The sequence below is a fragment of the Ancylobacter sp. GW821-FHT10E12 genome (assembly GCF_058809335.1).
Genome location: NZ_JBXASN010000014.1, coordinates 1 through 54,155 on the forward strand (window position 1 = coordinate 1; position 54,155 = coordinate 54,155).

At 69.2% G+C, this 54,155-nt stretch carries 55 protein-coding genes and 1 pseudogene (1 of these 56 running past the window's edge); 28 read left to right on the forward strand and 28 right to left on the reverse strand.

Translation table 11 applies throughout. The features are described from left to right. The first annotated feature begins 115 nt into the window (after window positions 1-115). On the forward strand, window positions 116-232 hold the full coding sequence (locus tag AC1RU4_RS18375; RefSeq protein WP_492892568.1) for a hypothetical protein: 117 nt from the start codon (window positions 116-118) through the stop codon (window positions 230-232). An 18-nt stretch (window positions 233-250) separates the two neighbouring features. On the opposite strand, the gene AC1RU4_RS18380 is transcribed toward AC1RU4_RS18375, so the two are convergent. Further along, the gene (locus AC1RU4_RS18380; RefSeq protein WP_492892569.1) at window positions 251-682 is read right to left on the reverse strand and encodes an NUDIX hydrolase; all 432 of its coding nucleotides are present in this window, start codon (window positions 680-682) and stop codon (window positions 251-253) included. Window positions 683-936: 254 nt separating this feature from the next. On the opposite strand from AC1RU4_RS18380, the gene AC1RU4_RS18385 reads away from it, so the two are divergent. After that, entirely contained in the window at window positions 937-1,248 is a 312-nt protein-coding gene (locus AC1RU4_RS18385; protein WP_492892570.1) for a hypothetical protein, read from the forward strand. Window positions 1,249-1,288: 40 nt separating this feature from the next. On the opposite strand, the gene dapE is transcribed toward AC1RU4_RS18385, so the two are convergent. The 4 genes from dapE to argB form a co-directional block, all read right to left on the reverse strand. Further along, on the reverse strand, window positions 1,289-2,479 hold the full coding sequence (gene dapE, locus AC1RU4_RS18390; RefSeq protein ID WP_492892571.1) for a succinyl-diaminopimelate desuccinylase: 1,191 nt from the start codon (window positions 2,477-2,479) through the stop codon (window positions 1,289-1,291). A 20-nt stretch (window positions 2,480-2,499) separates the two neighbouring features. Next, entirely contained in the window at window positions 2,500-3,342 is an 843-nt protein-coding gene (gene dapD, locus AC1RU4_RS18395; RefSeq protein WP_492892572.1) for a 2,3,4,5-tetrahydropyridine-2,6-dicarboxylate N-succinyltransferase, read from the reverse strand. 67 nt (window positions 3,343-3,409) lie between these two features. Beyond that, window positions 3,410-4,189, reverse strand: a complete 780-nt coding sequence (locus AC1RU4_RS18400) for a pyrimidine 5'-nucleotidase (protein WP_492892573.1) — start codon at window positions 4,187-4,189, stop codon at window positions 3,410-3,412. A 70-nt stretch (window positions 4,190-4,259) separates the two neighbouring features. Beyond that, window positions 4,260-5,180 (reverse strand): acetylglutamate kinase, encoded by a 921-nt coding sequence (gene argB / locus AC1RU4_RS18405; RefSeq protein ID WP_492892574.1) that lies wholly within the window; start codon window positions 5,178-5,180, stop codon window positions 4,260-4,262. Window positions 5,181-5,345: 165 nt separating this feature from the next. Here argB and AC1RU4_RS18410 point away from each other — a divergent pair, with 165 nt between their 5' ends. Continuing rightward, window positions 5,346-6,785 carry an MATE family efflux transporter gene (locus tag AC1RU4_RS18410; protein WP_492892575.1) on the forward strand — a complete coding sequence of 480 codons (1,440 nt, stop codon included), beginning with the start codon at window positions 5,346-5,348 and terminating at the stop codon, window positions 6,783-6,785. A 5-nt stretch (window positions 6,786-6,790) separates the two neighbouring features. Here AC1RU4_RS18410 and AC1RU4_RS18415 read toward each other — a convergent pair whose 3' ends face one another. Continuing rightward, complete coding sequence (locus AC1RU4_RS18415; protein WP_492892576.1) at window positions 6,791-7,321, reverse strand: chromate transporter; 531 nt, start codon at window positions 7,319-7,321, stop codon at window positions 6,791-6,793. Beyond that, window positions 7,318-7,896 (reverse strand): chromate transporter, encoded by a 579-nt coding sequence (locus tag AC1RU4_RS18420; RefSeq protein ID WP_492892577.1) that lies wholly within the window; start codon window positions 7,894-7,896, stop codon window positions 7,318-7,320. The genes AC1RU4_RS18415 and AC1RU4_RS18420 overlap by 4 nt, the downstream gene beginning before the upstream one ends. Before the next feature lie 101 nt (window positions 7,897-7,997). On the opposite strand from AC1RU4_RS18420, the gene AC1RU4_RS18425 reads away from it, so the two are divergent. From AC1RU4_RS18425 to AC1RU4_RS18440, 4 genes are all read left to right on the forward strand, one after another. Beyond that, window positions 7,998-8,483, forward strand: a complete 486-nt coding sequence (locus AC1RU4_RS18425; RefSeq protein ID WP_492892578.1) for an MmcB family DNA repair protein — start codon at window positions 7,998-8,000, stop codon at window positions 8,481-8,483. A 60-nt stretch (window positions 8,484-8,543) separates the two neighbouring features. Further along, the gene (gene mutS / locus AC1RU4_RS18430) at window positions 8,544-11,291 is read left to right on the forward strand and encodes a DNA mismatch repair protein MutS (protein WP_492892579.1); all 2,748 of its coding nucleotides are present in this window, start codon (window positions 8,544-8,546) and stop codon (window positions 11,289-11,291) included. 575 nt (window positions 11,292-11,866) lie between these two features. Continuing rightward, the gene (locus AC1RU4_RS18435; RefSeq protein ID WP_492892580.1) at window positions 11,867-12,082 is read left to right on the forward strand and encodes an antitoxin MazE family protein; all 216 of its coding nucleotides are present in this window, start codon (window positions 11,867-11,869) and stop codon (window positions 12,080-12,082) included. After that, window positions 12,079-12,402, forward strand: coding sequence for a type II toxin-antitoxin system PemK/MazF family toxin (locus AC1RU4_RS18440; RefSeq protein WP_492892581.1), 324 nt, complete (start codon window positions 12,079-12,081; stop codon window positions 12,400-12,402). Before AC1RU4_RS18435 ends, AC1RU4_RS18440 begins: the two co-directional genes overlap by 4 nt. An 18-nt stretch (window positions 12,403-12,420) precedes the next feature. Here AC1RU4_RS18440 and AC1RU4_RS18445 read toward each other — a convergent pair whose 3' ends face one another. Together AC1RU4_RS18445 and ppdK are read right to left on the reverse strand one after the other, a co-directional pair. Next, window positions 12,421-12,975 carry a cysteine hydrolase family protein gene (locus AC1RU4_RS18445; protein WP_492892582.1) on the reverse strand — a complete coding sequence of 185 codons (555 nt, stop codon included), beginning with the start codon at window positions 12,973-12,975 and terminating at the stop codon, window positions 12,421-12,423. 84 nt (window positions 12,976-13,059) lie between these two features. Continuing rightward, window positions 13,060-15,738 (reverse strand): pyruvate, phosphate dikinase, encoded by a 2,679-nt coding sequence (ppdK, locus tag AC1RU4_RS18450; protein ID WP_492892583.1) that lies wholly within the window; start codon window positions 15,736-15,738, stop codon window positions 13,060-13,062. A 298-nt stretch (window positions 15,739-16,036) separates the two neighbouring features. On the opposite strand from ppdK, the gene AC1RU4_RS18455 reads away from it, so the two are divergent. After that, window positions 16,037-16,432, forward strand: a complete 396-nt coding sequence (locus AC1RU4_RS18455; RefSeq protein ID WP_492892584.1) for a DoxX family protein — start codon at window positions 16,037-16,039, stop codon at window positions 16,430-16,432. A 159-nt stretch (window positions 16,433-16,591) separates the two neighbouring features. On the opposite strand, the gene AC1RU4_RS18460 is transcribed toward AC1RU4_RS18455, so the two are convergent. The 5 genes from AC1RU4_RS18460 to AC1RU4_RS18480 form a co-directional block, all read right to left on the reverse strand. Continuing rightward, window positions 16,592-16,747 carry a DUF3096 domain-containing protein gene (locus AC1RU4_RS18460; protein WP_492892585.1) on the reverse strand — a complete coding sequence of 52 codons (156 nt, stop codon included), beginning with the start codon at window positions 16,745-16,747 and terminating at the stop codon, window positions 16,592-16,594. A gap of 197 nt (window positions 16,748-16,944) precedes the next feature. Then, the gene (locus AC1RU4_RS18465) at window positions 16,945-17,172 is read right to left on the reverse strand and encodes a hypothetical protein (RefSeq protein WP_492892586.1); all 228 of its coding nucleotides are present in this window, start codon (window positions 17,170-17,172) and stop codon (window positions 16,945-16,947) included. Between the two features lie 33 nt (window positions 17,173-17,205). Next, the gene (glyS, locus tag AC1RU4_RS18470) at window positions 17,206-19,404 is read right to left on the reverse strand and encodes a glycine--tRNA ligase subunit beta (protein WP_492892587.1); all 2,199 of its coding nucleotides are present in this window, start codon (window positions 19,402-19,404) and stop codon (window positions 17,206-17,208) included. 87 nt (window positions 19,405-19,491) lie between these two features. Beyond that, complete coding sequence (locus AC1RU4_RS18475; protein WP_492892588.1) at window positions 19,492-20,802, reverse strand: MFS transporter; 1,311 nt, start codon at window positions 20,800-20,802, stop codon at window positions 19,492-19,494. Between the two features lie 20 nt (window positions 20,803-20,822). Beyond that, complete coding sequence (locus AC1RU4_RS18480; protein ID WP_492892589.1) at window positions 20,823-21,767, reverse strand: glycine--tRNA ligase subunit alpha; 945 nt, start codon at window positions 21,765-21,767, stop codon at window positions 20,823-20,825. Window positions 21,768-22,054: 287 nt separating this feature from the next. On the opposite strand from AC1RU4_RS18480, the gene xseA reads away from it, so the two are divergent. Continuing rightward, a complete protein-coding gene (gene xseA, locus AC1RU4_RS18485) occupies window positions 22,055-23,632 on the forward strand; it encodes an exodeoxyribonuclease VII large subunit (RefSeq protein WP_492892590.1) in 1,578 nt (525 codons plus the stop codon). 127 nt (window positions 23,633-23,759) lie between these two features. Then, window positions 23,760-23,981: a DUF2093 domain-containing protein gene (locus tag AC1RU4_RS18490; protein WP_492892591.1), complete on the forward strand. Its 222-nt coding sequence runs from the start codon at window positions 23,760-23,762 to the stop codon at window positions 23,979-23,981. Window positions 23,982-24,087: 106 nt separating this feature from the next. Here AC1RU4_RS18490 and lpxK read toward each other — a convergent pair whose 3' ends face one another. From lpxK to AC1RU4_RS18515, 5 genes and pseudogenes are all read right to left on the reverse strand, one after another. After that, the gene (gene lpxK, locus AC1RU4_RS18495; protein ID WP_492892592.1) at window positions 24,088-25,098 is read right to left on the reverse strand and encodes a tetraacyldisaccharide 4'-kinase; all 1,011 of its coding nucleotides are present in this window, start codon (window positions 25,096-25,098) and stop codon (window positions 24,088-24,090) included. A gap of 36 nt (window positions 25,099-25,134) precedes the next feature. Continuing rightward, a complete protein-coding gene (locus tag AC1RU4_RS18500; protein WP_492892593.1) occupies window positions 25,135-26,436 on the reverse strand; it encodes a 3-deoxy-D-manno-octulosonic acid transferase in 1,302 nt (433 codons plus the stop codon). Window positions 26,437-26,593: 157 nt separating this feature from the next. Next, window positions 26,594-27,283, reverse strand: a pseudogene (locus AC1RU4_RS18505) (lysophospholipid acyltransferase family protein); the annotation flags it as partial. A 40-nt stretch (window positions 27,284-27,323) separates the two neighbouring features. Further along, window positions 27,324-27,572, reverse strand: a complete 249-nt coding sequence (locus AC1RU4_RS18510; protein ID WP_492892594.1) for a DUF4170 domain-containing protein — start codon at window positions 27,570-27,572, stop codon at window positions 27,324-27,326. A 16-nt stretch (window positions 27,573-27,588) separates the two neighbouring features. Next, the gene (locus AC1RU4_RS18515) at window positions 27,589-28,416 is read right to left on the reverse strand and encodes a 3'(2'),5'-bisphosphate nucleotidase CysQ (RefSeq protein ID WP_492892595.1); all 828 of its coding nucleotides are present in this window, start codon (window positions 28,414-28,416) and stop codon (window positions 27,589-27,591) included. 219 nt (window positions 28,417-28,635) lie between these two features. Between AC1RU4_RS18515 and AC1RU4_RS18520 the strand changes: the two genes are divergently transcribed. Both AC1RU4_RS18520 and AC1RU4_RS18525 read left to right on the forward strand, forming a co-directional pair. Beyond that, window positions 28,636-29,232, forward strand: coding sequence for a DUF6101 family protein (locus tag AC1RU4_RS18520; protein ID WP_492892596.1), 597 nt, complete (start codon window positions 28,636-28,638; stop codon window positions 29,230-29,232). A gap of 119 nt (window positions 29,233-29,351) precedes the next feature. Continuing rightward, window positions 29,352-29,705 carry a hypothetical protein gene (locus AC1RU4_RS18525; protein ID WP_492892597.1) on the forward strand — a complete coding sequence of 118 codons (354 nt, stop codon included), beginning with the start codon at window positions 29,352-29,354 and terminating at the stop codon, window positions 29,703-29,705. Window positions 29,706-29,746: 41 nt separating this feature from the next. Here AC1RU4_RS18525 and AC1RU4_RS18530 read toward each other — a convergent pair whose 3' ends face one another. The 5 genes from AC1RU4_RS18530 to AC1RU4_RS18550 form a co-directional block, all read right to left on the reverse strand. Continuing rightward, window positions 29,747-30,439: a YoaK family protein gene (locus AC1RU4_RS18530; protein ID WP_492892598.1), complete on the reverse strand. Its 693-nt coding sequence runs from the start codon at window positions 30,437-30,439 to the stop codon at window positions 29,747-29,749. 150 nt (window positions 30,440-30,589) lie between these two features. Further along, window positions 30,590-30,925 (reverse strand): hypothetical protein, encoded by a 336-nt coding sequence (locus AC1RU4_RS18535; RefSeq protein ID WP_492892599.1) that lies wholly within the window; start codon window positions 30,923-30,925, stop codon window positions 30,590-30,592. Window positions 30,926-31,284: 359 nt separating this feature from the next. Continuing rightward, a complete protein-coding gene (locus AC1RU4_RS18540; protein WP_492892600.1) occupies window positions 31,285-31,809 on the reverse strand; it encodes a chromate transporter in 525 nt (174 codons plus the stop codon). Beyond that, window positions 31,806-32,456: a chromate transporter gene (locus tag AC1RU4_RS18545; RefSeq protein WP_492892601.1), complete on the reverse strand. Its 651-nt coding sequence runs from the start codon at window positions 32,454-32,456 to the stop codon at window positions 31,806-31,808. Before AC1RU4_RS18545 ends, AC1RU4_RS18540 begins: the two co-directional genes overlap by 4 nt. Then, the gene (locus AC1RU4_RS18550; RefSeq protein WP_492892602.1) at window positions 32,453-33,292 is read right to left on the reverse strand and encodes a hypothetical protein; all 840 of its coding nucleotides are present in this window, start codon (window positions 33,290-33,292) and stop codon (window positions 32,453-32,455) included. Before AC1RU4_RS18550 ends, AC1RU4_RS18545 begins: the two co-directional genes overlap by 4 nt. Before the next feature lie 292 nt (window positions 33,293-33,584). Here AC1RU4_RS18550 and tal point away from each other — a divergent pair, with 292 nt between their 5' ends. Together tal and AC1RU4_RS18560 are read left to right on the forward strand one after the other, a co-directional pair. Next, window positions 33,585-34,556: a transaldolase gene (gene tal, locus AC1RU4_RS18555; RefSeq protein ID WP_492892603.1), complete on the forward strand. Its 972-nt coding sequence runs from the start codon at window positions 33,585-33,587 to the stop codon at window positions 34,554-34,556. A gap of 37 nt (window positions 34,557-34,593) precedes the next feature. Continuing rightward, on the forward strand, window positions 34,594-35,358 hold the full coding sequence (locus tag AC1RU4_RS18560) for a sulfite exporter TauE/SafE family protein (protein WP_492892604.1): 765 nt from the start codon (window positions 34,594-34,596) through the stop codon (window positions 35,356-35,358). 99 nt (window positions 35,359-35,457) lie between these two features. On the opposite strand, the gene AC1RU4_RS18565 is transcribed toward AC1RU4_RS18560, so the two are convergent. Further along, complete coding sequence (locus tag AC1RU4_RS18565; RefSeq protein ID WP_492892605.1) at window positions 35,458-36,699, reverse strand: MFS transporter; 1,242 nt, start codon at window positions 36,697-36,699, stop codon at window positions 35,458-35,460. Between the two features lie 332 nt (window positions 36,700-37,031). Here AC1RU4_RS18565 and AC1RU4_RS18570 point away from each other — a divergent pair, with 332 nt between their 5' ends. Next, the gene (locus AC1RU4_RS18570) at window positions 37,032-38,213 is read left to right on the forward strand and encodes a DUF2778 domain-containing protein (protein WP_492892606.1); all 1,182 of its coding nucleotides are present in this window, start codon (window positions 37,032-37,034) and stop codon (window positions 38,211-38,213) included. Between the two features lie 80 nt (window positions 38,214-38,293). On the opposite strand, the gene fabG is transcribed toward AC1RU4_RS18570, so the two are convergent. Continuing rightward, on the reverse strand, window positions 38,294-39,073 hold the full coding sequence (gene fabG / locus AC1RU4_RS18575) for a 3-oxoacyl-ACP reductase FabG (protein WP_492892607.1): 780 nt from the start codon (window positions 39,071-39,073) through the stop codon (window positions 38,294-38,296). Window positions 39,074-39,334: 261 nt separating this feature from the next. On the opposite strand from fabG, the gene AC1RU4_RS18580 reads away from it, so the two are divergent. From AC1RU4_RS18580 to AC1RU4_RS18620, 9 genes are all read left to right on the forward strand, one after another. Beyond that, window positions 39,335-40,486, forward strand: coding sequence for an ABC transporter substrate-binding protein (locus tag AC1RU4_RS18580; protein ID WP_492892608.1), 1,152 nt, complete (start codon window positions 39,335-39,337; stop codon window positions 40,484-40,486). A 268-nt stretch (window positions 40,487-40,754) separates the two neighbouring features. Continuing rightward, the gene (locus AC1RU4_RS18585) at window positions 40,755-41,873 is read left to right on the forward strand and encodes an ABC transporter ATP-binding protein (protein ID WP_492892609.1); all 1,119 of its coding nucleotides are present in this window, start codon (window positions 40,755-40,757) and stop codon (window positions 41,871-41,873) included. Window positions 41,874-41,877: 4 nt separating this feature from the next. Continuing rightward, complete coding sequence (locus AC1RU4_RS18590) at window positions 41,878-42,798, forward strand: ABC transporter permease (RefSeq protein WP_492892610.1); 921 nt, start codon at window positions 41,878-41,880, stop codon at window positions 42,796-42,798. A 3-nt stretch (window positions 42,799-42,801) separates the two neighbouring features. Continuing rightward, window positions 42,802-43,602 carry an ABC transporter permease gene (locus tag AC1RU4_RS18595; RefSeq protein WP_492892611.1) on the forward strand — a complete coding sequence of 267 codons (801 nt, stop codon included), beginning with the start codon at window positions 42,802-42,804 and terminating at the stop codon, window positions 43,600-43,602. Next, window positions 43,599-44,429, forward strand: coding sequence for a DeoR/GlpR family DNA-binding transcription regulator (locus tag AC1RU4_RS18600; protein ID WP_492892612.1), 831 nt, complete (start codon window positions 43,599-43,601; stop codon window positions 44,427-44,429). Before AC1RU4_RS18595 ends, AC1RU4_RS18600 begins: the two co-directional genes overlap by 4 nt. Before the next feature lie 8 nt (window positions 44,430-44,437). Further along, a complete protein-coding gene (locus AC1RU4_RS18605) occupies window positions 44,438-45,334 on the forward strand; it encodes a proline iminopeptidase-family hydrolase (protein WP_492892613.1) in 897 nt (298 codons plus the stop codon). Beyond that, on the forward strand, window positions 45,331-46,032 hold the full coding sequence (locus AC1RU4_RS18610; RefSeq protein ID WP_492892614.1) for a cysteine hydrolase family protein: 702 nt from the start codon (window positions 45,331-45,333) through the stop codon (window positions 46,030-46,032). Before AC1RU4_RS18605 ends, AC1RU4_RS18610 begins: the two co-directional genes overlap by 4 nt. Window positions 46,033-46,045: 13 nt before the next feature. Beyond that, the gene (locus tag AC1RU4_RS18615) at window positions 46,046-47,059 is read left to right on the forward strand and encodes a phosphotransferase enzyme family protein (RefSeq protein ID WP_492892615.1); all 1,014 of its coding nucleotides are present in this window, start codon (window positions 46,046-46,048) and stop codon (window positions 47,057-47,059) included. Further along, window positions 47,056-48,375 (forward strand): aspartate aminotransferase family protein, encoded by a 1,320-nt coding sequence (locus AC1RU4_RS18620; RefSeq protein ID WP_492892616.1) that lies wholly within the window; start codon window positions 47,056-47,058, stop codon window positions 48,373-48,375. Before AC1RU4_RS18615 ends, AC1RU4_RS18620 begins: the two co-directional genes overlap by 4 nt. Here AC1RU4_RS18620 and AC1RU4_RS18625 read toward each other — a convergent pair whose 3' ends face one another. Further along, window positions 48,376-49,050 (reverse strand): adenosylcobinamide amidohydrolase, encoded by a 675-nt coding sequence (locus AC1RU4_RS18625; protein WP_492892617.1) that lies wholly within the window; start codon window positions 49,048-49,050, stop codon window positions 48,376-48,378. A 148-nt stretch (window positions 49,051-49,198) separates the two neighbouring features. On the opposite strand from AC1RU4_RS18625, the gene AC1RU4_RS18630 reads away from it, so the two are divergent. Genes AC1RU4_RS18630 through AC1RU4_RS18640 form a run of 3 tightly spaced genes read left to right on the forward strand, consistent with a single transcriptional unit; the run spans window position 49,199 to window position 52,689 of the window. Further along, a complete protein-coding gene (locus tag AC1RU4_RS18630; protein ID WP_492892618.1) occupies window positions 49,199-51,349 on the forward strand; it encodes a VTT domain-containing protein in 2,151 nt (716 codons plus the stop codon). Between the two features lie 3 nt (window positions 51,350-51,352). Further along, complete coding sequence (locus tag AC1RU4_RS18635; protein WP_492892619.1) at window positions 51,353-52,129, forward strand: endonuclease/exonuclease/phosphatase family protein; 777 nt, start codon at window positions 51,353-51,355, stop codon at window positions 52,127-52,129. Window positions 52,130-52,170: 41 nt separating this feature from the next. After that, entirely contained in the window at window positions 52,171-52,689 is a 519-nt protein-coding gene (locus tag AC1RU4_RS18640; protein WP_492892620.1) for a low affinity iron permease family protein, read from the forward strand. An 89-nt stretch (window positions 52,690-52,778) separates the two neighbouring features. Here the strand turns inward: AC1RU4_RS18640 and AC1RU4_RS18645 are convergent, their stop codons facing one another. Then, window positions 52,779-53,078 (reverse strand): hypothetical protein, encoded by a 300-nt coding sequence (locus AC1RU4_RS18645; protein ID WP_492892621.1) that lies wholly within the window; start codon window positions 53,076-53,078, stop codon window positions 52,779-52,781. Between the two features lie 474 nt (window positions 53,079-53,552). Here AC1RU4_RS18645 and AC1RU4_RS18650 point away from each other — a divergent pair, with 474 nt between their 5' ends. Continuing rightward, window positions 53,553-54,155 carry the 5' portion of a transglutaminase family protein gene (locus AC1RU4_RS18650; RefSeq protein WP_492892622.1) on the forward strand. 285 nt of this gene lie beyond the right edge of the window, so the window shows 603 of its 888 coding nt (coding positions 1-603); its start codon is at window positions 53,553-53,555; the stop codon falls past the right edge of the window.

Genomic DNA, 54,155 nt, shown 5'->3' on the forward strand with positions numbered 1-54,155 from the left:
GGCGCGGCGGGCGCGGCCTTGCCGGAGGCGGCCGGCGCCGTCTGGGCACAGGCGGGGCCGGCAAGCGCCAGGGCGATGCCGAAGGCCGCAAGGTGCAGCCACGTCGGACGCAGCCATGTCAGGCGCAGGCCTACCTGGCGCAAACTTGCCTGGCGCAAACTTTTCTGGCGCAGGCTTTTCGGAAGCGGGCGGGCGGGGAGGTCCGGGCAGCGTGTCATGCAGCTTGTCGTGATCCGGCCCGGCTGCGGCGTCAAGAGCGGGCGATCAGCGCGTGGGCGGCGGCGACGATGCCGGCGAGCCCGTCCGTGGTCTCCAGCGCCGGCAGCGCATCCGGTGGAAACCAGCCGATCTCCGACGCCTCCGGCCCGGTCGCCGGCTCGCCGGACAGCCACAGCCCGGCATGGCTGATCACCACGAAATGCGCGATGGCGGCGCCGGTCGCGTCGCGGCGGATGATGTCGAGCGCGCCGGCGACGCCGAGGACGCGGCAGGCGACGCCGACCTCCTCCATCATCTCCCGCGCCGCGGCCTCGGCCAGCGTTTCGCCGGGCTCCACCCGGCCGCCGGGCAGCGACCACAGGCCGCGCATCGGCGCCGCGCCGCGCCGCGCAAGCAGCACCAGCCCGTCGCGGAACACCGCGGTGGAGACCGCCAGAACCGGCCGCACCGTCTCGTCCGCCATGCCGACCTCTCCCGCGCCCATATCGAATCGGGTTCATGCTAGAGCCGTTTCGACGGCGGCGGAATGACCGGATCGATGAGAGAGTGCTTGGGATTCGACGGTCTGAAGCACATGCCGCCCTCTCATCCGGCTCGGGCGGATGGGGGGCGCCCGACGCGGAACCGGCCGCGTTGCCCGGATCGGGCCGCAATCGGGTGGGACAGTCGAAACGCGTGCGGCGGCGTGGGGAGCCGTGGGGCTCAGGGAGCGATGCGATGGGTCGGGGATGGTTCGATGGTCGCCTGCGGCTGGAGCCCGCCGCCGCAGTGCTGCTGACGGGTGTGGTGCTGCTGACGGGCGCGGCGCCGGTGCTGGCCGCGGGTGCCACCAGCACGCCGCCGGGCAGCGCGCCGGCCATGGATGGCGAGACGCGCCCCGATCCGCTCTGCGCCAGCTTCGGCAAGGATTTCACCCGGCTGTCGGGCACCTCGACCTGCGTCAGGATCAGCGGCCATGTACAGGCCGACGGCTATCAGCAGTCGCTGCCGACCGGCGACCCGCTGGCGCCGGCGCTGAAGAGCAAGTGACCGGAGAGCAAGCGACCGGCCTCAAGTGCCGGCCCGCAATTCAGCGCCCGAAGGCGGCGAAATAGCGCGTGGCGATATCCTTGTAGGCGCGGGTGAGGGCGTGCAGTTCGTCCACCGGCGTCGCCTCGTCCACCGCATGCATCGAGGTGCCGACGAGGCCGAACTCGACCACCGGGCAGTAATCCTTGATGAAGCGTGCATCCGAGGTGCCGCCGGTGGTGGAAAGCTCCGGCGCGCGCCCGGTGGTTTCCTTGATCGCCGCGACCACGACGTCGACGAAGTCGCCGGGCGCGGTGAGGAAGCTGTCGGAGGAGCGTTCCTCGAAGGCGACCGAGAAGCGCACCGCGTTGCCGGCGGCGGCGGTCAGGCGGCGCTCGATCTCCGCCCGCAGCGTCGAGGGCATCCACAGCTCGTTGAAGCGGATGTTGAAGCGGGCGGCCGCCTGCGCCGGAATCACGTTGAAGGCCGGGTTGCCGACATCCACCGAGACCACTTCGAGATTCGACGCCTGGAAATGCGCGGTGCCGTGGTCGAGCGGCTCGGCGGTGAGGCCGGCCAGCAGGCGCATCATGCCCGGAATCGGGTTCTCGGCCAGATGCGGATAGCCGACATGGCCCTGCCGGCCATGCACCGTGAGGGTGCCGGAGAGCGAGCCGCGCCGGCCGATCTTCACCATGTCGCCGAGCACGGCGCGGCTGGAGGGTTCGCCGAGCACGCAATGGTCGAGCCGCTCGTCGCGGTCGGCGAGCCAGCGCAGCAGCTTCTCGGTGCCGTTGATGGCCGGGCCTTCCTCGTCGCCGGTGAGCAGCAGCGAGATCGAGCCGGGAAGCGCATCGCCATGCCCGGCGGCGAGGTCGAGCGCGGCGGCGACGAAGGCGGCGACGCCGCCCTTCATGTCCACCGCGCCGCGCCCGTAGAGCAGCCCGCCATGGATGGCGCCCTCGAAGGGCGGGAAGCGCCAATGGGCGGAATCGCCGGGCGGCACCACGTCGGTATGGCCGGCGAAGCAGAGATTCGGCCCCTTGGTGCCGAAGCGGGCATAGAGGTTCTCGATATCCGGCGTGTCGGGGGCGCAGAGGCGCACGCGGTGGACCTTGAAGCCCGCCGCGCCGAGCACGCCTTCGAGATAGGCGAGGGCGCCGCCCTCCTCGGGCGTCACCGAGGGACAGCGGATGAGCGCGCGGGCGATCTCGACGGGATCGGCGGACGGGGAGGTCTGCAGCACGCTCATGGGCCGGTCCTTTCTGGCGATCAATCCCGGAGCAGGTCGTTGATCGAGGTCTTCGAGCGGGTCTGCTCGTCCACCCGCTTCACGATCACCGCGCAATAGAGCGAGGGGCCGGGCGTGCCGTCCGGCAGCGGCTTGCCGGGCAGCGAGCCGGGCACCACCACCGAATAGGCCGGCACTTCGCCGACGAAGACCTCGCCGGTGGCGCGGTCGACGATCTTGGTGGTCGCCGAGATGAACACGCCCATGGAGAGCACCGAGCCCTTGCGGACGATGACGCCCTCGACGACCTCGGAACGGGCGCCGATGAAGCAGTCGTCTTCGATGATCACCGGGCCGGCCTGCAGCGGCTCCAGCACGCCGCCGATGCCGACGCCGCCGGAGAGATGCACCCGCGCGCCGATCTGCGCGCAGCTGCCCACCGTCACCCAGGTATCGACCATCGAGCCCTCGCCGACATGGGCGCCGAGATTGACGAAGGAGGGCATCAGCACGACGTTCGGCGCGATATAGGCCGAGCGGCGCACGATGGCGCCGGGCACGGCACGGAAGCCGGCGGCGCGGAACTCGGTCTCGCCCCAGCCGTCGAACTTCGAGGGCACCTTGTCCCACCAGGTGGCGCCGCCGGGGCCGCCGGGAATGGCGGTCATGTCGTTGAGGCGGAAGGAGAGCAGCACCGCCTTCTTGAGCCACTGGTTGACCGTCCAGTGGCCGTTGTCGCCGCTCTCGGCGACGCGGGCCTTGCCGGCGTCGAGCAGGCCGAGCGCCTGGCCCACCGCCTCGCGCACCGCCCCCTTGGTGTCGAAGCCGATTTCCGCCCGCTTTTCGAAGGCGTCCTCGATGATGGTCTTCAGCTCGCTCGACATGTTGGTCACTCCCGCTAATTGGCGAGGTCTTGTTGCGACGCGCGCGGCGCCTGTCAACGGTCTCGTGTCAACGGGCGTTGTTCCGATCCAATGCGCCACGCAGCGCCCGCAGGAAGCCGGGCAGGTCGTCGGTGACGTGCTGGATATGGTGGGCGTCGCGTCCCTCGTGCTCCCACGCCTCGCGGTCGGCCGGGCTGACGGTGAGGCCGCGCGGCACCACGAGCACGGTGCGCATGCCGAGCGCGAACGGTACTTCGAGATTGCGGGCGAGGTCCTCGAACATCGCCGCGCGGGCCGGATCGACGTCATGGGCGTCGAGGAAGCGCCGATAGGCCGGCTCCTGCGGCTTGGGATGGAATTCGGCGGCGACGATGTCGTGCACGTCGGCGAAATGCCCGGAGATGCCGAGTTTCTCCAGTATCTGCTCGGCATGGCGGCGCGAGCCGTTGGTATAGACCAGCTTGCGGCCGGGCAGGGCGCCGAGCGCCTCGCCGAGCTCGGGCGCCGGGTCGAGGCTGCTGAGGTCGATGGCATGGGCATTGGCGAGGAACGGGTCCGGGTCCATGCCGTGCTCGATCATCAGCCCGCGCAGCGAGGTGCCGTAGCGGCGGTAATAGTCCTTCTGCAGCGCGAAGGCGTCGTCGAGCGATAGGCCGAGATAGTCGGCGATGTAGCTGCGCATGCGGATGTCGATCTGCCGCCACAGGTCGAGACCGGGCGGGTAGAGCGTGTTGTCGAGGTCGAACACCCAGGTGTCGACCCGGGCGAAATCGCGGGGCGGAGCGGGGGTGCCGGGCTCGGCGGCGGTCGGGACGGGTGCGGACCCGCTATGGATGGCATCGGACATGAAGCCATCCATAGCGAAGAGAGCGGACGCAGGCGAGGCACGTTTTTGCGCGCCTCGCCCCAGGACGCGATCAGCGGCGGATGAGCGTGCCGGCGCCATGGTCGGTGAGCAGTTCCAGCAGCACCGCGTGCGGCACCTTGCCGTCGAGGATGACGACGCCCTCGACGCCCTGTTCCAGCGCGTAGATGCAGGTCTCCACCTTCGGGATCATGCCGCCGGAAATGGTGCCGTCGGCGATCAGCGCCCGTGCCTGGGCGATCGACAGCTCCTTGATCAGGTTCTTGCTGCGGTCGAGCACGCCCGGCACGTCGGTGAGCAGCAGCAGCCGCTTGGCGCCCAATGCGCCCGCTATGGCGCCCGCAAACGTATCGGCATTGACGTTGAAGGTGCCGCCCTCCGCGCCGGTGGCGACGGGCGCCAGCACCGGGATCAGCTCGCGGCCGAGGATCTGGTCGAGCACGGTGGTGTCGACCTGCGAGGGCTCGCCGACGAAGCCGAGATCGATCACCTGCTCGATGTTGGAATCCGGGTCGATGACGCTGCGGGTGACCTTGGAGGCGATCACCATGTTGCCGTCCTTGCCGGACAGGCCGAGCGCCTTGCCGCCCGCCTCGTTGATGAAGCCGACCAGCGATTTGTTGATCGAGCCGGCCAGCACCATCTCGACGATCTCGACGGTGGCCTTGTCGGTGATGCGCAGCCCGGCGGCGAATTCCGACTTGATGCCGAGCTTGGCCAGCATGGCGCCGATCTGCGGCCCGCCGCCATGCACCACCACCGGGTTCACGCCGGACTGCTCCAGCAGCACGATGTCCTGCGCGAAGTCCCGCGCCACCTGCTCGTCGCCCATGGCGTGGCCGCCATATTTCACCACGATGATGGCATCGTCGTAGCGCTGCATATGCGGCAGCGCCTGCACCAGCACGCGGGCCTTGGCGTGGTCGTCGGGCAGGATGGAATCGGTGTTCGTATCGGTGGTGGTATCGGACATGGGCTCGGCATCCCTCGGCGGGTCATCGGCGGCCGGACCTTCTAGCCGATTTTGATGACGCTTCTCAATCGTCGTGCGTGGCCGCCTGTCTGCGGACGCCGATCCGCAGGTGTCTATCCGCAGGTGCCTATCCGACTTGCGCGGTTACATGCGATAAGCCCGGCCATGCAGACGGCACCCCCTTCCCAGGCCAATTCGCAGGCCCGCTTCGTCACCGGCTCGACGTTTCGCCATGTGGCGGTGATGACGGCAGCCGGCTCGGTCGGCCTGGTGGCGGTGTTCGTCGTCGATCTGCTCAACCTTTTCTACATCTCGCTGCTCGGCGAGCAGGAGCTCGCCGCCGCCATCGGCTATGCCGGTACGGTGATGTTCTTCACCACCTCGGCGGCGATCGGGGTGATGATCGCCGGCTCGGCGCTGGTCTCGCGCGCCATCGGCGCCGGCCGGCGCGAGGATGTGGCGCGCATCTCCACGTCGGCCTTCCTCTACATGACGCTCGCCACCGCGCTGACCGTGGGCCTCATGATGCCGTTCATCGGGCCCATGCTCGGCTGGCTCGGGGCGAGCGGCCGCACGCTGGATATCGCCCGCGACTTCCTGCTGCTGGTGCTGCCCTCCACCCCGCTGCTCGGCCTCGGCATGGCGGCTTCCGGCACGCTGCGCGGGCTCGGCGATGCGCGGCGCTCCATGATGGTGACGCTGGCCGGCGGGCTGGTGACGGCCGCCCTCGACCCGCTGCTCATCCTGGTGCTCGACTTCCGCGTCGAGGGCGCGGCGGCGGTGTCGGTGATCTCGCGGGTGGTGATGGCGGCCTATGGGCTTCATGCCGTGGTGCGCATCCATCGCTGCGCCAGCCGGCCGCGGCTGCGCGATTTCCTGAGGGATGTCGGCCCGCTCTCCGGCATCGCGGTGCCGGCGGTGCTGACCAATCTCGCCACCCCGGTCGGCAACGCCTATGTCACCTTTGCGCTGGCCGGCCATGGCGACGCGGCGGTGGCGGCCTTCGCGGTGGTCGGGCGGCTGATCCCGGTGGCGTTCGGCCCGCTTTTCGCGCTGACCGGCGCCATCGGCCCGGTGATCGGCCAGAATGTCGGCGCCGGTCGCTACGACCGGGTGCGGCAGGCCATCCTCGACAGCCTGGTGCTTACTCTCGCCTATGTGTTCGCGGTGTGGGCGCTGATGGCGCTGGGGCGCTATCAGATCGCCGGATTGTTCGGGCTGTCGGCGGAAGGGGTGGAACTTGTCGCCTTCTTCTGCCTCTACGCCGCCGGCAGCTTCATTTTCCTCGGCACGCTGTTCGTCGCCAATGCCGCCTTCAACAATCTTGGTGCGCCGCTGCTCTCCACCGTGTTCAACTGGGGGCGGGCGACGCTGGGCGTGGTTCCTTTCGTCGTGCTGGGCGGCCATTACTGGGGGGCCAAGGGCGTGCTGGCCGGGCAGGCGCTGGGTGCGGTCGCCTTCGGGGTGCTGGCGCTGATGAGTGCGCTGGCGCTGGTGCGCCGCCTCGCTGCCGGGACGGTCAAGCCGATGCCGGCATCGGCGCTTGCCGGCCCGGAGCTGCCGCCCTTCGCGCGCGGCGAAGACGCAACCGCCATCAAGCCGTGAGGCGGTCAGATCAGCCGCAGCACGCCGAGCGCGCCGCCGCCGAACAGCATCCATAGGGGGCTGATGCGGGTGAAGCTCAATACCAGCACGGTGAGCGCGGTATAGAGCGCGGTGGGCACCGAGCGCGCCGCGCCTTCCGCCAGCAGATAGCCGCTGGCCGCGATGAGGCCGATGGTGAGCGGCACCAGGCCGCCCTGGATGGCGCGGCGCCAGCGGGCCTCGCGGAACCTGTACCAGGCGCCGCCGACATAATAGGCGAGCACGCAGGTCGGCCCGCACATGGCGATGGTGGAGACCAGCGCCCCCGCCAGCCCGGCGACGTGCCAGCCGATCAGCGTCACCACCAGCACGTTCGGTCCGGGAACCGCCTGCGCGATGGCGAAGGTCTGGGCGAATTGCACGTCGGTCATCCAGCCGGCGGTCTCGACCACTTGCCGGTGCATTTCCGGCAGCACCGCATTGGCGCCGCCGACCGCAAGCAGCGAGATGATCGCGAAATGGACGGCGAGCTGGCCGAGCGGATCGTCTCCGCTCATCGCAGGGCCCACCAGGCGAGCGCGACGGAGACGGGTGCCAGGGCAAGCATCACCCACCCCAGGGGCAGGCCGAGCACGGCGATGCCGACAAAGGCGGCGGCGGCGATGCCGAGCCCGCGCGCGGTCGGCCGGCGCCACAGCGTCTCGCCCATTCGCCCGGCCATGGCGATGACGAGGCCCGCCGCGCCGGCGGCAAGGCCGGCGAGCAGGTCGGCCACGGCCGGGATGCCGCCATAGCGGGCGAACAGCATGCCGGCGAGGATGGCGAAGACGGCCGGCACCAGCGTCAGGCCGCAGAACGCCGCGATCGCCCCCGGCACGCCGCGGAAGCGCGAGCCGATCACGACCGACAGGTTGACGATGTTGGGGCCGGGCAGGAACTGTGCGAGTCCGACCAGCTCGATGAACTCGTTCGAATCCACCCATTTGTAGCGCTCGACCACCGCGCGCCGGGCGATGGGCAGCACCCCGCCGAACGCCACCACCGCCACCGAAAGGAAGCCGAGAAACAGCTCGCGCAACGTCGGCACCGGGCGTTCGGGCTCTGGCTCGGCGGGGGGATGTGCGGACGACATGAGCGGAACGCCGGAGAGGATCGACGTCCGCTTATAGATGAGTCGATCCGGGGTGATAACGGGGCTTTTCTTCCGGCGGCGAGAACGTATAGGGTACAAACATGCACGGCACCCTCAACGATCTCGTCCTGCCGCCGGACGGCCGCCAATCGGAAGCGGCGCGCGCCATCCAGCGCGGCGCGCTGCGCTATGTGGCGGCACGCGGCCTGGTCGGCTTGCCGGAATTCGTGCTCGCCACCGGGCGGCGGGCCGACATTGCCGGCCTGGACAGCAAGGGCGAGGTGTGGGTGATCGAGATCAAGTCGTCGGTCGCCGATTTCCGCGCCGACCGCAAATGGAGCGAATACCGTGCCTTCTGCGACCGGCTGTTCTTCGCCGTCGGGCCGGATTTCCCGCTGGAGATATTGCCGGAGGATACCGGCATCCTGGTCGCCGACGGCTTCGGCGCGGCGCTCATCCGCGAGGCGCCGCATCATCCGCTGCCCGCCGCCTCCCGCCGGGCGCTGACGCTCCGGCTGGCCCGCACCGCCGCCGGGCGGCTGATGTGGCTGATGGACCCGGAAGCATTGCGCGGCCTTGCATTGTAAGGCGGGGAAAAGCCGCCCCGGCCCTTGAACTCGAGGCCCCGCCTCTGCCAGCGTCGCGCCATGGATGCGAACCCGACTCCCGCCAGCCCGACCGCCGCTCCCAAGCCGACCGGCGACGTCGAGCGCGTCACGCCGATGATGGCGCAATATATCGAGATCAAGACCGCCAATCCCGACAGCCTGCTGTTCTACCGGATGGGCGATTTCTACGAATTGTTCTTTGAAGACGCGGAGTTAGCCTCCCGCACCCTCGGCATCGTGCTGACCAAGCGCGGCAAGCACCAGGGCGCGGACATCCCGATGTGCGGCGTGCCGGTGGAGCGCGCCGAGGAATATCTGCACAAGCTGATCGCCTTCGGCCACCGCGTCGCCGTCTGCGAGCAGACCGAGGACCCCGCGGAAGCCAAGAAGCGCGGGCCGAAAAGCGTGGTGCGGCGGGACGTTACCCGGCTCGTCACTCCCGGCACGCTGACCGAGGACGCGCTGTTGGACGCCCGCCGCGAGAACGTGCTCGCCGCGCTGGCGCGCCTCAGGGGCGGCGAGGGGGCGGGCGAGGACGGCTATGTCTACGCGCTCGCCTTCGCCGACATCTCGACCGGCAGCTTCCGGGTGCTGGAGACCCATTCCGGCCGCCTCGCCGCCGACCTCGCGCGGGTCGAGCCGGCCGAGTTGCTGCTGTCCGATCAGGTGTACGATGAGCCCGATTTCCGCGACATCTGGCGCACATTGCCGGCGGTGACGCCGCTGCCGAAGGAAAGCTTCGACGGGGCCAATGCCGAGCGCCGCCTCGCCGGCTTTTTCCGCGTGGCGACGCTCGATGCCTTCGGCGCCTTCTCCCGCGTCGAGCTCACCGCCGCCAGCGCGGTGGTCGCCTATATCGAGCGCACCCAGCTCGGCCAGCGCCCGCCGCTCGCCGCCCCCTCCCGCGAGGCGGCCTCCGACATCATGGTGATCGACCCGGCGACGCGGGCGAACCTGGAAATCCTGCGCACCACCACCGGCGACCGTGCCGGCAGCCTGAATGCCGCGGTCGACCGCACCGTGACCTCGGCCGGCGCCCGCCTGCTCGCCCGCCGCCTCGCCGAGCCGCTGACCGGGCCGTCGAAGATTGCCGCGCGGCTCGACGCGGTGGAGAGCCTGGTCGAGGATTCCGCCCTGCGCGCCTCGCTGCAGCAGCGCCTCGCCGGGGCGCCGGACCTCGCCCGCGCCCTCGCCCGCATCGCGCTCGGCCGCTCCGGCCCGCGCGACCTCGCCGCCATCGGCCGCGGGCTGCATGAGGGTGCCGCCATTGCCGGCCTGCTGCGCGCCGGCGAGGTGGGCGAGGAACTCACCGCCAATGCCGCCCTGCTCGATGCGGTCGACCCGGCGCTCCCCGCCCTGCTGGCGCGCGCGCTCGCCGACGAGCTGCCGCCCTATCGCCGCGACGGCGGCTTCACCCGCGCCGGCTTCGATGCCGATCTCGACGCCACGCGGGCCATGCGCGACGAAAGCCGCCGCGTGGTGGCGGCGCTGGAGCGCCGCTATGTCGAGGAGACCGGCGTCCGGGCGCTGAAGATCCGGCACAATGCGGTGCTCGGCTATTATGTCGAGGTGAGCCAGCAGAATGCCGACCGGCTGCGCGAGCCGCCCTTCGACGTCGTCTTCGTGCATCGCCAGACCATGGCCGGGGCGATGCGCTTCACCTCCACCGAACTCGGCGAGCTGGAGGCGAAGATAGCCAGCGCCGGCGAGCGGGCGCTGGCGCTGGAGCAGGCGATCTTCGACCGGCTCGCGGGAGCCATTCTCGAACAGGCCGAGGCGATCCGCGCCTGCGCCGGCGCGCTCGCCGTCATCGACGTCACCGCCGGGCTCGCGCGCCTCGCGGTGGAGGAGGGTCATGTGCGGCCCGAGGTCGATGGCGGGCTGGATTTTCGCATCGAGGCCGGACGCCACCCGGTGGTGGAGCAGGCGCTGCGCCGCGATGGCGGCCCCTTCGTCGCCAATGATTGCGATCTCTCCCCGCCGGAGCGCGCGAATTCCGGCCGCATCTGGCTGGTGACTGGCCCGAACATGGCGGGCAAGTCGACCTTCCTGCGCCAGAACGCGCTGATCGCCATCCTCGCCCAGGCCGGCGCCTTCGTGCCGGCGCGCGCCGCGCATATCGGCGTGGTCGACCGGCTGTTCTCGCGCGTCGGCGCGGCCGACGACCTGGCGCGCGGGCGATCGACCTTCATGGTGGAGATGGTGGAGACCGCCGCCATCCTCAACCAGGCCAGCGAGCGCTCGCTGGTCATCCTCGACGAGATCGGCCGCGGCACTGCGACCTTTGACGGCCTGTCCATCGCCTGGGCCAGCCTGGAGCACCTGCACGAGGCGAACCGCTGCCGCGGCCTGTTCGCCACCCATTTCCACGAGCTGACCGCGCTGTCGCAGCGGCTGCCCCGCCTCGTCAACGCGACGGTGAAGGTGAAGGAATGGGAGGGCGAGGTGATCTTCCTGCACGAGGTGGTGCCGGGGGCGGCGGACCGCTCCTACGGCATCCAGGTGGCGCGCCTCGCCGGCCTGCCGGCCAGCGTGGTGGCGCGGGCCAAGGCGGTGCTGACCGAGCTGGAGGACGCCGACCGCGCGGCGCCGACGCAGCGCATCCTCGACGACCTGCCGCTCTTCGCCGCGCTCAACCGCGCGCCGGCGGCTTCCGTGGAGGCGGCGAAGGCGGACCCGGCGGCGCAGGCGGTGAAGGCGACGCTGGCCGGCATCGACCCCGACGAGATGACCCCGCGCGAGGCGCTGGAGGCACTGTACCGGCTGAAGGCGGCAGCGCGGCGGTGAGGGGATAGTATAGGAAATGAATACTTAATCCCCGTTATCCACGATATCCACAACCTACAAGAGTTAGTGTCTCTAGGGATGGGGTTTGACTATGTCTTGACGCGAAGTCGCGAGTCGCCTTAGCTGACATCAGGACGCAAATAGGCCGTTCGAAGCGGCAACTTCGAACGGCCTGCGTCCGAGCCCACGTTAACCTGGTCGGGCCGTGGGCGGCGTTCGCCATTGGACACGCGACTATTGTTTTGTCGCGGCGTGAACGTCAAGGCCTGACCGTGTCTTGGTCTTGATTCACGATAAGGTGTGTCATGAGTGCATTAAAGGGAAAGACGGGCGAGCGGTGCCCGACTAGCGGCGTTTGGAAGGTGGACGATCTAAGGGAGACTACGACGGCCCCGATCGCGAAGGGTAATGTTTTTCCCCCTTATAAGGGAAAAGCCGTTATCTGGGTTTTGATCCAGTACGCCTGAAGTTCTTCGAGGGCGGCGCAAGCCGCCCTCTTTTCTCGTGCGCCGGGCCATTGAAGAAAATGGGGGAGATGTTACGTTACATGTAACGCACTCTCTGGAGGTGCCGCCATGCCCACGTCCACACGCGCCCGCGTGCAGAAGCGCCGAGAGGCCCTGCGCGCCTCCGGCCTTCGCCCTGTCCAGCTCTGGGTGCCGGATACCCGCCGCCCCGGCTTCGCCGACGAATGCAGGCGGCAGGCGCGGGCGGTCGCGAACGCGGATCGCGCGGACCGTGAACTCGGGGGCTTCCTCGACGCGGCGCTTGCCGATCTCGACGACGAATGACGCGCGGGGATCTCGTCACCGTGGCGCTCGCCGGTGATTTCGGCAAGCCGCGGCCGGCCCTCGTCATTCAATCCGATGCCTTTGCCGACAGCGCGACCGTGACAGTCCTGCTGATCACGGGCACTTTGGTCGAGGCGCCTCTTCTGCGGTTGCCGGTGGAGCCGACGCCGGGCAATGGATTGCGGGCGCCTTCGCAGGTCATGATCGACAAGGCGATGACGGTGCGGCGCGAGCGGCTCGGTCCGGTTTTCGGCCGGCTGGACGACGACGCCATGATGTCGGTCAACCGGCTGCTGGCCCTGTTCTTCGGGCTTGGATGACCGCCTCCCGACGCCCCCCTACAGCACCTGCGCCGCGCGCACGACCGTGCAGTACTCGCCGTCCATGTTCGCCAGCGACAGGGAATGCACCTCGTCCGCGCTCCTGAGCCGCCCGGCATGGTCGCGGCGGGCAAAGGTGAAGCAGCCATCCTCGACCAGCCGCACGTCGAAGCCGAGATTGCCGGCCATCCTCACGGTCGCCTCGACGGAATTGTTGGTGATCACCCCGGCAACGACCAGCGTCGCGATGCCGGCATCGCGCAGGCGGCGCTCGAGGTCGGTGCCGATGAAGGCGCTGTGCACCTGCTTGGCGATCACCGGCTCGCCGGGAAGCGGCATCGCCTCCGGCTTGAAGTCGTGGCCGGGCTGTCCGGGACGATAGGTCGAGTTCGGCCGCGTGGAATCGTGGCGGACATGGAAGATCGGCCGGCCCGCCGCGCGCCATGCGGCGAGCAGCCGGGCGATGACCGCCTCGGCGTCGGGATTGTTGCGCGGCCCCTCGCTGGCCCAGCGCGGATGGTCGATGGCCTTCTGCAGATCGATGATCACCAGCGCGGCGTCGGACGGCAGCATGCGATGCGTCTCCCCCGTCGGGATTGTCCAAAAAAGCAGATGGCCGGGACAGGCCCGGCCATCGCGTCATCGATGCCTGCGGCGTCAGGCCTGCGAGGCGGCCTGCGTCTTCAGCGCCGCCTGCGCCGCCGCGAGGCGGGCGATCGGCACGCGGAAGGGCGAGCAGGACACGTAGTCGAGCCCGACTTCCTCGCAGAAGGCCACGGAAGCCGGGTCGCCGCCATGCTCGCCGCAAATGCCGAGCTTCAGCTTCGGGCGCACCGCGCGGCCGCGCTCGGTGGCGATCTTCACCATCTCGCCGACGCCGTCGATGTCGATCGAGACGAACGGGTCGACCTCGAAGATGCCCTTGCTGATATAGGTGCCGAGGAAGGTGCCGGCATCGTCGCGCGAGATGCCGTAGACGGTCTGGGTGAGGTCGTTGGTGCCGTAGGAGAAGAACTCCGCCGTCTCGGCGATCTCGCCGGCCTTCAGCGCCGCGCGCGGCAGCTCGATCATGGTACCGACCTGGTACTCGACCTTCTCGCCGGTCTCTTCCTCGACCTTCTTGGCGGCGGCGTCGATCACCTCCTTGACGAGGTCGAACTCGCGCTTGCCGGTGATCAGCGGCACCATCACCTCCGGCACCACGGGCTTGCCGGTGGTCTTCTGCGCCGCCACCGCGGCCTCGAAGATGGCGCGCGCCTGCATCTCGGCGATCTCCGGGAAGGCGATGGCGAGGCGGCAGCCGCGGAAGCCGAGCATCGGGTTGAACTCGTCGAATTCCTTCTTGCGGGCGGCGAGCTTGGCGGCGCTGACGCCGAGGCCTTCCGCCACTTCCGCGATCTCCGCGTCGGTATGCGGCAGGAACTCGTGCAGCGGCGGGTCGAGCAGGCGGATGGTGACCGGCAGCCCGTCCATGATCTCGAACAGCTCCTGGAAGTCGGAGCGCTGGGCGGAAAGCAGCTTGGCGAGCGCGGTGCGCCGGCCCTTCTCGTCGTCGGCGAGGATCATCTCGCGCACGGCGCGGATGCGGCCGGCCTCGAAGAACATGTGCTCGGTGCGCGACAGCCCGATGCCCTCGGCGCCGAAATTCTTGGCGGTGCGGGCGTCGAGCGGGGTCTCGGCATTGGCGCGCACCTTGAGGCGGCGCACCCCGTCGGCCCAGCCCATCAGCGTGCCGAACTCGCCGGAGAGCTCGGGCTGCTGCATCGGCACCGCGCCGGCGATCACCTGGCCGGTGCCGCCGTCGATGGTGAGGATGTCGCCCTTCTTCAGGGTGACGCCGCCGGAGGAGAGCGTGCCGGCGGCATAGTCGACGCGGATGGTGCCGGCGCCGCAGACGCAGGGCTTGCCCATGCCGCGCGCCACCACGGCGGCGTGCGAGGTCATGCCGCCGCGGGTGGTGAGGATGCCTTCCGAGGCGTGCATGCCGTGAATGTCTTCCGGCGAGGTCTCGATGCGCACCAGGATCACCTTGTGGCCCTGCGACTTCAGCAGCTCGGCGTCGTCGGCGGAGAACACGATCTCGCCGGAGGCGGCGCCCGGCGAGGCCGGCAGGCCGGAGCCGATGACCGTCTTGTCGGCCTTGGGGTCGAGCATCGGATGCAGCAGCTGGTCGAGCGCGGCGGGATCGACGCGGGAGATGGCCTCCTCGCGGGTGATGACGCCGTCATTGGCGAGCTCGACCGCGATGCGCAGCGCGGCCTTGGCGGTGCGCTTGCCCGAGCGGGTCTGCAGCATCCACAGCTTGCCGGTCTCGACGGTGAATTCGAGATCCTGCATGTCGCGGTAATGGCCCTCGAGCACGCCGGCGATGCGGATGAACTCGGTATAGACCTCCGGCAGCGCCTTCTCCATCGAGGGCTTGTTGGAGCCGGCGTCGATGCGGGCGACCTCGGTGATGTTCTGCGGGGTGCGGATGCCCGCCACCACGTCCTCGCCCTGGGCGTTGATCAGGAACTCGCCATAGAGCGCGTTCTCGCCGGTGGACGGGTTGCGGGTGAAGGCGACGCCGGTGGCCGAGGTGTCGCCCATGTTGCCGAACACCATGGCCTGCACGTTCACCGCGGTGCCCCAGCTCTCGGGGATGGCGTGCAGCCGGCGATAGACGATGGCGCGCTGGTTCATCCAGGAGCCGAACACCGCGCCGATGGCGCCCCAGAGCTGGTCCTGCGGGTCCTGCGGGAACGGCTTGCCGAGCTCGTGGGCGACCAGCGCCTTGTAGCGGGTGACGATCTCCTTCCAGTCGTCGGCGGAGAGGTCGGTGTCGAGATTGTAGCCGTTGTCGCTCTTGAAGCCGTCCAGCACCTCCTCGAAATGATGGTGCGGGAAGTCGAGCACCACGTTCGAGTACATCTGGATGAAGCGGCGGTAGCTGTCATAGGCGAAGCGCGGATTGCCCGAGGCGCTCGCCACCGCCTCGACGGTCACGTCGTTGAGGCCGAGATTGAGCACCGTGTCCATCATGCCGGGCATGGAGGCGCGGGCGCCCGAGCGCACCGAGACGAGAAGCGGGTTGGCCGGGTCGCCGAAGGTCTTGCCGACCAGGGCGCCGACATAGGCGAGCGAGTCCTCGACCTGGCCCTTCAGCTCGGCCGGATAGACATTGCCGTTGGCGTAATAGGAGGTGCAGACCTCGGTGGAGATAGTGAAGCCGGGGGGAACCGGGAGGCCCAGATTGGACATCTCGGCAAGGTTGGCGCCTTTGCCCCCGAGCAGATTGCGCATGTCCGCCGCACCTTCCGCCGCGCCGTCGCCGAAGGTGTACACCCATTTCGTCATGTCGGAAGTCCCGCTCGTTGAACGTGCCCCAGTCGCACGATCGTAGCCTGTATGGAAATGCTGACGAGTTTGAAAGCGGAGCCCCATCAAGGGGTTCATCTTATTGGGTCGGCCGCGCCGGACGGCTTTTCCATTCTCTGGTCTAGCCGGTTGAGGTGTTCGGTTCAATCCATCATTCGCAGTGCGGCGAATTATGTCGCACTGCAACGTGATGATCGCGGCGATTGCGCGCCGCCTCCTCTTGCGGCAGCTTGCCGCGGCCGGGAGAAAAATCCAGTTCAATCAGAGGTTTTCGGGGATGTTGAAGATTGTCGATTCGCTCACGCCGCATGTGCTGAGCCTGCTGCGGGTGATGACGGCGCTGCTGCTGATGCAGCACGGCACCACCAAGGTCCTGGGGATTCCCGTGACCCCGCAGACCGGGGTCAGCCTCGTCTCGCCGGGCGGCATCGCCGGGCTGTTCGAGCTTGTCGGCGGGGCGCTGCTGCTGATCGGGCTGTTCTCGCGGCCGGTGGCGTTCGTGCTGTCCGGCATGACGGCCTTCGCCTATTTCCTCGTGCACGCGCCGCGCGATTTCTTTCCCGTCGTCAATGGCGGCGAACTGGCGGCGCTGTACTGCTTCGTGCTGTTCTATCTCGCCTTCGCCGGCCCCGGCCCGTGGAGCGCCGACCGGCTGATCGGCACCAAGATCTGACGCCGCGACGATCCGACGGGCTCCGGCCTTGCGCGGCATGAAGCTCATGGCCGGGCTGGGCCCGGCCCTGACGGTGTTCGGGCGATGCAGGTTGGGGTACGTCTCAACGGGGGCACGGCGCGACCGGGTGGGTCCCCGGATGCGCCGTCGCCCGCGATGTCAAAACCGGAAGGCGCCGGTGCCGAGCAGTCCCGAAATGCCGATGAAGATCAGATAGATCGCGACGATGAAGTTGAGCAGGCGCGGCATCACCAGGATGAGGATGCCGGCGACCAGCGCGACGATCGGCTGGATGGCGACGATGTCGATCTGCATGGGGGAAGCAATCCGGTGGGTTCCCTCCTCAACGGCCGGAGGTACGGGAAGGTTCCCATGCGGTGGCGCGCGCTCCCGAAAAAGCGGCTACTCCGCCGGGCCGGGGTGGTGGCCGGTGTCGCGGGTGGCGAGATAAAGGCCGTAGCACGCCGCCAGCAGGAGAAGCGGGGCGACGTACCACGCGAGCGTTGCGGCGGTCATGGCTTCAGTCCCTTGAGAAGCAGCCTCGCCATGTAATGTATGGCTGAACCGCTGAGAATCCAAATGGCGGCGATGCCGAGAGCCGACCATCCGCCGGTCGGGCCGGGCAATCCATAGGAAAGCGCGACGATCGGCCCGACCCCGCCGGTGATGAACATCGCTGCCGCCACATTGTTCAGCAATGTGGCGGTCAGCTTGGTCCGCTCGTTGTGGATGAGGCTCATGGCGCGCCGTGCCCCCGCCATCGTCGGCGGCTTTCAGCCCTCGATGCGGTCGAAATCGGCGACGGCGCGGGTGATGGCGCGGATATCGGCGAGCAGGCGCAGCCGGTTGGCGCGCAGGGCCTTGTCCTCGGCGTTCACCGTCACCTTGTCGAAGAAGGCGTCGACCGGCGGGCGCAGGCTGGCCATGACGCCCATCGCGCCCTCGAAATCCTCCGCCTTGAGCGCGGTCTCGATCAGCGGGCCGGACTTGGCGATGGCCTCGGCGAGCGAGCGCTCCTCTGGCTCGGTGAGCAGTACGAGGTCGACGCCGCCTTCGTAGGACGCGCCGTCCTTCTTCTCCTCGATGCGCAGGATGTTTGCCGCGCGCCGGGTGCCGGCGAGCAGGTTCTTGCCGTCCTCGATGGCGAGGAAGCGGCCGAGCGCCTCGACGCGCTTGACGACGAGCAGCAGGTCGTCCTGCCCCGGAAGGGCGAAGACGGCGTCGACGAGATCGTGCCGGGCGCCCTGCTCGCGCAGGTGGACCTTCAGGCGGTCGGCGAAGAAGGAGAGGAGGTCATTGAAGATGACGGGAGGAGAGTCAGGATTCGTTTCGCGAAGAAGCTTTGTTAGAGCTACTTCTTCGAATGCCGGTCTAATTGGATTGATCCGGTAGATCAATTCCTCCAAATTAGACTGTTGCTCGGCAGCAAAGAATTGCAAATTGAGTTTCTTAGTTAATGCTCGCAAATTAAGCCGCAGCCCATTGTCCAGCACGATCCGCACCACGCCCAGAGCCGCGCGGCGCAGCGCATACGGGTCCTTCGAGCCCGTCGGCTTCTCGTCGATGGCCCAGAAGCCGACCAGCGTGTCGAGCTTGTCGGCTAGCGCCACCGCCACCGAGACCGGCGCGGCCGGCACCCGGTCGGTGGGGCCCTGCGGCTTGTAGTGCTCCTCGGCGGCCAGCGCGATCTCTTCGGGCAGGCCTTCGAGGCGGGCGTAGTATTTGCCCATCAGGCCCTGCACCTCGGGGAATTCGCCGACGACCTCGGTGCGCAGGTCGCTCTTGGCATAGAGCGCAGCCTGCCGGGCCAGCGCCGGGTCGGCGCCGACCAGCGGCGCCAGCGTCTCGGCGAGCGCGGCGATGCGCTGGATGCGCTCGTACTGCGAGCCGAGCTTCTCGTGGAAGGTGACGTTGCCGAACTTCGCCAGCCGGTCTTCCAGCGGCATGCTCGCATTGGTGCGCTTGTCCGTCTCCCAGAAGAACTTGGCGTCGGACAGCCGGGCGCGGATGACGCGGCCATTGCCGGCGACGATGGCGTCGCCGCCGTCGCTGGCGGCGAGGTTCGACACCAGGATGAAGCGGTTGGCGAGGCGCCCGGTCTTAGGGTCGCGCAGCACGAAGCATTTCTGGTTGATGCGGATGGTGGCGCGGATCACCTCGTCCGGCACGTCGAGGAAGCTCTCCTCGAACGCGCCCATCAGCACCACCGGCCATTCGACGAGGCCGCAGATCTCGTCGAGCAGGCCGGCATCCTCCACCAGCTCCAGCCCGTGCGCGAGGGCGAGGTCCTTGGCGTCGGCGAGGATGATGTCCTTGCGCCGCTCGCGGTCGGCGACCACGAAGGCGGCTTCCAGCTTGGTGAGCCAGTCGTCGAGCCGGCGGACCCTGATCGGGCCCGAGGACAGGAAGCGGTGGCCGCGGGTGGTGTCGCCGGAACGGATGCCGTCGACCTCGAACGGCACGACTTCGGGTTCCTCGGTTTCCGGGCCGAAGGTGCAGACGATCGATTGCAGCGGCCGCACCCAGCGCAGCGAGCCGGAACCCCAGCGCATCGATTTCGGCCACGGGAAGGTGCGGATGATCGCCGGCACGATCTCGGCGATCACGTCGGGCGTCGGGCGGCCGTGCTTGTGGATGCGCGCGACGTAGAACTCGCCCTTCTTCGGGTCGCTCTCGATGCTCGCCTGATCGAGCGAGGCGAGGCCCGCGGCCTTCAGGAAGCCGTCGATCGCCGCCTGCGGCGCGCCGACGCGCGGGCCCTTGCGCTCCTCATGCACGTCCGGCTGGCTCGCCGGCAGGCCGTGCACCGCCAGGGCGAGCCGGCGCGGGGTGACGAAGGCCTTGGCGCCCTCGTAGACGAGGCCGCGCTCGACGAGGGCGTCGGTGACCAGCTTCCGCAGGGAATCGGCGGCGCCGGCCTGCATGCGGGCCGGGATTTCCTCGCAGAAGAGTTCGAGCAGCAGATCGGGCATTGGGACACGTCGAATGGTTCAGGGGTGGGCGCCGCTCTAGCACGCGCCGCCGCGCAAAGGGAGGGGGATGGCGGCAATTGCTGCGCGTCAGCTCACGGGCTGGCCGGTGCGGTCCTTCAGGGTGAGGGCGGCGACGAGCGAGATCGAGGCCGCCGCCATGAGATAGAAGGCCGGGCCCATGTCCAGCTTCTCGCGATTGACCAGATAGACCGCCACCATCGGCGCCGTGCCGCCGGCAAGGCCGAGCGCGAGGTTGTAGCTGAGCGAGAAGGCGGTGCAGCGGGTGAGCGGGCGGAACATCTCCACCATCAGGCTCGGCATCGGCCCGGCATAGGCGGCGACCAGCGCCGCGAAACCGAGCTGGGCCAGCATCACCTGGTTGGCGTCGCCGCCGTCGAGCAGGCGGAACAGCGGCCAGGAGAACGCGATGAGGCCGACAAGGCTGGCGATCATCACCCGCTTGCGGCCGATGCGGTCCGACAGCGCGGCAAACAGCGGTGCCATCACCAGCAGCGCGACCATGCTGACCGTGTTGATCTGCAGCGAGATGCGGGCGGAAAGCCCGTCCACCTGCTGCATGTAGGTCGTGAGATAGACGAAGAGCAGGTAGAAATTGGCACCGAGCGTGACGCTGAGCCCGATGGCGCGCAGCATGTTGCCGCGATCGTGGCGGAAGGCGAGCAGCAGCGGCAGCTCGCCGGCGCCGTGGGTGTGGACCGGCGGCGGCGCGTCGCGCGCGGCGCGGCGCAGATACAGTGTGAAGCCGCCGAGCGCGATGCCGAGCAGGAAGGGCAGGCGCCAGCCCCACGCGACCAACTGGTCCGGCGTCAGCAGCGAGGCGATGATGGCGCCGATGGACGAGCCGAGCAGCGTGCCGCCCGAGGCGCCGCAGCCGGCGAAGGCGGTGATGAAGCCGCGCCGGCGCGGATGCGCGTTCTCGCCAAGGAAAATGGTCGAGGTGGTGTACTCGCCGCCGATCGACAGGCCCTGCACGAGGCGCAGCAGCACCAGCAGCACCGGCGCCAGTGCCCCCACCGTGGCATAGGTCGGCAGCAGGCCGATGCACACGGTGGAAGCCGACATCATGCCGGCCGAGAGGTACAGCGCATAACGCCGGCCGTAGCGATCGCCGATATGGCCGAACAGCACCCCGCCAAAGGGACGCATCAGGAACGAGGCCGCGAATACCCCGAAGGCGGAGATCAGCCCGACGAAGGGATCGCTATTGGGAAAGAAGTTTTTCGCGAAGATGGCGGCGAGAAAGCCGTAGGCGGCGAAATCGTACCATTCCAGCGCATTACCGAGCGCGCCGGCGAACAGCATGCGGGGTGTGATCGGCTCGCTGCCGGAATAGGTTACCTCATCATAGGCACGGCTCTCGACGCTGGCGACCGACATGGGCCACGCTCCGCTGGAGGTCAGAGGGTCGGGGAGGCTCCGCCGGCGTCCGTCGCCAGCCAGGCCGCGCCGCAGGCCTTGGCGAGCTCGCGCACGCGCAGGATGTAGCTCTGGCGTTCCGTCACCGAGATCACCCCGCGCGCGTCGAGCAAGTTGAACACGTGGCTCGCCTTGATGCACTGGTCGTAGGCGGGCTGGGCCATCAGGTGGCTGGAGCGGTCCTCGCTCCAGCCGGCCTCGAGATATTTCGCCGCCGCGCTCTCGGCCATGCGGAACTGCTCCAGCAGCATGGCGGTGTCGGCATGCTCGAAATTGTGCCGGGAATATTCCTTCTCGGCCTGAAGGAACACGTCGCCATAGGTGACCTTCTCGGCCCCCTCGCGGCCGTTGAAATTGAGGTCGTAGACGTTCTCGACCCCCTGCACATACATGGCGAGGCGTTCGAGCCCGTAGGTGAGCTCGCCGGAGACCGGGGCGCATTCGATGCCCGCGACCTGCTGGAAGTAAGTGAACTGCGACACTTCCATGCCGTCGCACCAGCATTCCCAGCCGAGGCCCCAGGCGCCGAGCGTCGGGCTCTCCCAGTCGTCCTCGACGAAGCGCACGTCGTGCAGCTTCAGGTCGATGCCGATCGCCTCCAGCGAGGCGAGGTAGAGGTCCTGCAGGTCGGCCGGCGAGGGCTTCAGGATCACCTGGTACTGGTAATAATGCTGCAGCCGGTTGGGGTTCTCGCCATAGCGCCCGTCCTTCGGCCGGCGGGAGGGCTGCACATAGGCGGCTTTCCAGTGCTTCGGCCCCAGCGCCCGCAGCGTGGTCGCGGGATGGAAGGTGCCGGCGCCGACTTCCATGTCGTAGGGCTGCAGCACGACGCAGCCCTTGTCCGCCCAGAAGGCATGCAAGGCGAGGATGAGCCCCTGGAACGACCGGTCGGGTCGCATATGGGGCGGCAGCGCGGGATCGATCATGGAGGCTCGGCCGGTTGGCGGGAATGGCGCGCAACCTAGTGGCTGCGGGGGCGGCGATCAAGGCGGGTCGCGGGGAGGCGGCGGAGACCTTCCCAGGCCATGCGCCGGACTGTCGGGTCGGGGCGATGTGCGGTTTCCGAACGAGGAGCGGGGCTTTGATCGTGAGAAGGACGTGGATGGCCGGGGCAAGCCCGGCCATGACGTTCTCCGCCATTGGCCAGGGTCGCCGCGAGAGGCCGAGGCGGCCATCGGTTCCCGCATCGGATAAATCCGATTATGACTCCCCCATGTCCGATCCCACCCCCGAATCGCCGGTTGGCAACGCGCCCGACTGGACGGTCTCCGAGCTCTCCGGCGCGCTCAAGCGCACGGTGGAGGATGCCTTCGGCCATGTCAGGGTGCGCGGCGAGATCTCCGGCTATCGCGGGCCGCATTCCTCCGGCCACGCCTATTTCTCGCTGAAGGACGCCTCCGCCCGCATCGACGCCGTGGTGTGGAAGGGCGTGTTCGGCCGGCTGCGGCTGAAGCCGGAGGAGGGGCTGGAAGTGGTCGCCGTCGGGCGCATCACCACCTTTCCCGGCAAGTCCTCCTACCAGATCGTCATCGAGCAGCTGGAATTCGCCGGCGCCGGCGCCATCATGGCGATGCTCGACGAGCGTAAGCGCCGCCTCGCCGCCGAGGGCCTGTTCGCGCCCGAGCGCAAGCGCCGGCCGCCGTTTCTGCCGCAGGTGATCGGCGTCGTCACCTCGCCGACCGGGGCGGTGATCCGCGACATCCTGCACCGCCTCGCCGACCGCTTTCCGCGCCGGGTCATCGTCTGGCCGGTGCGGGTGCAGGGCGACACATGCGGGCCGGAAGTGGCGGCCGCCATCCGCGGTTTCAATGCCATCCCTGCCGGGGGTCTGACATTGGAATCCGGCGGGCCGATCCCGCGGCCGGACGTGCTGATCGTGGCGCGCGGCGGCGGCTCGCTGGAGGACCTGCTCGGCTTTTCCGACGAGGCGGTGGTGCGGGCGGCGGCGGAGAGCGCCATCCCGCTGATCGCCGCCGTCGGCCACGAGACCGACGTGACGCTGATCGACTTCGCGGCCGATGTGCGGGCCCCGACCCCGACCGCCGCCGCCGAGATGGCGGTGCCGGTGCGCGGCGAGCTGATCGCCGAGGTGCAGGGCCTCGGCGCCCGGCTCTCGGGAGCGACGGCGCGCGCGACCGAGCGGCGGCGGGCGGACCTGCGCGGGCTCGCCCGGCTGTTGCCGGGCGCCGATACGCTGCTCGCCCTGCCGCGCCAGCGGCTCGACATGGCCGGGGCGCGGCTGCCGCGGGCGCTGAAGGCCAATGCGGCGGCGCACCGGCTGCGCCTCACCCGCGCCGAGGGGCGGCTCGCCCCGCAGCGCCTCGCTTTGCTGGTCGCGGGATGGCGCGAGCGCTTCACCCTGACGGCCGGGCGGCTCGACGCCGCGCTGCGGGCCAATGTCCGCGCCCATGAAGAGCGCATCCACCGCGCCCGCGAACGGCTTGCCGGCGCGCATGCCCGGCTGGCGCCGGCCTTTGGGCGCGGGCTGGCCGAGCGGGCGCGGCGGCTCGACGGCATCGGCAAGCTGATGGGCGCGCTGTCCTATCGCGGCGTGCTGGCGCGGGGCTATGCGCTCGTCCGCGATGCCGCCGGCCAGCCGCTGCGCAGCGCCGCCGCTATCTTCAGCGGGCAGGGGCTCGACCTCGAATTCGCCGACGGCCATGTGGCGGCGACCGCCGGGGATGCTCCGGTCGAGGCGCCGCCGTCGCCGCCGAAGCGGGCGGCACGCGCACGGACGACGGCGAAGAGCTTGCCGAAGCCGGGTGCGCAACCCACCTTGTTCGACGACTGATGCCGGTCTATCTCCGGGGCAGCATGCGGCCGGCCGGCGCGGGCGCCGATCAATCGGCGCTTGCGGGCGCCGGGGCCGGTTCGGTATGGTCGCCGCAAATGGCGGCCCAACAGGATTTATCAAGGCCATGAACCGCTTCGAACGGTTTTCCGCATCCGGCGAAGCCGAGCTGCGCTATCTCGACGGCGATTTCCGGGTGGTGCGGCCCGGCACCTTCGTGCGCTGCGCGGTCACCGGCCAGCCGATCCCGCTCGACGAGCTGCGCTACTGGAGCGTCGACCTGCAGGAGGCCTATGCCACCCCGCAGGCGGTGCTGGCGCGGCTGCATCCGGGCCGGCTGCACGGCTAGGGCGCCTTCAAGCGAAGTGGAAACCGGTTCGCGTGAAGAAAACGCGTGAAAGCGGTGATCTTGAGCCTTGTCGGAAAACCGGGGTTCACCGGAAAGGCTCAAGGCCTCAGCCGCCGGCGAGCGCCCGCATGACCAGCCGGTCCAGCGCGGCGGCGCTGTCGGGCTCCAGCACCAGCTGCACCGGCAGCACCACGCTGGCGGCGAGCAGCGCCCGCCCCTCCGGCGTGCCGGCGAGGCGCATCGCGTCCTTCTCGGTAGTCACCGGCACCAGATCGTCCGCCGCCGCCCGCTCGCCCAGCGCCTCGATATCCTGCGGACTGAACGGGTGGTGGTCGGCGAAGGCGACGGTGGCGACCGAGGCGACGCCGAGGCCGCGCAAGGTCTCGAAGAATTTCGCCGGCCGGCCGATGCCGGCAAAGGCCAGCACCCGCTGGCCGATCAGCCGGGAGATCACCGCGGCGTTCGGCGCCAGGCGGCCGGTCAGCACCTCGAGCCCCGCGGCGCGCGCGGCGCCGGCGACACGGGTTCCCGCGTCGCCCTCGCCGATGACCAGCACCGCCTGCGCGCGGGCGAATTGCGGGAGGAGCGGCGCGCGCAGCGGCCCGGCCGGCACGCACAGGCCATTGCCGATGCCGACCTCGCCGTCGATCACCAGGATCGACAGGGTCTTTTCCACCGACGGATTCTGGAAGCCGTCATCCATCAGCACCATGTCGGCGCCGTCGGCGGCGGCCAGCGCCAGGCCGCCCGGCCGCTCGCGGGCGACATAGGTCGGCGCCTGCGTGGCGAGCAGCAGCGGCTCGTCGCCGACATCGGCGGCGACATGCTCCGTCGGGTCGACCTGCACCGGGCCGGGCAGGCGCCCGCCATAGCCGCGCGTCAGGATCGAGGGACGGTGGCCCTTGCCGGCGAGGCGGCGGGCGAGATAGAGCGCGGTCGGGGTCTTGCCGGCGCCGCCGACCGTCGGGTTGCCGATGCAGATCACCGGCACGCCGGCGCGCGCGCCCGTCTGCCGCATCCGCCGCGCCGCCACGAAGCCGACGATTCCCCCGAGGGGAGCCAGAAGATGCGCCACCGCGCTCCGTTCGGGTCGCCACCAGAAGGAGGGTGCGCGCATCGCCTCAGCTCCGGCGCCCGGAAGGGACTGGCGCTCTCATGACGGGCGCCGCTCCAGCCGGATCTGCACGAGATAGGGGTCGATGGCGGTGAGGGTGCGCTCCAGCGCGCCGCCCAGCGTGGCGATGGTCGCCTGCGCCGCCTGCGACATGCGCCGGCGGGCCTGGGCGTCGGCGAGCAGCATATAGGCGCTGGCGGCGAGCGAGCGGGCGTCCGACACCGGCGCGGCGCCGCGCGCCTCGTCGAGCCGGGCATAGATCTCGGCGAAATTGGCGACGTGCGGCCCGTGCAGGATCGCGGCATTGAGCTTGATCGGCTCGATGGGATTCTGCCCGCCATGGCGGATCAGCGAGCCGCCGAGCAGCGCCACCGGCGCCAGTCGGTAGAACAGGCCGAGCTCGCCGATGGTATCGGCGACATAGATCTGGGTGCCGCGGTCCGGCAGGTAGCCATCCGAGCGCCGCACCGCCGGCAGGCCGGCCTCGGTGGCGATGCCGATCACGTCGCCGCCGCGCTCGGGATGGCGCGGGGCGATGATGGTGAGCAGCCCCGGCAGTTCCTTGGCGAGCCGCTGATGCGCCTCGACGACGATGGCGTCCTCGCCCGGATGGGTGGAGGCCGCGACCATGACCTGCCGCCCGACGGAGGCGGCGCGCAGCGCGTCGAAGGCGGCGAGGTCGACCGGCGGCGGCGGCGCGTCGAACTTGAGATTGCCGATGGTGGCGACGCGCGGGGCGCCGAGCGCGCTCAGCCGCTCGGCATCGTCCGTCCCCTGCGCCAGGCACAGGTCGACGCGCGAGAGCAGCGCGGCGACGCTCCTCGGCAACCGGCTCCACTGGGCGAAGGAGCGCGTCGACATGCGGGCATTGACCAGCACCAGCGGCACCCGGCGGTTGCCGACCTCCATGATGAGGTTCGGCCACAGCTCGGATTCGACCAGCAGTACCAGGTCCGGCCGCCAGTGCTTGAGGAAGCGGCGCAGGAACAGCGGCGAGTCGAGCGGCACGAACTGGTGCGCGATGTCCGGCGGCAGCCGCGAGGCGGCCAGCTTGGCCGAGGTCACGGTGCCGGACGTGAGCAGCACCCGGAAGCCGCGGACCCGCAGCCGGTCCATCAGCGGCATGATGGCGATGATCTCGCCGACGCTGGCGCCGTGCAGCCAGACCAGCGGCCCCTTCGGGCGCGGCAGCGAGGCGCGGCCGAAGCGCTCGCGCAGGCGCCTCGGGTCTTCCTTGCCGCGCTTCAGCCGGCCGGCGAGCAGCAGCCGCACGAAGGGGGTCACCAGCCAGGTGGCGAGACGGTAGAGATAGATGGCCAGCGTGGCGCGGCGCCTAGCCATGGATGCCACCGGGATGGGCATCGCCGGCCGTTGCAGCATCGCGCCCGGCCTCGCGGGACTTGGCCTCGCGGGATTGGGACGCCAGGCGATTGGCGCCCAGCTGTTCGCCGTCCCAGGGCTTCTCGTCGCCGGTCTTGGCGCTGCCCGGACGGGTGCCGGGGGAGCGGCGCCCCACCAGCTCCTCGGCGCGGGCGGTGGCTTCCTCGAGCTGGCGCTGCACTTCCAGCCTCGCGGCCTCCAGCGTCGCGGAATCGGCGTCGGCCGGCACCAGCACGCCGTCGCCGGCCACCACCGCGGCGCGGCCGAACGGCAGGTGGATCGCCGCCTTGTCCCAGCTGCGGGCGAGGATGCGGCTGGAGGTGGCGATGGCCACCGGATAGATCGGCCGGCCGGAATGCTTGGCGATGGTGACGACGCCGAGCCCGGCGACGCGCGAGATCTTCGGCACGTCGGCGGTCATGGCGACGTTGCAGCCTTCCTCGAGGCTGCGGATCATCTCCAGCGTGGCGTTGAAGCCGCCCTTCTGGTGGAAATTGCGCCCCTGCGCGCCCGAGCCGCGCACCGTGCCGATGCCGAGCGCCTCGGCGGCGATGGCGTTCACGTCGGCATCGCGCGAGCGCGAGATCATCACCTTGGCGCGGTGATGCGGCTTCACCAGGAAGGGCGTGAGGAAATGCTGCCCGTGCCAGAAGGTGAGGATCATCGGCAATTGCCGGTCGGCCAGCTCATAGAGATTGGCCGGCTCCATCACCACGCGGGAAGAGCGCCAGACGAAGCGCAGATAGGACGCCATCGCGCGGCCGAGCACGGTGCGGACCGTCTGCGAGGATCGCAGCTTACGCCACATGGGAATGTTCAATCCGTATGCTGTTGCCGCCGGCTGGCCGTCAGCGCTTGTCGGCGGTGGCGTCCGGGTCGAGCAGGCGGTGCAGGTGCACGATGAAATAGCGCATCTGGGCGTTGTCGACCGTCTGCTGCGCCTTCGCCTTCCACGCAGCGTGCGCCGTCGCGTAGTTCGGGAAGACGCCGACCATGTCGAGGCCGGCGAGGTCCTTGAAGGTCACGCCGTCGATGCTGTCGAGCTCGCCGCCGAAAACGAGGTGGAGAAGCTGGGGGCTCGTCGCGGTGTCAGCCATGCGATCAGGTTCCTAACTACGATTCCCCGCTCCGGCGCGCCGCGTCCATCACCGACGGATGCAGGCCGGCGCCTGCGGACACCAGAGCGCCGTGGCGGGGCACGGGCGCGTTGTAGATCAGCTGGAGGCCGTCGAGGGTGGTCAGGCGGCCCCCTGCTTCGTGCACCAAAAGGTCGGCGGCGGCAAGGTCCCAGTCATTGCCATTGGGCGCGGCAAAAGCGGCGTCGAGCTCGCCGGTGGCCACCCGCGCGATGCGCAGGGCCAGCGAGCGGATGCGCGGCACCCGCGCGAGCGTGCCGGCGCGGTCGACCAGCGACAGCCAGTGCGGCGGGCCGTCGGCGCGGGAACCGGCGAGGAGGCTGGCGGCCGAGGCATGGATCGGCATGCCGTTGCGGGTGGCGCCGCGCCCGACGGCGGCCAGGAACAGTTCCTGCGTGACGGGGGCGTAGAGGGCGCCGGCGATGGGCCGCCCGTCCTCCACCAGCGCCGCGGCCACCGCCCAGTCCGGCCCGCCGGCCATGAAGGCGCGGGTGCCGTCGATGGGATCGACGATCCATACCCGCCGCCGCTCCAGCCGCTCGGGCATGTCGACGGTCTCTTCCGACAGCCAGCCGTAATCGGGCGCCAGCGCGCCCAGCCGCTCGCGCAGCAGCGTGTCGACGGCGATGTCGGCGTCGGTGACCGGGGAATCGTTGTGCTTCGACCAGGAGGTGATGCCGCGGGCGAACATGTCGCGCGCCACGGCTCCAGCCTCGACGACGGCCTCGCCGAGACGGTGCGCCGCCGCGCCGGCATCGGCGAGCGGATCGGCCGCGATCATGGAATGCGGGTGGTGAGGGTTCATCCTGAGGCCATTAGGCGCAGCGGGCGCCGGACGCAAGCCGGATGACCGGGCCGGGTCGCATGGCGACCATGCGGATCGGCAAGATTCCGTCAAGCATAGGCGGCGATAGGCCGGGCGAAGAAACGGTCAACCATGTCCCTTAAGCCGGCGGCGACAGGGGCGCGCCTAGGCTCTGCCCACGACCGGGACAGCAAAGTCGAAAGACCGGCGGGGAGTACCATGAGGCGTCAGTTCGCGGCGGAGGCCCTGCCTCCGGTTTCCTCCTACCACTACGTGTCGCTGGCGCGGCCGGCCGGCCCCGAGGGCTGGCCGGTGGTGTTCGACACCCCGGATCCCGGCGCCGACGGCGGCGGCCGGCGCGTCGAGCTGCATCCCGGCCATGTCGTGCTGCGCCGCCGCCTCGCCGGGCTGCCGCTGCGCGCGGCGGTCGAATATTCGCGCTATCGCGGCCTCGCCATCGCGCTCCTCGATCCCGAGGGCGAGGAGGACGGCGTCGCGGTGGTGCTGATGCATGACGACGCCGAATTGTCGGTGACGCTCTACAGCGCCCCGCATGTCGACGACGTGGTCGCCGAATGGCGGTTCTGGAGCGGGCTCCTCGGCCTGCCCATGCTGGTGACCGATGCCGCCGGCACGCTTGCCATGGCCTATCCGACGCTCGGGCGCCTCACCATCGGCGAGGACCAGCCGCGCCGGCACCGGCGCAACGGGTTGCGGCATCGCCGGCCTTCCATGTTCCAGCGCCGCGCCGCCGGCCGCCCGACCGCCGGCCAGCCGGTGCATCGCGGCGAGCGCGAGCTGATCGCCCGCGACTGATCGCGCGCGACTCGCGAGATATCGGGTGAGGTTCCCCCTCGAAACCCGGTGGCGGACTTTGCTACACTGGCCGCGGCGGCGTGCCGATTCCGTTCGTGGTGCGCCCGGGGAAGGATGTCATGAGCCTGAAAGCCGTCGCACCATTCGCACTCGCCCTGCTGCTAGGGTGGGTTCCGGCCGCGCTCGCCGGCCCCTGCACGCAGGATATCGTCGCGGCGCAGGAGGCGCTCGACCGGCTGATCGCCGACCTCGCCGCCACCGGACCGACCGCGCCGGAATCCGAGGACGCGACGCTGAGCCACGACCCGACGCCCGAGGGACTGGCGCAGACCGAGGCGGAAATCGGCGACAGCACCCGGCCCGAAGTGGCGCAGGCCGAGCTCGACAAGGCCCGGCACGCCGACGAGAAGGACGATGCCGACGCCTGCCAGAAGGCGCTCGCCAAGGCGCGCGACGCGATGGGCCTGGAATAGGGCGGGGCCCGAAATAGGGCGGGGCGAATCGGAAGGTCCGGCTAGTCGCCGCCATATTCCGCCACCGCCGGGCCGAGATGCCGGGCGAACACGTAGGATATCAGCGCCAGCGCCGCCAGCAGCAGGCCGGCCGTCGCCAGCGCGCTCGTCAGCCCCGTCCGCGTCAGCAGCATGGCGCCGACCAATGCGCCGACCACGAAGGCGCCCCAGGACAGCGCATAGCTCGCCGCCTCCCCGACGCGACCCCGCCCGTTGAGGCGCCGCGCCAGCGCCTGGCCGATGCCGAACAGCGCGCCGGTGACGAAGCTCTTGCCGACATCGGCGCCGGCGATGATCTGGTGCACGGCGTTCTGCATGCCCATCGCCACCGCCACCGGCAGCAGTTCGGCAAAGCCGCTCCCCGGATGCGCGAGGGCGGCGGCGAGCCCGAACAGCACCACCTCGGCGGCGAGGATCAGCGTGAGCTTGCGCTGCGGGCTGGCGTCGGCGATCAGCGTGCCGGCGAGGGCGCCGACGACGAAGCAGCCGATCACCCCCGTCGCATGCAGCGCCGGGACGAGGTGCCCGTCGGCGAGGCTGATGCCCAGCCGCGTGCTGTTGCCGCTCATGAAGGACAGGAACAGGCCGCCGAGGAAGGCGTAGCCCACCGCATCGACGAAGCCGGCAACCAGCGTGGCCAGGGTGGCGAAGGCGAGCGGGCGCAGCGGCGTGCCCTTTTGCGGGTCGGGGCTCATGGATTCCAGCTGTCGACGAAAAGGGCGTCCCCGATGGAGACGCCCCAAGAGGCCGCATCGACCGGCGCGGCGGCCGATCATGCGTGCGGCAGGACGGCTCTGGCGCCGGCCGTTTCATGACGGCATCGGCGCCGGAGGATCAGGCGGCGGTCAGGGACAGACCTTCACCCAGCCGCCCCAGTTATGGCGCCAGTAGCAGGTCGGCGCTTCCGGCGGACCCCAGCCGCGGGCGTAGGGCGGCACATACCAGTAGGACGGGTAGTTCGGGCGCCAGACGCAGCGGAACGTGCCGCAGACCCAGCGGACGGTTTCCACATTGGCGGCGGCGGCGGCGGGCGCCGGTGCGGCGGCGAGTGCCGGCATGGCGATGCCGGCCTGTGCCGGGCCGCCGGCACCGAGGGTGACGGCAAGCGCCAGCGCCCCGAGAACGGGCGTGGCCAGATGGCGGGCACGGGACAAAAGGCCGAAAGCAGGCAGAGCGGGCATGGAGGGGCCTCCCTAATGTGCGACGGACCCGGCCAGCTTAGCATCTGGCCGCCTCCGGGCATCCGCAAACCCATGCTGTCGCTAAAAATTCCCCTGCTGTGGCGAGGCGGGGACACCTCGGCCGGGTTACGCGTCGGGAGACGATATCCGCCTGAGGAACCTTGCCCCGACCCGGCCTCGACCGGCCTTGGCGGCGAGGGGCGGACCGTTCGGGCCGGCGAGCCGCGCGGCCGCCGGAGCCGGACTGTTCATGACCGAATTCCATGCCGGCCTTCGCGCCGGCAACGTCGTCTTCGCCGCCAGGCTGCCCGGCAATCGCCTCGGGATCGCGGCGGCGGCTGCGCGGCGGCCGACCGGGGTCAGCGCAGCGCCAGCACGCCGACGAGGCCGCCGCCCAGCACCAGGATCGCCGGGTTGACGCGCTTGACGAAAAACACGCCGAGGAACACCGCGATGGCGATCGCCACCGTGGTGGCGCCGTCGATGGCGGTGCGGGCGATGGCGATGGCGCCGGCGGCCATCAGCCCCACCACCAGAGGCGCCATGCCCTGCTGCAGCGAGGCGCGCCAGGGCGAGCCCTCGAAATGATCCCAGATCCGCGAGGCGCCCAGCGAGATCACCCCGGCCGGCACGAAGAAGCCGACAAAGGCGAGCAGCGCGCCGAGGAAGCCGGTGACGTGATAGCCGATCACCATCACCATCAGCATGTTCGGCCCCGGCACCACCTGCCCGAGGCCGTAAATGTCGCGGAACTGGTCGTCGGTCAGCCAGCGATGGGTCTCGACCACCAGCGTCTTGGTCTCGGGCAGCACCGCCGCGCCGCCGCCGACCGCCAGCACCGAGAGCAGCGAGAATACGCCGAGGACGGAGAGATTCTCGTTCATGTCGGCTCCGAACCCGAGGCCGCGGCGTCCTTGCGCGGCCGATAGATCAGCACCGCCGCCGGGCCCACCGTGAGCAGCACCCAGATCAGCGAGACGTGCAGGAAGCTCACCAGCCCGACGGTGACCAGGATGATGGCGACATCGATGAGCGAGCCGAGCTGCTTGCGCCCGATCTGCAGCGTCACCGCCGTCAGCATGCCGACCGCCGCAGCGCCGACGCCGACCAGGGCGGCGTTCACATAGGGATTGTTGGCGTTCGAGGCATAGGCGACGCCGAGCGCCATCACCATGGCGGCGCCGGGCAGGGTGATGCCGAGAAAGGCGAGGGTGGCGCCGGGAATGCCGCGCAGCCGATCGCCGACGATGATCGCCATGTTGGTGGCGTTGAGGCCGGGCAATGCCTGCGAGATTTCCAGCGCCGACATGAAGCGCTCCTCGTCGAGCCAGCCCTTGCGCAGCACCAGCGCGTTGCGCAGATAGGCGACGACGCCGCCGCCGAAGCTGGTGGCGCCGATGACGAGGAAGGTGAGGAATATCTCCGCCAGCCCCACCGGGCTCGCAGGGCCGGCGGGCTCGGGACGGGCATTTTCGGGCCGAGCGGTTTCGGGACGGCCCTTCTCGATGGCGGGAACGGCAGGCTCGGTCATTCGTGGCCGGCCACGGCGAGCGTGCCGAAATTATAGACCAGCGCGGTCTTGGTGGCGCCGAGATAGACCCATTCCGGCAGCTGGTTCTGCACGTCGAGGAAGAAGGCTTCCGAACGGGTCTTGGCCTTGACGTGCAGATCGTCATAGCGGTCGAACTTGGCCTGGAAGGCGAATTCGCCGACGATCGCGGTTTCCGTCGGCCGGTCGCGCCACACGGCGATGGTCGCCTTGGCGACGAGGCCGTGGCCGAAATCGAAGCCGCCGACATTCACCTGCACCTCCTCGACCGGCAGGTTGTTGACCAGCGACACCGGCGCGCCGGCCTGCGCCGGGCACAGCTCGGCCAGAACCGGGAATACCGAGGTGATGCGCTCCAGCCCGGCATCCAGCACCAGGCCGGGGGAGAGCAGCACGCAATTATGCGAATAGAGGCTGCGCATGCCGCCGAGCTTGTCCTTCAGCGGCAGCAGCTCTTCCTTGAACTTGATGTCGGCGGCGCCCTGCAGGTGCGGGGTGACGTCCACCTGCGCCGCCTCCTTGAAATCGGGATGGCGGAACTTGAAGGTGAGCTCGTGCTCGTGCTCCGGCCAGCCGTCGGTATAGAAGGTGCGCTTGCGCAGGATGAAGGCGCTTCGGTAGAGGTCGTGGTCCGGGGTGTCGTAGAACAGCACCTCGCGCACCTGGCGCTTGAAGCCGTCCCTGTTGGTGCTCACGAGCACCTTGTGCTCGGCCGCCACCTGCCCGACCTTGTGCCAGAACACCTCGAACTGGTGCGGGTCGAAGAAGCGCTCCGGGCGAAGCAGGATCTTGTATTCGCGGTAGTGGATGTCGTCCATGGACGTCCCCAGAAACTGCGGCCGCCGCCGCTCGAGGCATGGATTTACGCCGACCCCGCGCCGGTCACAAGACCGTCGCACGCGGCTCGCGGGGGTTCGCGGGCCCGTTGCCCGTGCCGGAGGGAGCCGTGCAGCCGTCGCCGGATGGGAAACAGCCATCTTGAAGCCACCGGGCAATCTGTGATCCAAGGGTCGCGACCCTATTATCGCGACCCCATATCAGGGATCGCCGACCCAATATCAGGCCTGCCGACGCAGCGCGGCGGGCGCCGCCGCAGGAAGAGAGATCGATATGCCCTCCAAGCTCGAACAACTGCGCGCCATGACCGTCGTCGTCGCCGATACCGGCGACATCGAGGCGGTTCGACGCCTCAAGCCCCAGGACTGCACCACCAATCCCACCCTGCTGCTCAAGGCCGCCGAAACCCCGGCCTATGCCGGCCTGGTCGACGAGGCGATCGCCTGGGGCGCGCGGCAGGGCGGCGCGCATGACGCGGTGGTGAAGGCGACCTGCGACCGGCTGGCGCTGAATTTCGGCGCCGAGCTCGCCGGCATCGTGCCCGGCCGCGTCTCCACCGAGGTCGATGCCGACCTCTCCTTCGACACGCAGGCGACGCTCGACAAGGCCCGCGCCTTCATCAAGGCCTATGAGGAGCGCGGCGTCACGCGCGATCGCATCCTCATCAAGATCGCCTCGACATGGGAGGGCATCCGCGCCGCGGAAGTTCTCCAGAAGGAGGGCATCGACTGCAACCTGACGCTGCTCTTCGCGCTGCCGCAGGCGGCGGCCTGCGCCGATGCCGGGGTGTTCCTGATCTCGCCCTTCGTCGGGCGCATCCTCGACTGGCACGTCAAGGCCGGCACCGGCCCCTATACCGCCGAGACCGATCCCGGCGTCGTCTCGGTCCGGCAAATCTATGCCTATTACAAGGCCAACGGCATTGCGACGGTGGTGATGGGCGCCTCGTTCCGCAACACCGGCGAGATCGAGGCGCTGGCCGGCTGCGACCGGCTGACCATCGGCCCGGCCCTGCTCGACCAGCTCGCCGCCGACGAAGGCACGCTCGCCCGCCGGCTCGACCCGGCCGACATCTCGGATGCGCCGGCGCGTCTCGCGCTCGACGAGAAGGCGTTCCGCTTCGCCATGAACGAGGACGCCATGGCGACCGAGAAGCTCTCCGAGGGCATCCGCCAGTTCGTCAAGGACCTCAACAGCCTGCGTGCCAAGGTGAGCGCGCGGCTGAAGCAGGAAGTGGCGGCCTGAGCGCCGGGAGGCCGGCCCCGCGCCGGAGTGACGCGTGATGTTCCACCCACAGATCGGGTTCGCCCTCGCTGCCGCCCTCGCGGCGGCGGCGGTCGGCCTGTCCAAGGGCGGGCTGCCGATCATCGGCATGCTCGCCGTGCCGATCATGTCGCTCTCCATGTCGCCGATCACGGCGGCCGGCCTGCTGCTGCCGGTCTACGTGGTCAGCGACGTGTTCGGCGTATGGAACTACCGGCGCGAATATTCCGGCCGCAACCTCGCCATCCTCATCCCGGCCAGCGCCGCGGGGGTCGGCATCGGCTGGGCGACGGCCTCCCTGGTGTCCGAGCCGGCGGTGATGCTGATCGTCGGGCTGATCGGGCTCTCGTTCTGCCTCAACCGCTGGTTCGGCCGGCTGCCGGCCCAGCCGCGGCCGGCCGATGTGCCGCGCGGGGTGTTCTGGGGGGCGCTGTCCGGCTTTACCAGCTTCGTCAGCCATGCCGGGGCGCCGCCCTACCAGACCTATGTGCTGCCGCAGCGCCTGCCCAAGATGGTGTTCGCCGGCACCTCGACGCTGCTCTTCGCGGCGATCAACGCCATGAAGCTGGTGCCTTACTGGGAGCTCGGCCAGCTCAGCCCGGACAACCTGACCATCACCGCGCTGATCACCCCGGTGGCGGTGGCCGGCACCTTCGCCGGGGTGAAGCTGACGCGGGTGATCCCCGAGCGGCTGTTCTTCCGGCTGGTGCTGGCGGCGCTGTTCGCGCTGTCGCTCAAGCTGGTGTTCGACGGCGTCATGCATTTCGCCGTCGGGGCCAGCTAGAGCGTTTTCGAGCGAGGCGGATTCCGGTTCGCGTTAAGAAAACGCGTAAAGACAAAGGCCTAGAGCATTTCCGGTGAACCTGAGCTCACCGGAAATGCTCTAGTCGTCGCCGCGCCGGGACAGGAAGGCGGCGCCCCAGAAGCCGGTGCACAGCACCAGCGACAGCGCGATCAGCGCCGCCAGCACCGCGTCATACGACCCCGAGACGGTCCACAGGGCCGCAAGGCTCGCCGGGGCGAGGGCGCGGGCGAAGATGGACGGCACGGAGAGCACGCCGTTCACCGCCCCGTAGGCGCGGCGCGTCAGCATCTCCGGCACCGCGAGGCCGCGCACGATGGTGAGGATGCCGTTGGCCGCGCCGAAGGCGATGCCGAACCCCGCCAGCACCAGGACGTGCGGCGGCGCCAGCTCGAGCGCCAGCAGGCTGAGCGGGAAGATGCTGACGATCACCGATCCCAGCCGGCGCACGCTCATGCGCGGCGCCAGCACCCAGATGGCGATTCGCCCGGCAACCTGCGACGGGCCGATAATGGCGATGGCCATCACCACCGTGCCGACATCGAAGCCGCGCTCCACCAGCAGCGGATAGAGATGGAAGGTGAAGCCGGTGAACATGCCGGAATAGGCGGTGAAGGCGATGGCCAGCATCCAGAACACCGGCCGGCGCAGCGCCTCGCCCACCGCCGAGCGTTCCGGGGCGGAGGTGGCGGCGGGCGCCGGCGGCGGGACGGGCGCGTCGCGCGACGAATCGATCGTGCAGAAATTCAGCGCCGCGCAGACGAGGATGTTGACGAGGCCGAGCACCAGCAGCGTCGTGCGCCAGCCGGTCTGGTCGATCAGCAGCTGGATCAGCGGGATAAACACCGTGGAGGCGAAGCCGCCCCACAGGGTGACGGCGGTGATGCCGGCGCGGGCATGGGCGGGGCCGACGCGACGGGCGATCACCGCGAAGGCGGGCTCGTAGAGCGTCGCCGCCTGCATGGCGCCGAGCCCGGCGAGCGCGAGATAGAACACCGGCAGGCTGTCGGCCCGCGACCACAGAATCAGCAGAAGCCCGGCCAGCAGCGAGCCGCCGGCCATGATCAGCCGTCCATGGCCGCGATCGATGGCGGCGCCGACCGGATAGGTGCAGAGGCCGGTGAAGCCGAGGCCGACGGTGGCGGCGAGATAGAGCGTGCCCTTGTCCCAGCCGAGGTCCCGGCCCATCGCCTGGGCGATCAGCGGGAAGCTGTAATAGAGCGAGCCCCAGGAGCATATCTGCCCGATGCCGAGGCCGGTGACGAACCAGCCGCCGGCCTTGCCGGAGCTGCCCGGAACGGCGGTGAAGGAGGGAGACGCCATGGCTCGATCTCATTTGGACGCATGCCAGACCGGGCTCTTATCAGGCCGCGCGGCGCGAGGCGAGGCGCAGCCGGCAGCATCCGTGCAGGCCTGCCCGGCGCCGGGCGCAGGGCCATTTCCGGGCCACGCCGCCGGCGATCTCCGATGGTGTCCTATGACCTTTCTGCGTTTCCGGTTTGCATTAATGGCCGATATCAATAAATTGCTTACCAAGTTTCGCTATTGCTTCACGCATGAGTAAGCCCGCCTCCTCAGAAGGCGGGAGCGTGATCGACCGATGTGGCGGACGTTTCGCAACGCATCGGCGGTGTGAATGGTGGCTTTGGGGACGCATGGGCAAAAAGGCTCGCACCCGTGGATTCGGTACGCGCGCGGCGATCGCGCCCAGGCCGGTCCGCCCTCGCTGGCATCTCGTCGCGGCGCTGATCATCGGCGCCGGCGGCGCAGCTGCGACCGCAGCGGTCTCGTTCGGCGCCGTCTGGGTGCCGCCGTCGGCCTCCTCGCCGGAGCTGCGCGACGCGGTGGCCAGCCTGCCGCCGCCGATGCCGGAGGACACCCCGTTCGAAATGAAGGCGCCGCCGATGCCGATGGAAGGCAGCGTGCGGGAGATTCGTAATTTCCAGGCCGCCGGCACCGTCGCGCTGGCGCCGAACTGGATCTTCGATCCGGCCCTGCAGATTCCGCTGCGGGCGGTGCCGAGCCAGAACGTGGCGGCGGTGCCGATGCCGGCCGCGGGCGGCATGACCGGCGCCGCCGCGCCCAAGGATGCGGTGGTGGCGATGGCGCATGCGGTGCCGCTGCCGCCGGCCGATCCGCGCGGCGCCGGCCGGGTGAAGACCCTCGCCACGGCTTCGGCTCCGGTCGATTCGTCCGATTCGGAGCTCATCTCCGCCGGCGACCTCGCCGACGGGGCGCCGACGCCGCAGAAGAACCCGCTGACCCACAAGGTGCGGCTGGCCTCGCTCTCGACCGGCGAGGACGGCGATCTCGGCATCGAGGCGCCGCAGGCGGCTCCCGCCGTGCGCAGCGCCATCCCGATGGCCAGCGAAGAGGTTCGCCTGCCCGAATCCGGCGACCGTTTCGCCGTCTACGACATTGTCGGCCAGACCGTGTACATGCCGGACGGCACCAAGTTCGAGGCCCATTCCGGCTATGGCGACAAGTTCGACAATCCGCGCCATGTCTCGGTGAAGATGCTCGGGCCGACCCCGCCCAATACCTACAAGCTCACCATGCGCGAGGCGCTGTTCCACGGCGTCGAGGCGCTGCGGATGACGCCGGTCGGCTCGGAGCCGATGTATGGCCGCAACGGCATCCTCACCCACACCTACCTGCTGGGACCGCGCGGGGATTCCAACGGCTGCATCTCGTTCAAGGACTACGACGCCTTCCTGGCCTATTTCAAGAAGGGCAAGATCGACCACATGGTGGTGGTGGTGCGCCTGCCCGATCACATGAAGCCCAAGGGGAGCTCGATGTTCGCCTGGCTGAAGCCCAAGGGCCGCTCCGAATAGGCGCCGGCGATCGCGTCGACGAATCGAAGGGCACCGCCGCGGCGGTGCCCTTTTTCGTTGGCGATTCAGGTTCTGGCGGTTCAGGCGGTGCCCATCTCGTTCAGCGCCATCAGCGATTCGGGCAGCACCTGGCCGCCGTCGATGGAGAGGCCCTGGCCGGTGATATAGGCGGCCTCCTCGGAGGCGAAGAACAGCGCCGCATTGGCGATGTCGAACACCGTGCCGAGGCGCTTCATCGGGATCGAGGCTTCCATCGAGGCGATATAGTCGCCGCCGATGCCGTCCAACCCCTCGGTGCGGATATTGCCCGGCATCACCGCGTTCACCGTGATGTTCCACGGTGCCAGCTCGATGGCGGCGGTGCGCATGAAGCCGAGCTGGCCGGCCTTGGACGCCCCGTAATGCGACCAGCCGGGAAAGCCGGTGATCGGCCCGGTGATGGAGGAGGTGAGCACGACGCGCCCCTGCTTCTGCGCCTTCATCTGCGACAGCACGGCGGAGACCGAGAGGAAGGTGCCCTTGAGATTGGTGCCCATCACATGGTCGAAATCCGCTGCCGTCATCTCGCCGAGCCGGGCGGCCGGGAAGATGCCGGCATTGGCGCAGAGCACGTCGATGGAGCCGTAGCGCTCCACCGCCGCCGCCGCCATGCCGTCGGTATCCTCGACGCGGGTCACGTCGGCGGCGAAGGCGGAGGCGTTGGCGCCGATCTCGGCGGCGACGCGGGTCGCCTCGCCGAGATTGCGACTGACCACCAGGACATTCAGTCCCGCCTGTCCGAAGCGCAGCGCGATGCCGCGGCCGATTCCCTTGCTGGCTCCCGTGACGATCACCGTCTTGCCTGCGAGCGGGGTAAACATATGCCGACCTGTCCTTGAATTATCGTTTGACGTGAAGGGTTTGGCGGAAGGTTGCCCGAGGCGGCTCCCGGATTGCCGAAGCTTTGGGCTGCCTTTCTTTTCATCAGGGTGCGATGCAAAATTGGTGTTGTAAAGCCCAAATCCACATGTGTAGGATCACACAAACTCCAACATCAGAGCCACATTCAAGCGGGCTCCGATGCGGCATCGCATGCGCGGCCGATCAGGATCCGCGCCACAATAAAGAGGGGAATTTTCGAGATGGCAGGAATTTCCAGACGATCGATGCTGCAGGGCATGGCCGCCGGCGTCGGCGCGATGGCGGCGGGGCCGATGCTCGGCACCGGCAGCGCCTTCGCGGCGCGCGAGAAGGAGCTGAACATCCTGTGCTGGGAGGGCTACAATTCCGCGCAGGTGCTCGACCCGTTCCGCTCCAAGACCGGCGCCACGGTGAAGGCCGAGAGCCTCACCAACGACCCGACCATGATCAACCGCCTGCGCGCCGGCGAGACCAATATCTGGGACCTGATCAACGTCAACAATCCCTGGGCGCGCAAGGTGATGCTGCCCGAAAAGCTGATCAAGCCGCTTCCAAAGGCGGAGTTCGAGCCGTTCTTCGCCAAGATGCTGCCGGAGTTCAAGGCGCCGTACAAATGGGCGATGAGCGACGACGGCGCCGATCTGATCGGCATGGTGCAGCGCTTCGGGCCCTACAGCTTCGTCGTCAACACCGACAAGATCAGCCGCAAGACCGCCGAGGACACCGGCTGGGACCTGTTCAACGACCCGGCGCTGGCCGGCAAGTACGGCATCCTGGAATCCGACGACTGGAACGTATTCAACATCTTCGTCGTCGCCGGCATCGATCCGTTCAAGGTGCATACGCCGGAGGAGATGACCAAGTTCGAGGAGACCGCCAAGCGCGTCTTCAAGGGCGCCAAGCTGATCGGCGACATCGCCTCGATGAACCAGGCGCTGATCTCCGGCGAGATCGACCTGCACCTCACCGGCGGCACCTATTCGGTCTCTCCGGCCCGCGCCGACGGCCACCCGAACCTGCGCGCCATCACCCCGCTGAAGGGGCCGATGGCCGGCGGCAAGGGCGGCATTTCCTGGATCGAGGTGACCTCGACGGTGAACAACCCGCAGCTGTCGCCGCTGGCGCTGGACTTCCTGAAATATGTGCAGGCGCCGGACGTGGCGCATACCGTGGCCTTCGCCGAGGGCACGTTCAACCCGGTGGCGCAGATGGGCAATCCCGACTGCTTCAAGCTGTTCACCAAGGAGGAGCTCGACGCCATCCAGTGGGACAGCCTGGAGGAGGAGATGGCCCGCTCGGTCGAGTACGACATCGTGCCGGACTACGACAAGGCGCTCGACGTGATGAACGCCGCCAAGCGCCTGCGCGGCTAGTTCTGCGCCTGCGCGGCTGATCGGGTGTGCAGGAAGGCGGAGGCCGCATGCGTCCTTCGAGGCCCGGCTGCGCCGGGTACCTCAGGATGACGGGGTTGTTCATCGAAGAAAGTCCTCGTCATGCTGAGGAGCGGGGCGCCGCCCCGCCTCTCGAAGCACGCAGATGCGATCGCCCCGGATCGATACGCTTCCGCTCCGCCGACCCGACGTCCAAGACCATGTGCCTGCGACGGTATTCCCGCCGCCGATCCAGCTTCGGAACCAATTGATGCTCCAGACCATGCCCGCCATTCCCGCCGAAACCTCGCCGCCGCCGCCGATCCTGCAGCTTGTCGGCGTGCGGAAAGTGTTCGGCGGCTTTGCCGCGGTGGAGGGCATCGACCTCGATGTGCGCGAGGGCGAGTTCCTCACCATTGTCGGCCCGTCCGGCTCCGGCAAGACCACGCTGCTGCGCATGCTTGCCGGCATGGACACGCCGAGCGAGGGCAACATCACCCTGCGCGGCGAGCTCATCAACGACATGCCGCCCAACAAGCGGCCGACCTGCCTCGTCTTCCAGTCGCTGGCGCTGTTCCCGCACAAGACGGTCGGCGAGAACATCGCCTTCGCGCTGAAGGTGCGCGGCGTCGGCGCGCCGGCGCGCCGGCAGCGGGCGCTGGAGCTGATGAAGGTGGTGCGGCTGCCGGAGAACTACCACGACAAGAACGTGATGAAATGCTCCGGCGGCGAGCGCCAGCGCGTCGCCCTGGCCCGCGCGCTCGCCTATGACCCCGAGGTGCTGTTCTTCGACGAGCCGCTCTCGGCCATCGACTACAAGCTGAAGAAGACGCTGGAGAAGGAGCTGAAGGACCTGCACCGGGAGACCGGCAAGACCTTCATCTACATCACCCATTCGCTGGAGGAGGCGATGGTGATGTCCGACCGGATCGGCGTGATGCGCGCCGGCCGCCTGGTGCAGGTCGGCACGCCGGAAGAGATCTACGGCGCCCCGGTCGACCGCTTCGTCTCGGAGTTCGTCGGCGAGGTGAACACCATCCGCGTCAAGCGCGACGGCGCGCTGTGGCGCGGCGTCGATGTCGAGGGCATGTTCACCCTGCGCCCGCCGCAGGACGGCAAGGCGCTGGACGAGGCCTTCGTCGTCGTCCGCCCGGAATATATGCGCTTCCTCGCCCCCGGCGAGACCGCCGACAACCGGCTGGAGGGCGTGGTCTACAACGAGTATTCGCTCGGCTCGCGCGTGCAGTACCAGATACGGGTCGGCGCGATAGGTGCCGGCGAGAAGGTCATGCTGATCGAGCTGTCGCGCGCGCGCGCGCTTCCGCCGGGCGCTGACCGGAAGGTGACGATCGGCTGGGATGCCGCCGATGCCTTCACGCTCGGGAGCTGACGCCATGGCCGATATCGCGGTAGCGCGACTTCCCGAGCCTCCGATCGCCCAGACCCGGCAGGTGGAGCGGCACGGCCGCCTGCTATCGGCGGGCGCCCGCTGCGCGCTGCCGGTCGCGGTGCTGCTCGGCGTCGGCTTCCTAGCGCCGCTGGTGGCGATCCTCGCCTATGCCTTCGCCACGCCGCGCAGCTTCGACGTGTTCCGCTCGTTCACGCTGGATAATTTCGCCACCCTGTTCGACCCGACCAATACGGTATGGCTCTCCTTCGCCTGGTCCTGCGGCTTCGCGCTGTTCACCGTGGCGATCCTCGCGGTGATCGCCTATCCGATCGCCTATGGGCTGAACATGGTGTTCGGGCGCTGGGCCTCGCTGATCAGCGTGTTCTTCGTGTTCCCGCTCTTCGTCTCGGAGAATGTGCGGCTCTATGGCTGGGTGCTGTTCTTCATCAAGAACGGCGTGCTCGACGGCACGCTGAAATGGCTCGGCCTGCCCGGTGGGCCGGAAGTGCTCTACACGCCCGGCATCACCCTGTTCGGCCTCGTCTACACCTACCTGCCCTTCATGCTGTTCCCGATGACGCTCGGCCTCGCCCTGGTGCCGCGCGACCTCGTCGATGCGGCGCGCGACCTCGGCGCCGGGCGGCTGCATATCTGGCGGGAGATCGAATTGCCGCTCGCCATGCCGGGCATCCTGATCGGCATGCTGCTCACCTTCGTGCTAACCATCGGCGCTACGGCGGAGGCGAAGATCCTCGGCGGCCAGTCGGTCATCGTCATCTCGCACGATATCGAGATCGCCTTCACCTATTCGCAGAACTGGCCGCTCGGCTCGGCGCTGTCGGTGGTGGTCACCGTGTTCATCGCCGTGCTGACCCTCTACGCGCTGTCGAAGCTCGACCTCGATCGCATGCTGGGGAGGCGCTGAGCCATGGCGATCCGTCCCAAACGCACCAATGCGCTGATCTGGATCTGGACGATGTTCGTCCTCGTCGCGATCTATCTGCCGATCGTCTGCGGGGCGCTGGCGAGCTTCAACAAGAGCCGCTATTTCGGCTTCCCGATCAAGGTCTACTCGACCGAATGGTGGGACAAGACCCTCGCCTCGATCGAGATCGGCATGATCGTGCGGAACTCGATCGCCATCGCCCTGCTGGTGACCGCGATCTCGGTGGTGATCGCCATTTTCGGCGCGCTCGCCTTCGCCCGCTATGACTGGAAGGGGCGGCGGCTCTACCAGAAGCTGATCATCCTGCCGATCTTCTTCCCGCAGCCGGTGCTCGGCCTCGCCCTGCTGCTCGGCTTCAACGCGGTGGGCATCCAGACCTCGTGGATGACCGCGGTCTTCGCCCATCTGGTGTGGATCGTGCCGGTGGTGACGCTGGTCATCGCCATCCAGGTCTATGGCTTCGACCCGGCGCTGGAAGAGGCGGCCTATGATCTCGGCTGCACGCGGCTGCAGGTGCTGCGCGAGGTGACGCTGCCGCTGCTGTGGCCCGGCATCTGGTCCGGCATGCTGTTCGCCTTCCTGCTGTCCTGGAGCAATTTCCCGCTGTCGCTCTATACGGCGGGGGCGGACTCGACGATCCCGAAATGGCTCTATGCCAAGATGGTGGCCGGCTACACGCCGATGGTGCCGGCGCTCGGCACCATGGCGACGCTGGCCGCCGCGGCGCTGCTGCTCGCCGGCGGGCTGGTGGCGATCCTCGCGCGCCGGCGGCAGCCGGCATGAGCCCGCCCACCCATACCGGCGAGCCCTCCGACATGCTCGCCCCGCAGGACCGGCGCCGGCCGCGCCTCGACAAGCCGGCGCGCCACGAGCGCATCCTCGCCGAGATGATGGCCTCGGCGACGCTCAGGGTCGGCGATCTCGCCGCCGACCTCAACGTCTCCACCGAAACCATCCGCCGCGACCTGTTCGAATTGCAGGAGCGCGGCCTCATCAACCGCACCTATGGCGGCGCGGTGCGCCCGTTCGGCTCCGAGCCGGCGGTGACCGAGCGCCACGGCATGATGGTGGCCGAGCGCGAGGCCATCGCCGCCCTGGCGGTGAAGTTCATCAAGCCGAAGGAGGTGATCGCCATCGGCGCCGGCGCGACCACCACCCATGTCGCCCGCCGCATGGCCGCCGAATGCCGCGACCTCACGGTGATCACCCATTCCTTCTCGGTGGCGACCGTTCTGGCGGCCAACCCGACCATCGAGATCATCATGTGTCCCGGCCGCTATAATGGCCGCGAGGGCATGATGGTCGGGGTGGAGACCGTCGAGTTCCTGCAGAGCTACAACGTCAACCGGGCCATTCTCGGCGTGTCGGGCATCACCCCGGAGGGGCTGGCGGATGCCGAGGCGCCGGCGGCCTGGGTCTACAAGGCGATGATGAACCGGGCGGCGGAGACCATCATCGTCACCGACCACAAGAAGTTCGACGTGCCCTCGCTCGCCATCTGGGCGCGGGTGCCGGACATCCAGCGCCTCGTCAGCGACCGGGCGCCGGACGGCGCGCTCGCCCGTGCACTCGGACGCGCGCGGGTCGAATTGTCGGTGGCGGGCGGATAGGCATTCCCATGTGGCAGCAGAGAGAAGCCGACGAGCGGATCGAGATCGACGTCGATGGCCACCGGGTCGTCGCCTATGGTTATGGCGCCGGCGAGGAAGTGGTGTTCCTGCTGAATGGCGGGCCGGGCCTGCCCTGCGATTATCTGCGCGACGCGCATTCCTTCCTCGCCGGCCGGGGCTACCGGGTGGTGGCCTTCGACCAGCTCGGCTGCGGCGCCTCCGACAGGCCGGACGACGCTTCGCTGTGGCGGATCGAGCGCTATGTCGAGGAGACCGAGACGGTGCGCCGGGCGCTCGGGCTCGGCCGGGTGCACCTCCTCGGCCATAGCTGGGGCGGCTGGCTCGCCATCGATTATGCGCTGACCTATCCCGAGGCGCTGAAGACGCTGATCCTGGAGGATACCGCCGCCGACCTGCCGCATCTCATGGCCGAGATGCATCGGCTGCGCGCCGCGCTCGGACCGGAGACGGTGGAGATGCTGCTCGCCCACGAGGCGGACGGCTCCTATGACCACCCCGAATACCAGGCGGCGATCACGCTGCTGAACTACCGCCATGTCTGCCGGCTGCCACAGTGGCCGCCGCCGCTTCTCGCGTCGCTGAACGACTGGAACATGGTGCCCTACATGGCGATGCAGGGGCCGAACGAGTTCCTCTATATCGGCAATCTCAGGGACTGGAACCGCACGGCGGACCTGCACCGCATCCAATGCCCGGTGCTGATCACCGTCGGCCGGCATGACGAGATCACGCCGGCCTGCGCGCTGCGCATGAAGCAGAACCTGCCGCAGGCCGAGGTCGCGGTGTTCGCCAATTCCAGCCACATGCCGTTCTACGAGGAGCCGGCGGCCTATGATGCGCGCCTCCTCGCCTTCCTCGACGCGCAGAGGGGAGGCGTGGCGTGAGCTGGAAGACCCGCAACCGTTCCTTCTATTACGCGCTCGCCCCCGAGCCGGCCGACCCGGTGCTGGATCCGGCCACCACGGCGCTGCTGGTCATCGACGTGCAGAACATCTACCTGGAGCGCCCGGACCGGGCGAGCCTCGCCACCGAGGCCGAGCGCGCGCATTACGACGGCTGGACGCCGTTCCATGACCGCATGCACGGCACGGTGATCCCCAACATCGCCAGGCTGCTCGCCCTGTTCCGCGCCAGGGGCATCGAATGCCTGTTCGCCCGCATCGCCTGCCAGACGGAGGATGGGCGCGACCGCTCGTTGAGCCAGAAGAAGCCCGGCTTCAACAACCTGCTGCTGCCGAAGGACGGGCGCGCCTCGCAGATCGTGCCGGCGCTGGCGCCGCAGGGCGACGAGATCACCGTCACCAAGACCACCGACAGCGCGCTCACCGGCACCAACCTGCGGCTGATCCTCGCCAATCTCGGCATCCGCACGGTGATCTGCGTCGGCATCTTCACCGACCAGTGCGTCTCCTCCACCGTGCGCAGCCTCGCCGACGAGAGCTTCGACGTGGTGGTGCTGGAGGATTGCTGCGCGGCGGCGACCGACGAGTTGCAGGAGCGCGAGCTGGAAATCATCAACATGATCTACTGCAACGTGATGGCGCTCGACGACCTCACGTCACTGATGAAGCCAAGCCTTTGATGAAGCTCTGATAATGACCGATACCATGTACAGCGACGATTTCCTGGCGCGCCTCGAGGCGGGGCTGCGCGCCGCCCTGCCGCGCTGGGGGCTGCCGGCTTCGAGCGACGTGAAGCTGCTCACCATTTCCGAGAACGCCACCTTCCGCGCCCATGATCCCGCGAGCGGCCGCGACCTCGTGCTGCGCGTGCACCGGCCCGGCTATCACTCGCGTGCCGAGATCGCCTCCGAGCTCGCCTGGCTGGAGGCCTTGGGCCGCGACAAGGTGGTGGCGACGCTGACCCCGGTGCCGCAAGCCGACGGCACGCTGATCGCCGATCTCGACGATGGCGGCGTCACCCGCCACGCCGTCGCCTTCGAGTTGCTGCCGGGACGCGAGCCGGCCGAGGGCGAGGACCTGCCGCGCTGGTTCCGCGAGCTCGGCGCCATCAATGCCCGGCTGCACGCCCATGCGAAGAGCTGGCGGCGGCCGGAGGGTTTCACTCGCAAGCTGTGGGACTTCGAGGCGATGCTCGGCTCCGTCCGGCTCTGGGGCGACTGGCGCGCCGGCCTCGGCCTCGATGCCGAGGGAAGAGCGGTGCTTGAGCAGGTCGCCGCGTCGCTGAAGCAAAAGCTCGACGCCTATGGCACCGGCGCCGATCGCTTCGGCCTCGTCCATGCCGATATGCGCGTCGCCAATCTGCTGGTCGACGGCGACACGCTGTCGGTGATCGATTTCGACGATTGCGGCTTCTCCTGGTATCTCTACGACTTCGCCGCCGCCATCAGCTTCACCGAGCACGAACCCTATATCCCGCAGCTGCAGGCGGCGTGGATCGAGGGCTATCGCACCGTCGCGCCGCTCACCGACGACGAATGCGCCATCCTGCCGGTGTTCATCATGCTGCGGCGGATCCTGCTCACCGCCTGGATCGCCTCGCATGCCGAGACCCCGACCGCGCAGGCGATGGGCGATGCCTATACGCATGGCACGGTGGCGCTAGGCCTCGCCTTCCTCGAAACCCATGCCGAGGGGGCGACGTCATGAAGACGAAAGAACTCCAGATTCTTTCGCTCAACGCCTTCTCGGGCGAGGGCGCCGCGCTGCCCCCCGACATCGCCGCGCTGGTGGAGCGGCGCAAGCGCGCCTTCGGCGCCGGCTCGGTGCTGTTCTACGATGTGCCGCTGAAGATCGTGAAGGCGGAAGGCGCCTATCTCCACGCTTCCGACGGGCGCGCCTATCTCGACTTCTACAACAACGTCCCGACCGTCGGCCACTGCCACCCCAAGGTGGTGGAGGCGGTGCAGCGGCAGATGGGCGAATTCAACATCCACTCGCGCTACCTGTTCGACGTGTCGCACGACTATGCCGAGAAGCTGCTCGCCACCTTCCCGGCGGCGCTCTCCAATGTCGTGCTCACCTGCACCGGCAGCGAGAGCAACGACCTGGCGCTCCGCATCGCCCGCAAGGCGTCGGGCGGCTCCGGCTTCGTGGTGACGCAGACCGCCTATCACGGGAACACGATGGCGGTGACCGAGGTCTCGCCCTCCTCCTACAAGACGGGGGGGCCGCCGCCGCATGTGCGCATGGTGCCGCCGCCGGACCCGGCGATCTTCGGCAATGATGTCGCGCAGGGCTTCGCCGATGCGGTCGCCGGAGCCATCGCGGCGATGGAGGCGGACGGCATCGGCTTCGCCGGGCTGCTGGTCGACACCATCTTCTCCTCGGACGGGGTATTCGCCGATCCGCCGGGCTTCCTGAAAGCCGCGGTGGAGGTGGCGCATAAGGCCGGCGGGCTGTTCATCGCCGACGAGGTGCAGCCCGGCTTCGGACGGACCGGCGCCGGCATGTGGGGCTTCTCGCGCCACGGCATCACGCCGGACATCGTCACCATGGGCAAGCCGATGGGCAATGGCTATCCCATCGCGGGAGTGGTGACGCGGCCGGAGCTGCTCGCCGATTTCTGCGGCGATTTCGGCTATTTCAACACCTTCGCCGCCAGCCCTGTCGCCACCGCCGCCGCGCTCGCCGTGCTGGAGGCGATCGAGGAGGACGGGCTGATCGCCAATGCCGCCCATGTCGGAAAGCATCTTTCCGCGCGGTTGACGCATCTGATGGGCCGTGCGCCGATCACCGCCGTGCGCGGGGCCGGGCTGTATCTCGGCGTCGCCTTCGGCGACGGGACGGGTCCCCGCCCGGATATCGCCAAGGCGCTGATCAACGGCCTGAAGACGCGCGGCATCCTGATCGGCGCCGCCGGCCAGTTCGGCAACGTTCTGAAGATCCGCCCGCCGCTCTGCGTCACCACCGACCACGCCGACCGGCTCGCCGACGCGCTGGAGGAATTGCTGGCACCCGCCTGATCAGCCGCGGGCAGTGATCCAGCGCGTGACGGCGATGCGGGTCGCCTCGACGACGCAGGCGCCGATGGCCTCGCCCATGGCGGTGTGCATGCCGGCATAGGCTTCGGGCTCGCCCGCTGCCGGCGCCGCCATCACGATGCAGTCGGTGCCGGTGCCGGTGACCGCGGCGGTGCCGCCCGGTCGGCGATACCCGGCCTCCATGATGGCGACGGTGCGCGCCTGCGCCACCAGCGAGGCCGCTTCCAGCAGCGCTGCCTCGGTGAGCGGCGATGCGGAGCGGCAGAAAATGTTGACGGTGCCGGCGACGGTCGGGCCCGAGGCATGGCGCATGCCGACGCGCTCGCCATTGTTGAGGCCGGCGGTGACCACGCATTCCGCCCGCGCGCCCTCGATATCGGCCGCGCGATGGACGTGGGAGGCGACATCGCGCGCGGTGAGCAGGCCGACCGCGTCGCCGAGGCCCCTTCCGGCCAGTTCCGCCTCCAGCCAGCGCGCCGGGTCGAGTTGCGGCGTAAGCTCCTGCGCCCCGACCTCGCGCCACGCGACCGTGCTCGCCTCCACGAATCCCGGCCGGTTGAGCGACCAGCTCACCATGCGATGTGGGGCGGCGAGCCGCAGCAGCAGCCACGGACGGGCGCAATCGATGTCGAGCGTCGGGCTCAGGCGCGAAATCATGGACGGGGTAGCGGATGGGGTCATGGCTGGAGCGCTGTAGCAGCCGGGCCGGCCTCTGGCGAGGGCGCGCGCCTCGCCGCGATGCGGAACCGGGGAGGCGCCGCCGCCGTTGTCGCAGGACCCTCGACTGACGGAGAGCCGCCTCGCCATGCTCGATCGCGTCCAACAGCCCATCCACGATGCCGCCTCCGATGAGGGAAATCGCCCGCCGCTGCTGCGCGAGGGCCGCAATGTCTGGCGGATCGAGCAGGCGGCGCGTGCGTCGGTGCTGGTCGACGGAGCCGCCTATTTCGGCGCGCTGCGCTCGGCGCTGACAAAGGCGCAGGATACCGTCTGCATCGCCGGCTGGGACCTCGACAGCCGCATGAAGCTGGTGGGCGAGAGCGGCCACGCCGATGACGGGCTGCCCGAGGCGCTGGCCGATTTCCTCACCGCGCTGGTTCGGCGCAACCCCAAGCTGCGCATAAGGCTGCTGCTCTGGGACTATTCGATGGTGTTCGCCTTCGAGCGGGAGCTGCTGCCGCTCTATTCCTTCATGTGGAACACCCCACCGCAGATCGAGATCTGCCTCGACGATGCGCTGCCCTTCGGCGCCTCGCACCACCAGAAGATCGTCGTCGTCGACGACCGCGTCGCCTTTTCCGGCGGGCTCGACCTGACGGGCCGGCGCTGGGACACGCCCGATCACCTGCCCGAGCAGCAACTGCGCGTCGACCCAGCCGGCGCGCCCTATGCCGCCTTCCACGACGTGCAGATGGTGGTGGAGGGGCCGGCTGCCGCCGCGCTCGGCGAGATGCTGCGTGAGCGCTGGCGCCGCGCTTCCGGCGAGCGGCTGGCGCCGCCGCGCGCGGGACCGGAGCCCTCGCCCTGGCCGGACACCGTGGCGGCGGAATTCGCCGATCTCGGCATCGGCATATCCCGCACCCTGCCGGCGCATGGGAAGATGCCGTGCGTGCGCGAGGTCGAGGCGCTGTTCTTCGACATGATCGAGAAGGCCGAGCGCGTCGTCTATATCGAGAACCAGTTCTTCACCTGCCGGCGCACCACCGAGCGGCTGATCGCCCGCATGCAGGAGCGGCCGGCGCTCGAAGTGGTGGTGGTGATGCCGATGGGCTACCGCTCGTGGTTCGAGCACCGTGCCATGGGCGTCGGGCGCGACCGGGTGATGCGCATGATCGCCGAGGCCGGCCTCGCCGACCGCCTGCGCGTCGTCTATCCCGAGGTGGGACCGCAGAACGCTGCCGGCCGCGTCATGGTGCATTCCAAGGTGACGATCGTCGACGACCGGCTGTTGCGGATCGGCTCGGCCAATCTGTGCAACCGCTCCATGGGGTTCGACAGCGAATGCGACCTCGTGGTCGAGGCGCGGGACGCACCGGAGCGCGAGGGCGTCGCCGGGGTGCGCAACCGGCTGCTGGGCGAGCATCTCGGCCGCGCGGCCGATGAGGTGGGCGAGGCGCTGGCCTCCGGCGGGCTGATGGCGCTGCTCGACGCGCCGGCGCCTGCGCGCCGCCTCGCCCCGGTGCCGTACGAGCCGGAGGCGGCGGAGCTGCCATTGCCGATGATCGACGCGCTCGCCGATCCGGTGGAGCCGCTTTACGAAGAATCCGGCATCGCCGTGCCGGCGCCGCGCCGCTGGCGCAGGCCGTTGCTGGCGCTTGCCGCGCTGGCGGTGGTCGGCGGCCTCGTGCTGGCCTGGAGCTATTCGCCCTTCGCCGAACCGGCCCGGATGGTGCAGGCCTTCGAGCTCCTTTCCGCCGAGCCCTGGGCGCCGGCGCTGGTGATCGCCGCCTTCGTCGCTGGCGGCTTCATCGCCTTTCCGGTCACCCTTCTGATCGTCGCCACGGTGGCGGTGTTCGACGGCTGGACCGGCGCGGTGCTGGCGGGCGCCGGGGCACTCGCCAGCGCGCTGGCGACCTATGCGATCGGCCGCACGCTGGGCGCGCGGCTGGTGCGCCGGTTCATCGGTCCGCGCATCAACCGCATCCGCCGCAGCCTCGCCGATCGCGGCGTGCTGGCGGTGACCACGGTGCGCCTGGTGCCGGCGGCGCCCTTCACCTTCGTCAACCTGGTGGCGGGCGCGGTCGGTATCCCGTTCCTCGAATATGTCGCCGGCACCATTCTTGGCCTCGCTCCGGGGCTGATCGTGATGACGGCGCTCGGCCGGCAGGTGGTCGGCATCCTCAGCGATCCCTCGTTCGGCGCGGTAGCGCTGCTCGTCGGCTTCGTCGCCTTGTGGATGGTGCTGTCGCTGAGCTTCCAGCTGCTGGTGAACCGGGCGCGACCGGCGGCGGCCTGACCCATGCAGCCGGCTCTGTCCGACACGATCCGGCTGATGAGCTGGAACATCCATGGCGGCGTCGGTCCCGACCGGCGCTTCGACCTCGAACGCATCGCCGCGCTGATCGCCCGCCACAAGCCGGATATCGTGGCGCTGCAGGAGATCGACACCCGCGGGCGCGACGTCGACTGCCTCGCCCCGCTCGGCGGGCTGCGCGCCGGCTATTTCGCCGAAGCGCGCACCATCGTCGCGCCGGACGGGCATTACGGCCATGCGCTGTTCAGCCGCTGGGAGACCGCCGGGGTGGAGCTGCACGATCTGTCGGTGCGCCGGCGCGAGCCGCGCTTCGCCATCTCGGCACGGGTGGCGACCGCTGCCGGGCCGCTCAACGTCGTGGCCGTGCATCTCGGCCTCGCCATCGGCGAGCGGATGCGCCAGGTGCGGACGCTGACGCATCTCGGCGAGCGCGACCGGCGGCAGCCGATGCTGATGCTCGGCGATTTCAACGACTGGGCCTCGTTCGGAAAGATGCGCGGCCACCTCGCCGCCGCCTTTCCCTGGACCAGCGGGCTTCGCACCTTTCCGGCGCGGCGCCCGATGCTGCGCCTCGACCGGCTCTACTGCAATGACGGGCTGAAGGTGCTGCGCTGCTTCACCGATACCGAGGCCGCCCGCGCCTCCGACCACCTGCCGGTGATTGCCGACGTGCGGCTGGCGAGCGGTTTGCCCGCGCTCTCCTCGCCCGCCGTCACGGAAGACCGGAACAACGACGCGGGACCGAACATTGTCCCGTCATGAGGTGCGCGCCGTTTCGTGGGCGCCCGCACGGAACCCTCCCGATGAATGCCCAATCTGCCTCCGAATCTTCCGCTTACGACGGAAAAGGCGCGCCCAAGCGTTCCGCCTTCACCCGCTTCTCCCAACGCGTGTCGCATTGGACCGGCCACCCGGCGACCTTTATCGGCGCGGTGGCGATCATCGTGGCCTGGGCGGTGACCGGGCCGTTCGTCGGTTTCAACGATACCTGGCAGCTGATCATCAATACCTCGACCACCATCGTCACCTTCCTGATGGTGTTCGTGATCCAGAACAGCCAGAACCGCGACACCGCGGCGATGCAGATCAAGCTCGACGAATTGATCGCCCGGCTCGAGGGGCCGCGGGAAAAGCTGATGGATCTCGAGGAGCTGGACGAGCCGGAGCTGGAGCGCATCCGCGCCGAGTTCGAGCAGCGCGCGCGCCGCAGCCGCGAGGCGCCCTCCGGCGGCGGCACCTCCGGCGCGAAGCGGCCGGCCCGGCGAAAGCCCTCCGCGCGACGCGCGGCTAAGAACCCCGCCGCAACGGACGGCAAGAGCTAGCGTTCTCCATGGGTTGACACTCCGCTGCGATTATCCTTTGTCGGCTATGTAAATGCGCCGGCGCGGGCGCGCGCCGGCAGAAGGCGTCCTCAGGCCGGCGAGCGCCACCGCGCCTCGGGGCGATCCGGCGCCGTGCGCGGGGCCAGCGGCGAAAACCGCCAGCCGATCAGTTCGCAGGTGACGAGGCGGCCCTGCGGGTCGCGGATCTCGACGGGCTTGAGCGTCCCGCCCCGCCGCATTTCCAGCGCGCGGTCGACGGCATCGGGGATGGTGGAGAAGCGCAGCCGCTTCATCGGCTGCAGCACGTCGTCGGAGGAGAGGGCGGTATAATAGAGCATATAGAAGGCCGGAGCCGGCGGGCGGGTGGTTGAAGGGGAAATGGTCGGCATCTCAGCGATCCTCCGTGCATGCGGCGCCGGCCTGAGGGGCAGGCGGCACCTGCGTTCCTCGCCACCCCGCCGGAGCGGGACGGCAAGCGCCACAATGGACTCGCACAACGACAGCCCATGATCGCGACGATCCGAGGCTGCACGTTCGGCGGGACAAGTGATTCGGCTCGCGGGGCACCCGCAGAACGCATTCGTGAGGTGAAGGAAGACCAGATCGGCGCCATCGTCAATCGATAAAATTAGATGTTTCTGCTGGAACCTTCCTCCATCATCCGCGTTTGCGCCCTCATATTACCGTTATTCGTGATTGGTTTTGAATTAGTGGAAATAAGACTGTCATAATTTCGACAGATGCCGTTACGATATTGCTGCAAATGCGAAGAGTGCTGACGGGTGCGCGCTGTGGTGCCCGTCCGCCCGCCATGCTACTCCCGCCATCGCGAGGCGCCGAGGCACAAGCGCCGGGAGGACGGCATGGCGCGCATCGGCATCACCCACACGACGGAATACCGCTACCGCAACCCGGTGGGGCTCACACGCCACAGGATGATGCTGCGGCCGGACGACAGCCACGACCTGCGGCTGCACCGCGCCACGCTGAAGATCGATCCGCCGCCGGCGAGCCTTCGCTGGGCGCATGACGTGTTCAACAATTCGATCTGCTTCGTCGAATGGCCGGGCGATCTGCGCACGACGCAGCTGAAGATCGTCTCCACCCTCGACATGACCCACCATCCCGATGGCGCGCCGCTGCCGGTCTACAGCCTCGATCCGGCAGCCGAGACCTTCCCGTTTTCCTATGCCGCCTCGGAGATCCCCGATCTCGCCCGCCTCGCCGAACGCCAGCTTCCCGACCCGGACCGTGCCGTCGACAACTGGGCGCGGCGCTTCCTCGGCACCGGTGGGTCGCTGCGCACGCTGGAGGTGATGGAGGCGATGACCCATGCCATCAAGGCCGAGTTCGCCTATGGCGAGCGGCACGAGGAGGGCACGCAGTCGGCGGCCGATACGCTGCGGCTCGGCACCGGCACCTGCCGCGACTTCGCGGTGCTGATGATGGAAGCGCTGCGCAGCTTC

Coding starts and splice junctions, on each gene's coding strand:
- AC1RU4_RS18525 (WP_492892597.1), top strand. CDS start 29,352: ATGAGCCTGAAAGCCGTCGCACCATTCGCACTCGCCCTGCTGCTAGGG.
- argB (WP_492892574.1), bottom strand. CDS start 5,180: ATGTCCGATACCACCACCGATACGAACACCGATTCCATCCTGCCCGAC.
- tal (WP_492892603.1), top strand. CDS start 33,585: ATGCCCTCCAAGCTCGAACAACTGCGCGCCATGACCGTCGTCGTCGCC.
- AC1RU4_RS18615 (WP_492892615.1), top strand. CDS start 46,046: ATGACCGATACCATGTACAGCGACGATTTCCTGGCGCGCCTCGAGGCG.
- AC1RU4_RS18560 (WP_492892604.1), top strand. CDS start 34,594: ATGTTCCACCCACAGATCGGGTTCGCCCTCGCTGCCGCCCTCGCGGCG.
- AC1RU4_RS18535 (WP_492892599.1), bottom strand. CDS start 30,925: ATGCCCGCTCTGCCTGCTTTCGGCCTTTTGTCCCGTGCCCGCCATCTG.
- glyS (WP_492892587.1), bottom strand. CDS start 19,404: ATGCCCGATCTGCTGCTCGAACTCTTCTGCGAGGAAATCCCGGCCCGC.
- AC1RU4_RS18645 (WP_492892621.1), bottom strand. CDS start 53,078: ATGCCGACCATTTCCCCTTCAACCACCCGCCCGCCGGCTCCGGCCTTC.
- AC1RU4_RS18640 (WP_492892620.1), top strand. CDS start 52,171: ATGAATGCCCAATCTGCCTCCGAATCTTCCGCTTACGACGGAAAAGGC.
- AC1RU4_RS18465 (WP_492892586.1), bottom strand. CDS start 17,172: ATGAGCCTCATCCACAACGAGCGGACCAAGCTGACCGCCACATTGCTG.
- AC1RU4_RS18510 (WP_492892594.1), bottom strand. CDS start 27,572: ATGGCTGACACCGCGACGAGCCCCCAGCTTCTCCACCTCGTTTTCGGC.
- AC1RU4_RS18625 (WP_492892617.1), bottom strand. CDS start 49,050: ATGATTTCGCGCCTGAGCCCGACGCTCGACATCGATTGCGCCCGTCCG.
- xseA (WP_492892590.1), top strand. CDS start 22,055: ATGTCCGATCCCACCCCCGAATCGCCGGTTGGCAACGCGCCCGACTGG.
- AC1RU4_RS18580 (WP_492892608.1), top strand. CDS start 39,335: ATGGCAGGAATTTCCAGACGATCGATGCTGCAGGGCATGGCCGCCGGC.
- dapD (WP_492892572.1), bottom strand. CDS start 3,342: ATGTCGAGCGAGCTGAAGACCATCATCGAGGACGCCTTCGAAAAGCGG.
- AC1RU4_RS18480 (WP_492892589.1), bottom strand. CDS start 21,767: ATGATCGATCCCGCGCTGCCGCCCCATATGCGACCCGACCGGTCGTTC.
- AC1RU4_RS18520 (WP_492892596.1), top strand. CDS start 28,636: ATGAGGCGTCAGTTCGCGGCGGAGGCCCTGCCTCCGGTTTCCTCCTAC.
- mutS (WP_492892579.1), top strand. CDS start 8,544: ATGGATGCGAACCCGACTCCCGCCAGCCCGACCGCCGCTCCCAAGCCG.
- AC1RU4_RS18585 (WP_492892609.1), top strand. CDS start 40,755: ATGCTCCAGACCATGCCCGCCATTCCCGCCGAAACCTCGCCGCCGCCG.
- AC1RU4_RS18455 (WP_492892584.1), top strand. CDS start 16,037: ATGTTGAAGATTGTCGATTCGCTCACGCCGCATGTGCTGAGCCTGCTG.
- AC1RU4_RS18515 (WP_492892595.1), bottom strand. CDS start 28,416: ATGAACCCTCACCACCCGCATTCCATGATCGCGGCCGATCCGCTCGCC.
- AC1RU4_RS18415 (WP_492892576.1), bottom strand. CDS start 7,321: ATGAGCGGAGACGATCCGCTCGGCCAGCTCGCCGTCCATTTCGCGATC.
- AC1RU4_RS18460 (WP_492892585.1), bottom strand. CDS start 16,747: ATGCAGATCGACATCGTCGCCATCCAGCCGATCGTCGCGCTGGTCGCC.
- AC1RU4_RS18600 (WP_492892612.1), top strand. CDS start 43,599: ATGAGCCCGCCCACCCATACCGGCGAGCCCTCCGACATGCTCGCCCCG.
- AC1RU4_RS18620 (WP_492892616.1), top strand. CDS start 47,056: ATGAAGACGAAAGAACTCCAGATTCTTTCGCTCAACGCCTTCTCGGGC.
- AC1RU4_RS18420 (WP_492892577.1), bottom strand. CDS start 7,896: ATGTCGTCCGCACATCCCCCCGCCGAGCCAGAGCCCGAACGCCCGGTG.
- AC1RU4_RS18380 (WP_492892569.1), bottom strand. CDS start 682: ATGGCGGACGAGACGGTGCGGCCGGTTCTGGCGGTCTCCACCGCGGTG.
- AC1RU4_RS18400 (WP_492892573.1), bottom strand. CDS start 4,189: ATGTCCGATGCCATCCATAGCGGGTCCGCACCCGTCCCGACCGCCGCC.
- fabG (WP_492892607.1), bottom strand. CDS start 39,073: ATGTTTACCCCGCTCGCAGGCAAGACGGTGATCGTCACGGGAGCCAGC.
- AC1RU4_RS18545 (WP_492892601.1), bottom strand. CDS start 32,456: ATGACCGAGCCTGCCGTTCCCGCCATCGAGAAGGGCCGTCCCGAAACC.
- AC1RU4_RS18375 (WP_492892568.1), top strand. CDS start 116: ATGTCAGGCGCAGGCCTACCTGGCGCAAACTTGCCTGGCGCAAACTTT.
- AC1RU4_RS18445 (WP_492892582.1), bottom strand. CDS start 12,975: ATGCTGCCGTCCGACGCCGCGCTGGTGATCATCGATCTGCAGAAGGCC.
- AC1RU4_RS18410 (WP_492892575.1), top strand. CDS start 5,346: ATGCAGACGGCACCCCCTTCCCAGGCCAATTCGCAGGCCCGCTTCGTC.
- AC1RU4_RS18475 (WP_492892588.1), bottom strand. CDS start 20,802: ATGTCGGTCGCCAGCGTCGAGAGCCGTGCCTATGATGAGGTAACCTAT.
- AC1RU4_RS18500 (WP_492892593.1), bottom strand. CDS start 26,436: ATGGCTAGGCGCCGCGCCACGCTGGCCATCTATCTCTACCGTCTCGCC.
- AC1RU4_RS18550 (WP_492892602.1), bottom strand. CDS start 33,292: ATGGACGACATCCACTACCGCGAATACAAGATCCTGCTTCGCCCGGAG.
- AC1RU4_RS18385 (WP_492892570.1), top strand. CDS start 937: ATGGGTCGGGGATGGTTCGATGGTCGCCTGCGGCTGGAGCCCGCCGCC.
- ppdK (WP_492892583.1), bottom strand. CDS start 15,738: ATGACGAAATGGGTGTACACCTTCGGCGACGGCGCGGCGGAAGGTGCG.
- AC1RU4_RS18630 (WP_492892618.1), top strand. CDS start 49,199: ATGCTCGATCGCGTCCAACAGCCCATCCACGATGCCGCCTCCGATGAG.
- AC1RU4_RS18440 (WP_492892581.1), top strand. CDS start 12,079: ATGACGCGCGGGGATCTCGTCACCGTGGCGCTCGCCGGTGATTTCGGC.
- AC1RU4_RS18590 (WP_492892610.1), top strand. CDS start 41,878: ATGGCCGATATCGCGGTAGCGCGACTTCCCGAGCCTCCGATCGCCCAG.
- AC1RU4_RS18565 (WP_492892605.1), bottom strand. CDS start 36,699: ATGGCGTCTCCCTCCTTCACCGCCGTTCCGGGCAGCTCCGGCAAGGCC.
- AC1RU4_RS18540 (WP_492892600.1), bottom strand. CDS start 31,809: ATGAACGAGAATCTCTCCGTCCTCGGCGTATTCTCGCTGCTCTCGGTG.
- dapE (WP_492892571.1), bottom strand. CDS start 2,479: ATGAGCGTGCTGCAGACCTCCCCGTCCGCCGATCCCGTCGAGATCGCC.
- AC1RU4_RS18635 (WP_492892619.1), top strand. CDS start 51,353: ATGCAGCCGGCTCTGTCCGACACGATCCGGCTGATGAGCTGGAACATC.
- AC1RU4_RS18605 (WP_492892613.1), top strand. CDS start 44,438: ATGTGGCAGCAGAGAGAAGCCGACGAGCGGATCGAGATCGACGTCGAT.
- AC1RU4_RS18435 (WP_492892580.1), top strand. CDS start 11,867: ATGCCCACGTCCACACGCGCCCGCGTGCAGAAGCGCCGAGAGGCCCTG.
- lpxK (WP_492892592.1), bottom strand. CDS start 25,098: ATGCGCGCACCCTCCTTCTGGTGGCGACCCGAACGGAGCGCGGTGGCG.
- AC1RU4_RS18490 (WP_492892591.1), top strand. CDS start 23,760: ATGAACCGCTTCGAACGGTTTTCCGCATCCGGCGAAGCCGAGCTGCGC.
- AC1RU4_RS18425 (WP_492892578.1), top strand. CDS start 7,998: ATGCACGGCACCCTCAACGATCTCGTCCTGCCGCCGGACGGCCGCCAA.
- AC1RU4_RS18570 (WP_492892606.1), top strand. CDS start 37,032: ATGGGCAAAAAGGCTCGCACCCGTGGATTCGGTACGCGCGCGGCGATC.
- AC1RU4_RS18595 (WP_492892611.1), top strand. CDS start 42,802: ATGGCGATCCGTCCCAAACGCACCAATGCGCTGATCTGGATCTGGACG.
- AC1RU4_RS18530 (WP_492892598.1), bottom strand. CDS start 30,439: ATGAGCCCCGACCCGCAAAAGGGCACGCCGCTGCGCCCGCTCGCCTTC.